Source organism: Sphaerimonospora thailandensis, assembly GCF_016863115.1.
In the GTDB taxonomy this organism is placed as follows: domain Bacteria; phylum Actinomycetota; class Actinomycetes; order Streptosporangiales; family Streptosporangiaceae; genus Sphaerimonospora; species Sphaerimonospora cavernae.
Genome location: NZ_BOOG01000003.1, coordinates 1 through 57,671, shown reverse-complemented (window position 1 = coordinate 57,671; position 57,671 = coordinate 1). Strand labels below are relative to the sequence as shown.

51 protein-coding genes (1 of these 51 running past the window's edge) are annotated in these 57,671 nt (G+C 71.4%); 27 read left to right on the top strand and 24 right to left on the bottom strand.

Annotated elements, in window-relative coordinates; translation table 11 throughout:
- On the bottom strand, positions 1–243 hold the 5' portion of the coding sequence (locus tag Mth01_RS00795; protein ID WP_204009719.1) for a hypothetical protein. The gene continues 147 nt to the left of window position 1, outside the view; the window shows 243 of its 390 coding nt (coding positions 1–243); it begins with the start codon at positions 241–243; its stop codon lies beyond the left edge, outside the window.
- A gap of 160 nt (positions 244–403) precedes the next feature.
- Positions 404–1,552 carry an FAD-dependent monooxygenase gene (locus tag Mth01_RS00790; protein ID WP_204009717.1) on the bottom strand — a complete coding sequence of 383 codons (1,149 nt, stop codon included), beginning with the start codon at positions 1,550–1,552 and terminating at the stop codon, positions 404–406.
- A gap of 81 nt (positions 1,553–1,633) precedes the next feature.
- Between Mth01_RS00790 and Mth01_RS00785 the strand changes: the two genes are divergently transcribed.
- Positions 1,634–2,269, top strand: a complete 636-nt coding sequence (locus Mth01_RS00785) for a TetR/AcrR family transcriptional regulator (protein ID WP_204009714.1) — start codon at positions 1,634–1,636, stop codon at positions 2,267–2,269.
- A 10-nt stretch (positions 2,270–2,279) separates the two neighbouring features.
- Positions 2,280–2,624, top strand: a complete 345-nt coding sequence (locus tag Mth01_RS00780; RefSeq protein WP_204009711.1) for a cupin domain-containing protein — start codon at positions 2,280–2,282, stop codon at positions 2,622–2,624.
- 4 nt (positions 2,625–2,628) lie between these two features.
- On the opposite strand, the gene Mth01_RS00775 is transcribed toward Mth01_RS00780, so the two are convergent.
- The 3 genes from Mth01_RS00775 to Mth01_RS00765 form a co-directional block, all read right to left on the bottom strand.
- A complete protein-coding gene (locus Mth01_RS00775) occupies positions 2,629–3,360 on the bottom strand; it encodes a class III extradiol ring-cleavage dioxygenase family protein (protein WP_204009709.1) in 732 nt (243 codons plus the stop codon).
- Complete coding sequence (gene folP, locus Mth01_RS00770) at positions 3,357–4,214, bottom strand: dihydropteroate synthase (protein ID WP_204009707.1); 858 nt, start codon at positions 4,212–4,214, stop codon at positions 3,357–3,359. The genes Mth01_RS00775 and folP overlap by 4 nt, the downstream gene beginning before the upstream one ends.
- 111 nt (positions 4,215–4,325) lie before the next feature.
- Positions 4,326–5,300, bottom strand: a complete 975-nt coding sequence (locus Mth01_RS00765) for a glucosyl-3-phosphoglycerate synthase (RefSeq protein ID WP_204009705.1) — start codon at positions 5,298–5,300, stop codon at positions 4,326–4,328.
- Positions 5,301–5,584: 284 nt separating this feature from the next.
- On the opposite strand from Mth01_RS00765, the gene Mth01_RS00760 reads away from it, so the two are divergent.
- Positions 5,585–9,379 carry a HAMP domain-containing protein gene (locus Mth01_RS00760; protein ID WP_239088924.1) on the top strand — a complete coding sequence of 1,265 codons (3,795 nt, stop codon included), beginning with the start codon at positions 5,585–5,587 and terminating at the stop codon, positions 9,377–9,379.
- A 32-nt stretch (positions 9,380–9,411) separates the two neighbouring features.
- Here the strand turns inward: Mth01_RS00760 and Mth01_RS00750 are convergent, their stop codons facing one another.
- The gene (locus tag Mth01_RS00750) at positions 9,412–10,815 is read right to left on the bottom strand and encodes a cellulase family glycosylhydrolase (RefSeq protein WP_204009703.1); all 1,404 of its coding nucleotides are present in this window, start codon (positions 10,813–10,815) and stop codon (positions 9,412–9,414) included.
- A 53-nt stretch (positions 10,816–10,868) separates the two neighbouring features.
- Here Mth01_RS00750 and Mth01_RS00745 point away from each other — a divergent pair, with 53 nt between their 5' ends.
- The 7 genes from Mth01_RS00745 to Mth01_RS00715 all read left to right on the top strand — a co-directional run bounded on the left by Mth01_RS00745 (position 10,869) and on the right by Mth01_RS00715 (position 18,504).
- Positions 10,869–11,399 carry a hypothetical protein gene (locus Mth01_RS00745; protein ID WP_204009701.1) on the top strand — a complete coding sequence of 177 codons (531 nt, stop codon included), beginning with the start codon at positions 10,869–10,871 and terminating at the stop codon, positions 11,397–11,399.
- 236 nt (positions 11,400–11,635) lie between these two features.
- Positions 11,636–11,992, top strand: a complete 357-nt coding sequence (locus Mth01_RS00740) for a bifunctional 3-phenylpropionate/cinnamic acid dioxygenase ferredoxin subunit (RefSeq protein WP_204009699.1) — start codon at positions 11,636–11,638, stop codon at positions 11,990–11,992.
- Positions 11,989–13,203: an NAD(P)/FAD-dependent oxidoreductase gene (locus Mth01_RS00735; protein ID WP_204009696.1), complete on the top strand. Its 1,215-nt coding sequence runs from the start codon at positions 11,989–11,991 to the stop codon at positions 13,201–13,203. The genes Mth01_RS00740 and Mth01_RS00735 overlap by 4 nt, the downstream gene beginning before the upstream one ends.
- 78 nt (positions 13,204–13,281) lie before the next feature.
- Positions 13,282–14,367, top strand: coding sequence for an S-(hydroxymethyl)mycothiol dehydrogenase (locus Mth01_RS00730; protein WP_204009694.1), 1,086 nt, complete (start codon positions 13,282–13,284; stop codon positions 14,365–14,367).
- Entirely contained in the window at positions 14,364–15,002 is a 639-nt protein-coding gene (locus Mth01_RS00725; protein WP_239088922.1) for an MBL fold metallo-hydrolase, read from the top strand. The genes Mth01_RS00730 and Mth01_RS00725 overlap by 4 nt, the downstream gene beginning before the upstream one ends.
- A gap of 94 nt (positions 15,003–15,096) precedes the next feature.
- On the top strand, positions 15,097–16,188 hold the full coding sequence (locus tag Mth01_RS00720; RefSeq protein WP_204009900.1) for an aromatic ring-hydroxylating oxygenase subunit alpha: 1,092 nt from the start codon (positions 15,097–15,099) through the stop codon (positions 16,186–16,188).
- A 27-nt stretch (positions 16,189–16,215) separates the two neighbouring features.
- Entirely contained in the window at positions 16,216–18,504 is a 2,289-nt protein-coding gene (locus Mth01_RS00715; RefSeq protein WP_204009692.1) for an FdhF/YdeP family oxidoreductase, read from the top strand.
- A 7-nt stretch (positions 18,505–18,511) separates the two neighbouring features.
- On the opposite strand, the gene Mth01_RS00710 is transcribed toward Mth01_RS00715, so the two are convergent.
- Positions 18,512–19,300 (bottom strand): IclR family transcriptional regulator, encoded by a 789-nt coding sequence (locus Mth01_RS00710; RefSeq protein ID WP_204009690.1) that lies wholly within the window; start codon positions 19,298–19,300, stop codon positions 18,512–18,514.
- 140 nt (positions 19,301–19,440) lie between these two features.
- Here Mth01_RS00710 and betA point away from each other — a divergent pair, with 140 nt between their 5' ends.
- From betA to Mth01_RS00650, 12 genes are all read left to right on the top strand, one after another.
- Positions 19,441–21,096, top strand: a complete 1,656-nt coding sequence (gene betA, locus Mth01_RS00705) for a choline dehydrogenase (protein ID WP_239088919.1) — start codon at positions 19,441–19,443, stop codon at positions 21,094–21,096.
- 22 nt (positions 21,097–21,118) lie between these two features.
- The gene (locus Mth01_RS00700) at positions 21,119–21,919 is read left to right on the top strand and encodes an IclR family transcriptional regulator (protein WP_204009685.1); all 801 of its coding nucleotides are present in this window, start codon (positions 21,119–21,121) and stop codon (positions 21,917–21,919) included.
- A gap of 135 nt (positions 21,920–22,054) precedes the next feature.
- On the top strand, positions 22,055–23,533 hold the full coding sequence (locus Mth01_RS00695) for an aldehyde dehydrogenase family protein (RefSeq protein ID WP_204009682.1): 1,479 nt from the start codon (positions 22,055–22,057) through the stop codon (positions 23,531–23,533).
- Positions 23,534–23,546: 13 nt separating this feature from the next.
- On the top strand, positions 23,547–24,662 hold the full coding sequence (locus Mth01_RS00690) for a quaternary amine ABC transporter ATP-binding protein (protein WP_204009678.1): 1,116 nt from the start codon (positions 23,547–23,549) through the stop codon (positions 24,660–24,662).
- Positions 24,659–26,680, top strand: a complete 2,022-nt coding sequence (locus Mth01_RS00685; RefSeq protein ID WP_204009675.1) for an ABC transporter permease subunit — start codon at positions 24,659–24,661, stop codon at positions 26,678–26,680. The genes Mth01_RS00690 and Mth01_RS00685 overlap by 4 nt, the downstream gene beginning before the upstream one ends.
- 27 nt (positions 26,681–26,707) lie before the next feature.
- Entirely contained in the window at positions 26,708–27,697 is a 990-nt protein-coding gene (locus tag Mth01_RS00680; protein WP_204009672.1) for an ABC transporter substrate-binding protein, read from the top strand.
- A 234-nt stretch (positions 27,698–27,931) separates the two neighbouring features.
- Positions 27,932–30,364 carry a GcvT family protein gene (locus tag Mth01_RS00675; RefSeq protein WP_204009670.1) on the top strand — a complete coding sequence of 811 codons (2,433 nt, stop codon included), beginning with the start codon at positions 27,932–27,934 and terminating at the stop codon, positions 30,362–30,364.
- Between the two features lie 24 nt (positions 30,365–30,388).
- On the top strand, positions 30,389–31,657 hold the full coding sequence (gene glyA / locus Mth01_RS00670) for a serine hydroxymethyltransferase (protein ID WP_275408869.1): 1,269 nt from the start codon (positions 30,389–30,391) through the stop codon (positions 31,655–31,657).
- Positions 31,657–32,874 (top strand): sarcosine oxidase subunit beta family protein, encoded by a 1,218-nt coding sequence (locus Mth01_RS00665; RefSeq protein ID WP_204009668.1) that lies wholly within the window; start codon positions 31,657–31,659, stop codon positions 32,872–32,874. Before glyA ends, Mth01_RS00665 begins: the two co-directional genes overlap by 1 nt.
- A 35-nt stretch (positions 32,875–32,909) precedes the next feature.
- The gene (locus Mth01_RS00660) at positions 32,910–33,188 is read left to right on the top strand and encodes a sarcosine oxidase subunit delta (RefSeq protein WP_204009667.1); all 279 of its coding nucleotides are present in this window, start codon (positions 32,910–32,912) and stop codon (positions 33,186–33,188) included.
- A complete protein-coding gene (locus Mth01_RS00655; protein WP_204009666.1) occupies positions 33,185–36,001 on the top strand; it encodes a 2Fe-2S iron-sulfur cluster-binding protein in 2,817 nt (938 codons plus the stop codon). The genes Mth01_RS00660 and Mth01_RS00655 overlap by 4 nt, the downstream gene beginning before the upstream one ends.
- Positions 35,994–36,626: a sarcosine oxidase subunit gamma gene (locus Mth01_RS00650; protein WP_204009665.1), complete on the top strand. Its 633-nt coding sequence runs from the start codon at positions 35,994–35,996 to the stop codon at positions 36,624–36,626. The genes Mth01_RS00655 and Mth01_RS00650 overlap by 8 nt, the downstream gene beginning before the upstream one ends.
- A 101-nt stretch (positions 36,627–36,727) precedes the next feature.
- Here Mth01_RS00650 and Mth01_RS00645 read toward each other — a convergent pair whose 3' ends face one another.
- From Mth01_RS00645 to Mth01_RS00635, 3 genes are all read right to left on the bottom strand, one after another.
- Complete coding sequence (locus tag Mth01_RS00645; protein ID WP_239088909.1) at positions 36,728–37,597, bottom strand: glycine betaine ABC transporter substrate-binding protein; 870 nt, start codon at positions 37,595–37,597, stop codon at positions 36,728–36,730.
- 107 nt (positions 37,598–37,704) lie between these two features.
- Positions 37,705–38,577, bottom strand: coding sequence for an ABC transporter permease (locus tag Mth01_RS00640; protein ID WP_239088907.1), 873 nt, complete (start codon positions 38,575–38,577; stop codon positions 37,705–37,707).
- Positions 38,570–39,619: a quaternary amine ABC transporter ATP-binding protein gene (locus tag Mth01_RS00635; protein WP_204009663.1), complete on the bottom strand. Its 1,050-nt coding sequence runs from the start codon at positions 39,617–39,619 to the stop codon at positions 38,570–38,572. Before Mth01_RS00635 ends, Mth01_RS00640 begins: the two co-directional genes overlap by 8 nt.
- A 350-nt stretch (positions 39,620–39,969) precedes the next feature.
- Between Mth01_RS00635 and Mth01_RS00630 the strand changes: the two genes are divergently transcribed.
- Complete coding sequence (locus Mth01_RS00630; protein ID WP_204009662.1) at positions 39,970–41,139, top strand: lactate 2-monooxygenase; 1,170 nt, start codon at positions 39,970–39,972, stop codon at positions 41,137–41,139.
- 3 nt (positions 41,140–41,142) lie between these two features.
- Here Mth01_RS00630 and Mth01_RS00625 read toward each other — a convergent pair whose 3' ends face one another.
- The gene (locus Mth01_RS00625) at positions 41,143–41,499 is read right to left on the bottom strand and encodes an ArsC/Spx/MgsR family protein (RefSeq protein ID WP_204009660.1); all 357 of its coding nucleotides are present in this window, start codon (positions 41,497–41,499) and stop codon (positions 41,143–41,145) included.
- 397 nt (positions 41,500–41,896) lie between these two features.
- On the bottom strand, positions 41,897–42,247 hold the full coding sequence (locus tag Mth01_RS00620) for a DUF3140 domain-containing protein (RefSeq protein WP_204009657.1): 351 nt from the start codon (positions 42,245–42,247) through the stop codon (positions 41,897–41,899).
- 155 nt (positions 42,248–42,402) lie between these two features.
- On the opposite strand from Mth01_RS00620, the gene Mth01_RS00615 reads away from it, so the two are divergent.
- Positions 42,403–42,966 carry a YceI family protein gene (locus Mth01_RS00615; protein WP_204009656.1) on the top strand — a complete coding sequence of 188 codons (564 nt, stop codon included), beginning with the start codon at positions 42,403–42,405 and terminating at the stop codon, positions 42,964–42,966.
- Here the strand turns inward: Mth01_RS00615 and Mth01_RS00610 are convergent.
- The 3 genes from Mth01_RS00610 to Mth01_RS00600 all read right to left on the bottom strand — a co-directional run bounded on the left by Mth01_RS00610 (position 42,961) and on the right by Mth01_RS00600 (position 45,364).
- Complete coding sequence (locus tag Mth01_RS00610) at positions 42,961–43,743, bottom strand: glucose 1-dehydrogenase (protein ID WP_204009654.1); 783 nt, start codon at positions 43,741–43,743, stop codon at positions 42,961–42,963. The genes Mth01_RS00615 and Mth01_RS00610 overlap by 6 nt on opposite strands.
- A 76-nt stretch (positions 43,744–43,819) precedes the next feature.
- Positions 43,820–44,938, bottom strand: coding sequence for an acyl-CoA dehydrogenase family protein (locus Mth01_RS00605; RefSeq protein WP_204009891.1), 1,119 nt, complete (start codon positions 44,936–44,938; stop codon positions 43,820–43,822).
- A gap of 57 nt (positions 44,939–44,995) precedes the next feature.
- Positions 44,996–45,364, bottom strand: a complete 369-nt coding sequence (locus Mth01_RS00600; protein ID WP_204009652.1) for an SgcJ/EcaC family oxidoreductase — start codon at positions 45,362–45,364, stop codon at positions 44,996–44,998.
- Positions 45,365–45,560: 196 nt separating this feature from the next.
- Between Mth01_RS00600 and Mth01_RS00595 the strand changes: the two genes are divergently transcribed.
- From Mth01_RS00595 to Mth01_RS00585, 3 genes are all read left to right on the top strand, one after another.
- Entirely contained in the window at positions 45,561–46,739 is a 1,179-nt protein-coding gene (locus tag Mth01_RS00595; protein WP_204009650.1) for an acyl-CoA dehydrogenase family protein, read from the top strand.
- Positions 46,740–46,954: 215 nt separating this feature from the next.
- The gene (gene hsaA / locus Mth01_RS00590; protein WP_204009648.1) at positions 46,955–48,121 is read left to right on the top strand and encodes a 3-hydroxy-9,10-secoandrosta-1,3,5(10)-triene-9,17-dione monooxygenase oxygenase subunit; all 1,167 of its coding nucleotides are present in this window, start codon (positions 46,955–46,957) and stop codon (positions 48,119–48,121) included.
- 35 nt (positions 48,122–48,156) lie between these two features.
- Positions 48,157–49,041 (top strand): VOC family protein, encoded by an 885-nt coding sequence (locus tag Mth01_RS00585; RefSeq protein ID WP_204009647.1) that lies wholly within the window; start codon positions 48,157–48,159, stop codon positions 49,039–49,041.
- Here Mth01_RS00585 and cobC read toward each other — a convergent pair.
- The 9 genes from cobC to cobI are packed head-to-tail and all read right to left on the bottom strand — an operon-like array spanning position 49,029 to position 57,669.
- Entirely contained in the window at positions 49,029–50,108 is a 1,080-nt protein-coding gene (cobC, locus tag Mth01_RS00580) for an Rv2231c family pyridoxal phosphate-dependent protein CobC (RefSeq protein ID WP_275408868.1), read from the bottom strand. The genes Mth01_RS00585 and cobC overlap by 13 nt on opposite strands.
- 8 nt (positions 50,109–50,116) lie before the next feature.
- Entirely contained in the window at positions 50,117–51,040 is a 924-nt protein-coding gene (locus Mth01_RS00575; RefSeq protein ID WP_239088906.1) for a sirohydrochlorin chelatase, read from the bottom strand.
- Positions 51,037–51,633 (bottom strand): precorrin-8X methylmutase, encoded by a 597-nt coding sequence (locus Mth01_RS00570; RefSeq protein ID WP_204009644.1) that lies wholly within the window; start codon positions 51,631–51,633, stop codon positions 51,037–51,039. Before Mth01_RS00570 ends, Mth01_RS00575 begins: the two co-directional genes overlap by 4 nt.
- On the bottom strand, positions 51,630–51,923 hold the full coding sequence (locus Mth01_RS00565) for a 4Fe-4S binding protein (protein WP_204009642.1): 294 nt from the start codon (positions 51,921–51,923) through the stop codon (positions 51,630–51,632). The genes Mth01_RS00570 and Mth01_RS00565 overlap by 4 nt, the downstream gene beginning before the upstream one ends.
- A complete protein-coding gene (gene cobJ / locus Mth01_RS00560; protein WP_204009640.1) occupies positions 51,911–53,629 on the bottom strand; it encodes a precorrin-3B C(17)-methyltransferase in 1,719 nt (572 codons plus the stop codon). Before cobJ ends, Mth01_RS00565 begins: the two co-directional genes overlap by 13 nt.
- Positions 53,626–54,837 (bottom strand): precorrin-6y C5,15-methyltransferase (decarboxylating) subunit CbiE, encoded by a 1,212-nt coding sequence (cbiE, locus tag Mth01_RS00555; protein WP_204009638.1) that lies wholly within the window; start codon positions 54,835–54,837, stop codon positions 53,626–53,628. The genes cobJ and cbiE overlap by 4 nt, the downstream gene beginning before the upstream one ends.
- On the bottom strand, positions 54,834–55,973 hold the full coding sequence (locus Mth01_RS00550) for a cobalt-precorrin-5B (C(1))-methyltransferase (protein WP_239088903.1): 1,140 nt from the start codon (positions 55,971–55,973) through the stop codon (positions 54,834–54,836). The genes cbiE and Mth01_RS00550 overlap by 4 nt, the downstream gene beginning before the upstream one ends.
- Entirely contained in the window at positions 55,970–56,842 is an 873-nt protein-coding gene (gene cobM, locus Mth01_RS00545) for a precorrin-4 C(11)-methyltransferase (protein ID WP_204009636.1), read from the bottom strand. Before cobM ends, Mth01_RS00550 begins: the two co-directional genes overlap by 4 nt.
- Positions 56,839–57,669, bottom strand: coding sequence for a precorrin-2 C(20)-methyltransferase (gene cobI, locus Mth01_RS00540; protein ID WP_239088901.1), 831 nt, complete (start codon positions 57,667–57,669; stop codon positions 56,839–56,841). The genes cobM and cobI overlap by 4 nt, the downstream gene beginning before the upstream one ends.
- Positions 57,670–57,671: the final 2 nt, after the last annotated feature.

Genomic DNA, 57,671 nt, shown 5'->3' with positions numbered 1-57,671 from the left:
CGGGCCGATATAGATCGTCCCCTTGCCGACGTAGCGCCCGTTCACTTCGAGACGGCAGGTCCCGCCGACCCAGGAGATGTTGTAGCGGCTCTTGTTGGTGACCGTGATGCGGATCTCACAGGCCGACTCGCACCACCCGAAGCGCAGCTTGAGCCGCATGCCCTTGGCTGTGGCGTCGGCGGGGGTCACGAAGAGCGCGCCGACGAGGAGGAACGACGATAGGAACGCGATAAGACGCCTCATTCTGTTATAAGAACATGGGGGTCGATCTTCGGCAATCCTTATTTCGTGAGGACGAATTGGGAGGCGGTCATCTGCTTGAGGCCACCGTTGACCAACTTGAAAGATGTGAAAGTATCCGAGCGGAACCCGATAACGCGGCGCCCCATGATCGGGCTGGCTGCTATGCGTGCCAAATGGTGGCGAGCAGCCGGGTGGCGAGTGGGCGTGGTATCGCGCGCAGCAGGGTGTCGCGTAGCCAGGCGGTGCCGCCGGTTCGCGACGTCATCCGTGATTGCCGAGACGATGCCAGCATCATGCGAGTGGTACGGGGGCGGCGCTCCGCGTCGTAACGACGTAGCCGTTCGGCGACATCCGCCGGCCCGGCATCGGTCAGGTGCCGGGTCACCGAGGCCGCATCCTCGAACGCCTGGCTGGCGCCCTGCCCGAGGTCAGGGGTCATGGCGTGCGCGGCGTCGCCGAGCAGTGCGACCCTGCCGATCGCGAACGAAGGCAGCGGTTCGGCCAGGCGCGCGATCGGGTCGACGTAAATGTCGGCGGGCGGGGTGGCCTCGATGAGTGCCGGGACCGCCGGGTGCCAGTCGGCCATCAGGGACAGCACGTGCCGGCGCGCCTCATCCGCGCCGGGCGTCCTTCCGTACAGTGCGGAGTCGGTGAACCAGTAGAGATCGTTCCCCCCGACCGGGAACAGGCCGAACATCGACCCGCTGCGTCGGTCGATCAGGATGCTCGCCAGCAGGCCGGTCACGTCGAGGCCGGGTGGATTGGGCAGCATGCCGCGCAGGTCCAACCGGCCGACCTGCCGCAGCCCGGGGTGGCCGGGGAACAGCCGGCTGCGTAGCGTGCTACCGATGCCGTCGGCCACGATCACCGCGTCGGCGCCGGTCACGACCTGGCCTTCGCTGATCACTGATACTCCGTCGTGGCCGGGCTCCAGCCGCTGGATCGGCGTTGCGGTACGCACGAGTTCGGTGGGCAGCGGTGCACGCAGCGCCTGGTGCAGTTTCGCTCGGCTAACGGCCACGGCTGTCCCGATCACCTGCTGCACCTGTGCCACGTCGGTGACCAGCAACGGCCGTCCTCGCCAGTCCCGCAGTCCGCCGGTGACAGCGGGCATGGCCAGGTGGCGAACCTGGTCACCCAGCCCCAGCGCATCCAGCGCCCGGACACCGTTGGGCATGATCACAATGGCGGTGCCCGCCTCCCGAAGCTCGGCGCCGCGTTCGTACAGCGTCACCTCATGACCCGCCCGGTGCAGCCCTACCGCGGCCGACACTCCACCCAGTCCAGCACCTACCACCGCGATCCGCATGGCTCATCTCCTTGTCCGGCAGGCATCGCAGCCCTTACTACTACGGTCGTTCTACTACGGGTACTGCTATATCATGATTGGGTGCCGCCGACCAACCCAGCCCGTCGCCGAGCCCTGACTGACGCCGCCATAGATCTGTTGGCGACGTCAGGGGTGCACGGAGTGACCCACCGCACGGTCGAGAAAGCCGCCGGACTCCCGCCGGGAACAGCCTCGAACTACTACCGCAGCCGAGAGGCTCTGCTGGTGGCCGCCGCAGAGCGCATCGCCGAGTTGCACTATGCCGACATGGATCGGGCCGCCCAGCAGCACAAGCGCGCCGCGGTGGGGATGGAGAGCATTCCGGCGGGCATCACCGGACAGATCGTCGATCTGCTGACCGAATCATTGCTGGAGGCTTCGACCACCCTCCGTGATCGCTACCTGGCGATTTTCGAACTCCAACTGGAGGCCGTACGACGACCGGCGCTGGCCGTGGCGCTTGCGGGCCTGCTGGACGGTTCGATGCGATTCACCGCCGGTCACCACGCCGAGCTCGGCCTCCCCATCCCGAGAGAGAAGATCCCCATTCTGATCACGCTCTATGGGGGTGCGCTGTTCACCCTGGTAACCGCGCCGCCCGAGCACATCAGCAAGGATGTCGTGCAAGGCATCGTCCACGCCATCGTGGACGGCGCGCTGTCCGACCTGAATGGCCGGGTCCGCGACCGCCGATAGGATTCGGCTCGTGAACGCCACGGGAACTCAGATGAGCGGCGACCGGCTGCTCAACGTAGACCTCTTCGCCGGTCCGCTCCTGGATGACGAGCCGTCCGACGCGGAGCCGCGGACCGTCACCACTCCGATGACCGCGTTCAAGGACATCGAGGTCGGAGTCTGGGACATCGCCCGGGGGACCGCGACGGACACGGAGGTCGACGAGATCTTCCTGGTCCTGGCGGGCGCCGGCCGGGTCACCTTCGAGGACGGTTCGTCCATCGACCTCCGCCCGGGAGTTCTCGTACGGCTCATGGCCGGAGACCGGACGACCTGGGTCATCGACGAACCTCTCCGCAAGCTCTACCTCGCCTGAGGTCTTACGCCTGGGGGGTTGGGTGGGGGAGCCAGGTCACGGACCAGTAGGCCACGCCGAAGGGGGCGCCGCCGTACAACGTGTGCGCCGTCCATGATGTGCCATGTGTCTGTGACGTGCTCTCGGTGGCCGCCGCCAGGACCTGCCAGGCGGCCCGCCCCCTGATCAGCAGGTCGTCGCACAGGCCCGGGTTCAGGGCGGCCAGGGCGGGAAGATCGGCGGAGGCCAGCGCGTCGCCGATCGCGGCGTCGGCCTCGAGTGCGCGGGGGTCGACGTACCCGGGGGCCTTCTCCTCGCGGCGGGCGCTGCCGTCGCCGACGACGACCAGCCCGATCCGGCCAGGCCGCGCCGCGATCTCATGGCCCAGCTCGCCACAGCTCCGGGGCGACGCGTGCTCGTCGACGCCCTGCAAGGTCAGGAGCACGGGGTGTCCGGCGAGAAGCGATCGGCCGACGGCCAGCGGCACCGGCAGCGATCCAGGCGCCGGCCGCCGTCCCGGGGCCGGGGCCAGCCGCCCGGCCGGCGTCGGCGCGTCCGCCGGGTACGACCCGGTCCGCGGCGCCCCGCCCACCACGACGATCTCGTTGACGCCCCCGCCGACGAGGGTCTGGCCGACGACGGTCTGTGCGGCGGCGAGCGCGGCCGTGCGCAGTTCCTCGACCTCGGCGACGGGCCCGCCGGTGAGGCCGGGCAGCAGCAGCGGAGTCTGCGGGACGCAGCAGGCGGCGACGATCATGCCAGGCCCCGCACGGTCCGCACGGGTTCCCGTACGCCCCGGGTCACCGCGACCATGTCCAGCACCTGCCGGGTCGGGGCGACGTTGTGGGCGCGGAAGACCCGCGCCCCCTGCCACGCGCACACCGCGCTGACCGCCAGGGTGCCGAACACCCGCTCGTCCACCGGCAGGCCCAGGGACTCGCCGACGAAGTCCTTGTTGGACAGCGACACCAGCACCGGCCAGCCGGTGGCCACCATCTCGTCCAGCCGGCGCGTCACCTCCAGGGAGTGCCAGGTGTTCTTGCCGAAGTCGTGGCCCGGATCGATCAGGACGCGTTCGGGGTCGACTCCGACGTCGACCGCGTGCCGGGCGAGCGCGGTGGTGCGGGCGATCACGTCGGCCATCACGTCGTCGTACTCGATGCGGTGCGGGCGGGTCCGCGGCGGCAGCCCTCCGGCGTGCGTGCAGACCAGGCCCACGCCGAACTCCGCTGCGACCTCGGCCAGCCCGGGGTCGGTGCCGCCCCAGGCGTCGTTGAGCAGGTCGGCGCCGGCCCGGCAGGCCTCGCGGCCCACCTCGCGCCGCCAGGTGTCGACGCTGATGATCACGTCGGGATGACGCTCACGGACCTCGGCGACGAACGAGGCCGTGCGGTCGATCTCCTCCCGCACGTCGACCTCGGTTCCCGGGGCCGCCTTGACGCCGCCGATGTCGACGATGTCGGCGCCCTCGGCCACGACCTCGTCGACCCGGCGCAGCGCCTCTTCGCGTGCGAAGGTCGCGCCCTTGTCGTAGAAGGAGTCGGGGGTGCGGTTGACGATCGCCATGATCAGCAGGTCCTCGCCCACATCACGTCGACCCAGCCTCAGCATGGACCCAGCCCCAGCATGCCGTGATCGCCCCTTCTGTTCACCGCCCGAAGGCCGCGTAAACCATACCAAGGCTCCTGTCGCCGGGATAGACGATCTTGAGAAGGCGGATCTTCAGCGCAGGGCGCGGGAGGCGTACTGCGGGATCGTCGCCATCGCGGGCCGCTCCGCGACCGAGATCTCCCGCTCCACCGGCCGGTGACCGGCCGGCCCGCGCTCGAACTGGGTGAGCCGCAGCGAGGGCGCGCCCATTGGGATGATCTTGTTCTGGCGTTCCAGCCGGGACCAGGCCGTGTGCATGATCTGCCCGGCCATCCGGCCGAGAGCCTCGGTCGTCTGGTGCGAGTGCACCCGGCGTCCCAGGTCCACCTGGGCGAGCGCGCCGAGCCCGACGAGGTCGAGCAGGTCGATGAGCAGGGCCAGCTCCACGCCGTACCCGGTGACGAACGGCACCCGCTCCAGGACCTCACGCCGGCCCGCGTACTCGCCCGCCAGCGGCTGCACGAACCCGGCGAGCAGCGGCCAGTGCAGGTTGAGCAGCGGCCGCGCGACCAGTTCGGTCACCCGCCCGCCGGTGCGGGCCTCCTGTTCGTCCGGCCCGATGAACGGCCGGTCGTAACAGCCCTTCACGTACGCCACCGAGGGGTCGGCCAGCAGCGGCCCCAGCAGCCCGGTCACGAACGAGGTCCGGAACTCCCGCAGATCGGCGTCGACGAAGACCAGGAGGTCGCCCGACGTCACGGCGAGCGACTTCCACAGCGCCTCACCCTTTCCGTCGTAGGCCGGGCCGTCCAGCTCGGGGAGGATCTCGTCCTGCGCGATGACCTTGGCGCCGGCGCGTACGGCCTCGTCCGCAGTGTCGTCGGTGGATCGGGAGTCGATCACGATGAGCTCGTCCACGAGCGGGACGGCCTCGACGAGGTCGCGGCGGATGGCCGACACGATCTCCCCGACGGTCCCGGCCTCGTCGCGGGCCGGGAGGACCACGCTGACCGTGGTGCTTCCCTTGGCTGCCATCAAGCTGCCCACCGGCCAGTCGGCCGCCGCCGACATACGGCCGGCCAGCCATGCCTCCACCTCAGGTAGCACGCAGCTCTCCCCATGTATCCGCGAAATCCGCCGACATCACCCTATGCACAGGGTAGGCCGTCGCCGCGCCGCCGAACCGGCGAGGTGATCAGACGGATGAGCCGCGAGTTCCGGTGTTTCGTTCATGTATTGGTACGGCAACGGCTAAATGCGACGGAGTATCACGAAACTGTATATAGCATGAAATTTCGCGTTGTCAGGACGCCGGTTGGCGGCACGGAACGCAAGAGGTGGACATGGCTGGGGGCGCCGGAATGGCCGACCGCGGCAGGACCGTGAGAGCCATGGGCAAGGACACCGACCTGGATCTGCGGCAGTTGCTGGCCGGTCTGACGGCCGTACGCGACGGGGAGTTCCGCACCCGGCTGCCCGAAGGCGGCGGCGAGGACGGCCTGCTGAGCGAGATCGCGACGGTCTTCAACGGCATGGTGGATCAGCTCTCGCTGTTCACCTCCGAGGTGACGCGGGTGGCCCGCGAGGTGGGCACCGAGGGCGGGCTGGGCGGCCAGGCCGAGGTGCCGGGAGTGTCCGGCAGTTGGAAGGACCTGACCGACTCGGTGAACGCCATGGCCGGCAACCTCACCGACCAGGTGCGCGGCATCGCCGAGGTGACCACCGCGGTGGCCAGGGGCGATCTGACCAAGAAGATCGACGTCGTCGCTCGCGGGGAGATCCTGGAGCTGAAGACCACCGTCAATACGATGGTCGACCAGTTATCTTCCTTCGCCGACGAGGTGACGCGGGTCGCCCGTGAGGTGGGCACCGAGGGCCGGCTGGGCGGCCAGGCCGACGTCAAGGGCGTGTCGGGCACCTGGCGTGACCTGACCGGCTCGGTGAACTTCATGGCGGGCAACCTCACCGACCAGGTCCGCGGCATCTCGCAGGTGGCCACCGCCGTGGCGCGCGGCGACCTGTCGCAGAAGATCACCGTGCCGGCGCGCGGGGAGATCCTGGAACTGAAGAACACCATAAACACGATGGTCGACCAGTTGTCCTCCTTCGCCGACGAGGTGACGCGGGTCGCCCGTGAGGTGGGCACCGAGGGCCGGCTGGGCGGCCAGGCCGACGTCAAGGGCGTGTCGGGCACTTGGCGGAGTCTCACCGAGTCGGTGAACGTGATGGCCTCCAATCTGACCGACCAGGTGCGCGGCATCGCCCAGGTCTCCACCGCGGTGGCCACGGGCGATCTGACCAAGAAGATCGACGTCGTCGCCCGCGGGGAGATCCTGGAGCTGAAGACGACCATCAACACGATGGTCGACCAGTTGTCGGCGTTCGCCGCCGAGGTGACGCGGGTGGCCCGTGAGGTGGGCACCGAGGGCAACCTGGGCGGCCAGGCCGAGGTCGAGGGCGTGTCGGGCACCTGGAAGCGGCTGACCGAGAACGTCAACGAGCTGGCCGGCAACCTCACCCGCCAGGTGCGGGCGATCGCCGAGGTCACCGGCGCGGTGACCACCGGAGACCTCACCCGCTCCATCACCGTCGACGCCGAGGGCGAGCTCGCCGACCTCAAGGACAACATCAACTCCATGGTGGAGTCCCTGCGGGAGACCACCCGTGCCGACCAGGAGCAGTACTGGCTCAAGACCAGCCTCGCCCGGATCTCCGGGCTCATGCAGGGGCACCGGGACCTGGCCGTCGTCGCCGAACTGGTGATGAACGAGCTGGCCCCGCTGGTCGGCGCGCAGTACGGAACGTTCCTGCTCGCCGAGGAGACCCCGGGCGGCGACGAGCTGAGCGTGGTCGGCACCTACGGCCACCGGGAGACCTCCCGCCGGTACGCCCTGGGGGAGTCGCTGGTGGGACAGGCCGCGCTCGCCAGGCGCACCGTCGTCGTGGACGACGTCCCCGCCGGGTACGTCACGATCACCTCCAGCCTGGGCCAGGCCGGGCCGGTCAACCTGATCGTGCTGCCGATCGTGGTGGAGGACCAGGTGCTGGGCGTCATCGAGCTGGCCAGCCTGGGCCGCTTCACCCAGGTGCACCGTGACTTCCTCGAGCAGTTGGTGGAGACCATCGGCGTCAACGTCAACACGATCGTGGCCAACGCCCGTACCGACGCGCTGCTGGCCGAGTCCCAGCGCCTCGCCGGCGAGCTGCAGGCACGCCAGGAGGAGTTGCAGAGCTCCAACGCCGAGCTGGAGGACAAGGCCGAGTTGCTGGCCCGGCAGAACCGCGACATCGAGACCAAGAACAGCGAGATCGAGCAGGCGCGACAGGAACTGGAGGACCGCGCCCAGCAGCTCTCCCTGGCCTCCAAGTACAAGAGCGAGTTCCTGGCCAACATGAGCCATGAGCTGCGCACCCCGCTCAACTCGCTGCTCATCCTGGCCCAGATGCTCGCCCAGAACCCGTCGCGCAACCTGACGCCCAAGCAGGTGGAGTACGCCAACGTCATCCACTCGGCCGGCACCGACCTGCTGCAGCTCATCAACGACATCCTCGACCTGTCCAAGATCGAGGCCGGCAAGATGGACGTCTCACCCGAGCCGGTGGTCCTGCGGGGGCTGCTGGACTACGTGGACGCGACCTTCCGGCCGCTGACCGCGGCGAAGGGCCTGCGGTTCGACGTCGTCGTCGCCCCCGGCGTGCCGCCCGAACTGCTGACCGACGAGCAGCGGCTGCGGCAGGTGCTGCGCAACCTGCTGTCCAACGCGGTGAAGTTCACCAGGGAGGGATCCGTCGGACTGCGCATCGAGCGCGCCACCGGACAGGTGCACCTGGCGGGCGCGGTCGGTCAGGAGATCATCGCCTTCCACGTCACCGACACCGGCATCGGGATCGCCCCGGAGAGCCTCCCGCACATCTTCGACGCGTTCCAGCAGGCCGACGGCACCACCAGCCGCAAGTACGGTGGCACCGGCCTGGGACTGTCCATCTGCCGGGAGATCGCCGGCCTGCTCGGCGGGGAGATCACCGCCGCCAGCGCTTTGGGCGAGGGCAGCACCTTCACCCTCTACCTGCCGGTGGCCCACCTGACCACGCCGCTCGGAACTCCGCTGCTCGGAACTCCGCTGCTCGAAACCCCGCCGCTCGAAACCCCGCTCGGGCCGTCCGCCGCGCCGGCGCCGCCGTACGCTCCGGCACCCGAGAGGCCCGCACCCGAGAGGCCCAGACCCGAGAGGCCCAGACCCGAGAGGAACCCACCCGTGGTGCCGGTGCCTGAGCGGCCCGCGATCGAGGGGCCTTCGGCCGAGGAGTCGGCCGTTGAGCCGGCCGACGGGCAGGCCCGCCGTCTGCTCGTGCTGGAGCCACGGCCGAACGGCCTGCTGTCCATGCTGGCCCAGAGCGCCGCGGCGGATCTCGCCGACACCTGCGGGCCGGTCCAGGTGACCACGGCGAAAGATCCGGCCGATGCGCTGAGCGCCCTGCGGCACGACCGCCACCACTGCGTCGTGCTCGACCTGGGGATGCCGCATGACGCGGCGGCGGTGTTCCTCCGGCGTCTGGACGAGGAGCCGGCGCTGCGCACGCTGCCGGTGCTCGCCCACCACTCGCGCAGGCTGTCACGGCCGCAGGAGGACCTACTGCGGGGCCGGGCCCGTACCCAGTCGCTGGAGCGGCTGCCCAGCCTGGACGAACTGCGCGAACGCATCACCCTGCATCTGTCGGCCGCGAGGCCCGGCGACGTCCCGCCGCTCGTCCAGCCCGGCACCTACTACGGCGCCGCGGTGACACAGGAGCGGGACACCAAACTCGCGGGCCGCAAGGTGCTGATCGTCGACGACGACGTGCGCAACGTCTTCGCGCTCACCACGATCCTGGAACTGCACGGCATGCAGGTGCTCTACGCCGAGAACGGCCGCAAGGGCATCGAGGTGCTGACGCGCGACGACGACATCGACCTGGTGCTGATGGACATCATGATGCCGGAGATGGACGGGTACGAGGCCACCGCCGCCATCCGGGCGATGCCGCGCTTCGACGATCTGCCGGTCATCGCGGTCACCGCGAAAGCCATGCGCGGTGACCGGGAGAAGACCCTGTCGGCCGGCGCCAGCGACTACGTGACCAAGCCGGTCGACGCCGGGGAACTGGTCGAGTGCATACAGCGCTGGCTGGGACTGCAGACCGAATAGCTCAGTTCCGGCGAGTCCGTGGTGAATGACCGTCATTTGGGGGTGATCGTGAGTGTGATCCGGCCAGCGGGTTTGGTCCTGACGGTCAGGATGCGCCTGGCCGGGTCCCAGGTGGCCTCGCCTTCGGAGGCCGCGCCGCCGTCGGGGAAGCCGGCGGCGGGCAGGTAGACCTCGGTGGGGCCGGTGCCGTTGGCGTCGAAGGTCACGGTCAGCGAGCGCGCGTCCGAGCCGATCGCCACCGGCACGCCGCCGATCACCCGCGGGTACGGCCTGGCGTAGGCGGCGACCAGGGGAGTCGGCGAGCCGCCCTCGTCGTAGGGGCCCCAGGAGCCGGGGTCCCGGGACCAGTACGCCATGCCCATGCGCATGTGCTCGCCGAGCCGTACGACCCCGGTCACCAGGTCGCTCGCGCCCGGCCTGGTCATGTCCAGGCCGAACTCGCCCAGCAGGATCGGGGCGCGCAGCCGGTCGGCCGTGCGCAGCACGTTGTCGCGCCACCAGCCGAGGGTGCGGTCGATCCACTCCTTGGAACCCGCCGTGTAGTCCTCACCCAGGTCGAGGGGGAGCGGGTAGAGGTGCGGGGCCAGGGCGATGCGGGCCTCGCCGTCGCGGGGGTCGTCGAAGTACGGCAGCGCCGAGGGCAGGCCCCAGTTGACGCCCACCGCCTGGGGTTCCAGGAAGATCCAGCTGTCGCGGTCCACCGAGCGGATCTCGGCGATCGTCCTGCGGTAGAGGGCGGCCAGGGGGCCGGCTTCGAACTGCGGGCCCTGGACGGAGCCGCCCCAGGGTTCGTTCATCAGGTCGTAGCCGAGGACCACCGGGTCGCCGGCGAACCTGGCGGCGACCGCCTTCCACGCCTTGGCGTAGTGGTCCATCAGCTCCGGGTGCTCGCCCGTGGTGTTCCAGAAGTGGTCGAAGGCCCGGATGACGCCCGGCTCCAGGTAGTACATCTCCCAGGTGGGCTGGTCGGTCGCGACCGGGAGCCCGTCCAGGTGGGTCGCCCAGCCGGGAGCGCCGTTGCCCGCCTCGCCGGACGGCGTGATGCCGTTGCCCCACAGGTCCTGATGCATGTCCAGCATCACGTGGTAGCCGCGCTCGCCGTACCATCGGACCCGCTCGGCCACCTTGTCCAGATATTTCGTGTCATAGATGCCGGGCTGAGGCTCCACGGCGCGCCACTGGATGAGGAAGCGAACGAAGTTCGTCCCCATGTCGCGGTATTCGCGGTCGATGTCGGCCTCGGTGAGCTCGGGCAGGGCGTCCGGAGTGCTCTTGGCGCTGCTCGCCGTGTTGAAGCCCCGCAGGAAGAGCGCCCTGCCCTGGTCGTCGGTGATGAAACGGGCGCTCGGCTCCGGCGCGCCCCTGGCAGCCGAGGCGATGCCGCCGGCCAGTACGGCCAGCGCGGTGAGCGACGCGATCCACCGAGCCGTCTTCATCTGACCTCCGAGGGGCTTCCGCCGGACGTGCGAACGCCGCTAGCATCCCGAACATGAGCCTCGCTCGCAACAGTGTCCGCAACAGTGCTCGCAACGGTGTCCGTGACAATCTGCCCGCGATCGTCACCCTCCTGATCGTCGCCGGGTTCGGCCTGTTCGGGGTCTCGCTGGTCACCCGGGTCGGCTATCTGGCCGTGCCCGCCGCGCTCGGTCTCCCGTACGGCCCGCCGGGGCTGCGGCTCGTTCCGCTCGGTGAGACGACCTGGCTCATGACCCTCACCGAGAGCGCGGCCGCGTTGGTGCTCGTCGCCGTGGTCGCCCTCGCACGCGGCGGCTTCCAGCGCGCCTGGGGCGCCTTCGTGACGGGCACCGTGCTCGCGTTCCTGCTGAGGGCCGTCGTGCTGGCGCAGACGGTGTCGGCCGGCCTCGGCGCCTACGCGGCGTACCTGGCGGGCGCGGTGGTCATGGGGCTGGTCTGGGGGATCGTCTTCGGCTGGCTCCCCGGCCTGGCCGCCCTGCCGCGCGGAAAGGCCCGAAGCGAAGGCGCCGCTGAGGTCATCGACAACGCGGCCGAGAGCGCCTGAGCCCGCGGCGAACGGGCGCTGGGTCAACGGGCGCCGGAGTGCACGCCGCGTATTCCCGGAACGGGTAGTCGGCCCAGCTCACGACAGAGGTTCGGAATGGCTCGCGGCCCCCGTTCTGACATGCTGAATCATGCCTGAGTCAGGCACGGAGAAATCTCTTGACAGGGGGGTTCGTGTGACCTCACCCTGTTGCGTATAGCGCTTCGCGTTTCTCTTTACACAACTGGGGATGGTTGATGATTCCTGCCTGCCCGCTTCGCTCGCTGCCCCGGGGCGAGGCGTTCCGGCTCGATGTCGAGCCGCCGATCGCGGTGTTCCACACCGAGGACGGGGAGATCTACGCGATCGACGACACCTGCACCCACCAGGACGCGTCACTCGCCGACGGGTGGCTGGAGGGCTGTGAGGTGGAGTGCCCCCTGCACGCCTCGAAATTCGACCTCAGGACCGGACAGGTGGACGCGCCCCCGGCGAAGCTCCCCGTGCGGACCCACCGGGTCGTGGTCGAGGACGACACCATCTTCGTCGTCCCCTCGGACGCCCCCGCGAACCTGCCGCCCGGGGTCGCCGTACGTTGCCAGGGTGCCGCGTGAGAACCGTCGCGGTGGTGGGCGCCTCGCTGGCCGGCCTGTCCGCCGCGCGGGCGCTGCGCGATCAGGGGTACGACGGGGGCCTGGTGCTGATCGGCGACGAGCCGCATCGCCCCTATGACCGCCCTCCGCTGTCGAAGGAGTTCCTCGCCGGCCGGATGAGCGAGGCCGACCTCGCGCTGGAGACCGAGACCGAGGACCTGGACGCCACCTGGATCCTCGGCGCGGCGGCCGAAGCCCTCGACCCCGGCGAACGCGCCGTACGGCTCGGCGACGGAAGGTCGGTGCGCGCCGACGCGGTGGTGATCGCCACGGGGGCGAGCGCCCGGACCCTCCCCGGGACCGAGCGTCTTTCCGGGGTCCACACGCTGCGCACCCTGGACGACGCCAGGGCGCTGCGCGCGGACCTCGCCGGGGCCGGGCGGCTCGTCGTCATCGGCGCCGGCTTCATCGGGGCCGAGATCGCCTCCACCGCGCGGACCCTCGGGCTGCACGTCACCCTGGTCGAGCCGGCGTCCGCCCCGCTGGCCGCCGCCATCGGCGCCGAGATGGGCGCCGTGGTGGCCGGGCTCCAGGCCGGGCAGGGCGTCGAGGTGCTGTGCGGCACCGGCGTCCGGGAGGTGACCGGCACCGCCCGGGCCGCCGGTGCGCCCAGGGTCGACGGGGTGATCCTGACCGACGGGCGGCGCGTCCCCGCTGACGTGGTCGTCGTCGGGATCGGCGCACGTCCGGGCGTCGGCTGGCTGGCCGGATCGGGCGTCGATGTCGGGGACGGCGTGCTGTGCGACGCGACCGGAGCCACCACCCTGCCCGGGGTGATCGCCGTCGGCGACTGCGCCGCCTGGTTCGACCCCGCCGCCGGGTCCCACCGCCGAGTCGAGCACTGGACCGGGGCCGTACGGCGCCCGGCCGTCGCCGTACGCGCGCTGCTGGCGGGCGCCTCCGCCGGATCCGGGAGCGACATCCGGCCGCCGGAGCCGCCGTACTTCTGGTCCGACCAGTGCGGGACGCGGATCCAGTTCGCCGGGCACGCCCGACCGGGTGACGAGATCACCGTCGAGGAGGGTAGCCTCGCCGACCGGAGCTTCGTGGCGGTCTACCGGCGCGGGGACCGTCCGGTCGCGGTGCTCGGGATCGACCTGCCGCGGCCGTTCACCCGCTGGCGTAAGCGGCTCGCGGCCGACGCGCTGCGGAGCCCGGCGCCCGCGGCCTGATGAGAGGCTGAAGAAGCAGGCCCGGACGCGGCCCGCCCGACAACACCCGTCGATCGAGAAATCGCGAAGGAGACAACCATGGCGCATGAGGTTCGCGGCGTCGTCGCGCTCGCCAAGGGGCAGCCGGTCAGCCTGGAGACCATCATCGTGCCCGACCCCGGCCCCGGCGAGGCCCTCGTCAAGATCCAGGCCTGCGGGGTGTGCCACACCGACCTGCACTACCGGGAGGGCGGCATCTCCGACGACTACCCGTTCTTCCTGGGCCACGAGGCGGCCGGCGTCGTGGAGGCCGTCGGCGAAGGCGTGACCGACGTCGCCCCCGGCGACTTCGTCGTGCTCAACTGGCGGGCCGTCTGCGGGGCGTGCCGGGCCTGCCTGCGGGGCCGCCCGCAGTACTGCTTCGCCACCCACAACGCCAAGCAGAAGATGACCCTCGCCGACGGGACCGCGCTGTCGCCCGCGCTCGGCATCGGCGCGTTCGCCGAGAAGACACTGGTGGCAGCAGGCCAGTGCACCAAGGTCGACCCGGGCGCCTCCCCGGCGGCCGTCGGCCTGCTCGGCTGCGGCGTCATGGCGGGCCTCGGCGCGGCCATGAACACCGGCGGTGTGACGCGCGGCGACTCGGTCGCCGTCATCGGCTGCGGCGGCGTCGGCGACGCCGCGATCGCGGGTGCGGGCCTCGCCGGCGCGACCACGATCATCGCGGTCGACGTCGACGACCGGAAGCTGGAGTGGGCCCGCCGCTTCGGCGCCACGCACACCGTGAACTCCCGCGAGACCGATGCGGTCGAGGCGATCCGGGACCTGACCGGCGGCTTCGGCGCGGACGTCGTGATCGACGCGGTGGGCCGGCCCGAGACCTACCGCCAGGCGTTCTACGCGCGCGACCTGGCCGGGACCGTCGTCCTGGTCGGCGTGCCCACCCCGGAGATGACGCTGGAGCTGCCCCTGCTCGACGTGTTCGGCCGCGGCGGCGCGCTCAAGTCCAGCTGGTACGGCGACTGCCTGCCCAGCCGCGACTTCCCGATGCTGGTCTCCCTCTACCAGCAGGGACGGCTCGACCTGGACGCCTTCGTCTCCGAGACGATCACGCTCGACGACGTCGAGAGCGCCTTCGACAAGATGCACCGCGGCGAGGTGCTCCGCTCGGTGGTGATCCTGTGACTCGGATCGAGAAGGTCGTCACCTCCGGGACGTTCAGCCTCGACGGCGGGACCTGGGAGGTCGACAACAACGTCTGGCTGCTCGGCGACGACGACGAGGTCCTGGTCGTCGACGCCGCCCACGACGCGGACGCCATCGCGGCGGCGGTGGGGGACCGGCGGGTGACCGCGATCGTCTGCACCCACGCCCACAACGACCACGTGAACGCCGCGCCCGCCCTCGCCGCGCGGACCGGCGCGCCGATCCTGCTGCATCCGGACGACGAGGTGCTGTGGAACCTCGCCCACCCCGGGGCTCATGCGGAGGCCAGGCCGGACGGCCCGCTCGCCGACGGGGAGGTCCTGCGGGTCGCGGGCGTGGACGTGCGGGTGCTGCACACGCCCGGCCACGCGCCCGGCGCGGTCTGCCTGCACGTCCCCGAGCTCGGCGTGGTGTTCACCGGCGACACGCTCTTCCAGGGCGGGCCGGGTGCGACGGGCCGCTCCTACAGCGACTTCCCGACCATCGTCTCCTCCATCCGCGACGTGCTGCTGCCGCTGCCGCCGGAGACGGTGGTGCACACCGGGCACGGCGCCGACACCACCATCGGCGCCGAGGCCCCTCACCTCGACGAGTGGCTCCGCCGCGGCCACTGAGCCGTACCTCTCATCGCGCACGACCACCAGGAGCGAAACAGTGAGCACCACCAGCCTGCCTCCCGGCACTCGGCAGAGCCTGCCTCCCAGCCTGATGTCCACTCTGCCCGGCGCTTACTACACGGACCCGGACGTCTTCGCCCTGGAGCAGCGCCGCATCTTCGAGTCGATGTGGTTCTGCGCCGTGCGCGCCGCCGACCTGCCCAAACCCGGGGCGTTCAAGACGGTGCAGGTCGGCGCGGAGAGCATCCTGGTCACGCGGGCGCGGGACAACTCGATCCGCGCCTTCTACAACGTCTGCCGGCACCGGGGGGCGAGGATCAGCACCGAGGAGTCGGGGGAGGTCAAGCGTTCCTTCCAGTGCCCCTACCACGCCTGGACGTACGACCTGGAGGGCAGGCTGATCGCCGCGCCCAACCTCACCAAGATGCCCGACGTCGACCGGGTGGCGTACGGCCTGGTGAACGTGGCCGTGCGGGAGTGGCTGGGATATGTGTGGGTCTGCCTCGCCGACGAGCCGCCCTCGTTCGAGGAGGACGTCATGGGGGCGGTGCGCACCCGGCTCGGCGACGTCGCCGACATCGACAACTATGACGTCGCGGGCCTCAAGGTGGGCAGGCGTATCGTCTATGACGTAAAGGCCAACTGGAAGCTGATCGTCGAGAACTTCATGGAGTGCTACCACTGCGCGACCATCCATCCGGAGCTCACCGAGGTGCTTCCGGAGTTCGCCGACGGTTACGCGGCGCAATATTACGTGGGTCACGGCGCGCTGTTCGGGGAGGAGATCCAGGGCTTCACCGTGGACGGCTCCGCCGGCCTCGACCGCATCCCGACGGTCAGCCAGGAGCAGGACCGGCGCTACTACGCGATCACGATCAAGCCGCAGGTCTTCGTCAACCTCGTGCCCGACCACGTGATCTGGCACCGGATGTTCCCGCTCGCCGCGGACCGTACCGTGGTGGAGTGCGACTGGCTGTACCTCCCCGAGGTCGTGGACGGCGGCGCGGACATCGACAGGTCCGTGGAGCTGTTCCACCGGGTCAACACCCAGGACTTCGACGCGTGCGAGCGGTGCCAGCCCGCGATGAGCTCGCGCACGTACGCCGACGGTGGTGTGCTGGTGCCCAGCGAGCAGCACATCGGCCTGTTCCACGACTGGGTCCGCGGCCGGCTGGCGGACTGATCGACAGTACGAAAGGGCGTTCATCAGATGACGCGTAAGGCACCCCGTGACGACGTCGGCGACGAACGCCTGGAGATCCACCCGCCCAAGGACTGGGCGGGCGGGGTCCCCGCGGTCGGCCACGCGCTCGGTACGGCGTACCGCCAGATGGGCGCGGGCCGTACGGCGCTGACCCTGCTGCGGGTCAACCAGAAGCACGGGTTCGACTGCCCGGGCTGCGCCTGGCCGGAGGGGGACCACCGCAGCCCCGCCGAGTTCTGCGAGAACGGCGCGAAGGCGGTCGCCGAGGAGGCGACCGTGCGGAGGATCACCCCGGAGTTCTTCGCCGCGCACCCGGTGAGCGAGCTGGCCGGGCGCAGCGACTACTGGCTGGGACAGCAGGGCAGGCTGACCGAGCCGATGCACAAGCCGGCCGGCGCCGACCACTACGAGCCGGTGTCGTGGGAACGCGCCTTCACGATCATCGCCCGCGAGCTGAAGGCGCTGGCGGGCGCCGACGAGGCCGTCTTCTACACCTCCGGCCGCACCTCCAACGAGGCGGCCTTCGCCTACCAGCTCCTCGTCCGCCGCTTCGGCACCAACAACCTGCCGGACTGCTCGAACATGTGTCACGAGTCGAGCGGCTCGGCGCTGACCGAGACGCTGGGCATCGGCAAGGGCACGGTCCTGCTCGACGACCTCTACCGGGCCGATCTCATCTTCGTGGTGGGCCAGAACCCCGGCACCAACCACCCGCGCATGCTCACCGCGCTGGAGAAGGCCAAGCGGAACGGCGCCCGCATCGTGGCGGTCAACCCGCTGCCCGAGGCGGGGCTGCTGCGGTTCAAGAACCCGCAGCGGGCCTCGGGTGTGGCGGGCGGCGGCACCACGCTGTCCGACCGGTTCCTGCAGATCCGGCTCGGTGGCGACTGCGCGCTCTTCCAGGCGCTGTCGCTGCTGCTGCTCGAAGCCGAGGACGCCGCCCCCGGCACGGTGATCGACCGCGGGTTCATCGAGGAGCACACGCACGGGTTCGACGAGTGGGCGGCCCACGTGCGGGCCCTGGACTGGGCGGAGGTGCTGGAGGCCACCGGGCTGACCCGGGCGGAGATCGAGGAGACGGCCCGGGACGTGCTGGCCGCCCGCTCGGTCGTGGTGTGCTGGGCGATGGGGCTCACCCAGCACAAGAAGTCGGTCCCCACGATCAGGGAGATCGTCGACTTCCTGCTGCTGCGCGGCAACGTCGGCCGGCCGGGCGCGGGCGTCTGCCCGGTGCGGGGCCACTCCAACGTGCAGGGCGACCGGACGATGGGCATCTACGAGAAGCCGCCGGCGGCGTTCCTGGACGCGCTGCGCGACGAGTTCGGCTTCGATCCGCCGCGCCGCCACGGCCTGGACACGGTGGATGCGATCCGGGCCATGCGCGACGGCGCGGCCAAGGTGTTCTTCGCGATGGGCGGCAACTTCGTGGCCGCCACCCCCGACACCGCCGCCACCGAGGCGGCCATGCGGCGATGCCGGCTCACCGTGCAGGTGTCGACCAAGCTGAACCGGTCGCACGCCGTGTGCGGCGAGGAGGCGCTGATCCTGCCCACGCTGGGCCGTACGGAACGGGACGTGCAGCGCGGTGGCGATCAGTTCGTGACCGTCGAGGACTCGATGGGCATGGTGCACGCCTCCCGTGGCCGGCTGCGGCCGGCCTCCGACGCTCTGCTCTCGGAGGTCGCGATCGTGTCCCGGCTGGCCCGCGAGGTCTTCGGCGACGACGACCCGCATGTCCCATGGGCGGACTTCGAGGCGGACTACGACACGATCCGGGAGCGGATCGCCCGGGTGGTCCCGGGCTTCGCGGACTACAACGAGAAGGCCCGCCGCCCCGGCGGCTTCACGCTGCCCAACGCGCCGCGCGACGAGCGCCGCTTCCCGACGGCGACCGGCAGGGCGAACTTCACGGTCAACCCGCTGGAGGTGCTGCGCGTCCCACCCGGCCGGCTCCTGCTGCAGACCATCCGCAGCCACGACCAGTACAACACGACGATCTACGGCTTGGACGACCGCTACCGCGGTGTCCGGAACGGCCGCCGGGTGGTGTTCGTCCACGCGGACGATCTCGCCGAGCGCGGCCTCGCCGACGGCGATCTGGTCGACCTGGTCAGCGAGTGGCCCGACGGGGAGCGGGTCGCCGAGGGGTTCCGCACGGTCGCCTATCCGACGGCACGCGGCTGCTGCGCGGCCTACTTCCCCGAGACGAACGTGCTCGTGCCGCTGGACTCGGTCGCCGAGACCTCCAACACCCCCACCTCGAAGAGCGTCATCGTGTCCCTACGCCCGGCCTGAACGCGGGTCAGGCGCCGAGGCGGTGACTGATCTCGTCGGCGCCGGCGACGAGAAGGGGGGCCAACTCGTGCATGCGCTCCTCGCTGAAGCGGTAGGCCGGACCGGAGGCGCTCACCGCGGCGACGACCTCCCCCTGGAAGGATCGGATGGGGGCGGCCATCGCGTTCAGGCCGATCTCGAGCTCCTCCATCGCGAGGGCGTACCCGCGCTCCCGCACCGCGGTCAGTTCGCGCTCCAGGGCCTCGCCGGAGGTGACGGTGTTCGGAGTGAAGGACTCCAGGCCGGCCGCGCCCAGCAGTTCGGCCCGCCGCGCCGCGTCGAGGTGGGCCAGCAGCACCTTCCCGCTCGACGTCGCGTGCACGGGGGTGAGCCGACCCACCCAGTTGTGCGCGGCCACGGCGGAGGTGCCGCGCACCTGGTCCAGGTTGACGGCGTAGTGCGAACGCAGGACGGCGATGTTGACCGTCTCCTCGATCTCCTCGGCGAGCCGCCGGCAGATCGGCATGCTCTGCTGGGTGACGTCCATCCGGCCGGCGACGCTGCCGGCGAGGCGTACGACGGCGAAGCCGAGGCGGTACTTGCCGCGCTCCTCCGTCTGCTCGACCAGGCCGCGCGCCTCCAGCGCGCCCAGCAGCCGGAACGCCGTCGACTTGTGGACGTCGATCTCCGTGGCGAGCTCGGTGACACCCGCCTCCCCACGCCGGCCGAGGATCTCCATGATGCTGATGGCGCGGTCGACCGACTGCACGCCACCCCCGTTGACGTCGCTTCTGCCTGACGCGGCCTCGTTGCTCACCGTAAGACAGTAGGACGGTGGCGCAACGCCGGTCCACTTGATCCAGACAACCCGCCGAGAATCTCTGTTGCGGGTAGTGCAACGAAATGCGTCATTCGATACGATTTTCGGTCAAGCATCACGAGCGAGACGAGGGCAGATTGAGCGCACAGCAGTACGACTTCGTCATCGTCGGTGGTGGTTCGGCGGGAAGCGCTCTCGCCAACCGGCTGTCGGCGGACCCCTCCACCAGGGTGCTGGTGCTGGAGGCCGGCCGGTCCGACTTCCGCTGGGACGTCTTCATCCACATGCCGGCCGCGCTGACGTTCCCCATCGGCAGCCGGTTCTACGACTGGCGGTACGAATCGGAGCCGGAGCCGCACATGAACGGCCGCCGGATCTACCACGCCCGCGGCAAGGTCCTCGGCGGTTCCAGCAGCATCAACGGCATGATCTTCCAGCGTGGCAACCCCATGGACTACGAGCGCTGGGCCGCCGATCCCGGGATGAAGGACTGGGACTACGCGCACTGCCTGCCGTACTTCCGGCGCATGGAGAACTGCCTGGCCGCCGACGGCGACGACGTCTGGCGAGGTCACGACGGTCCGCTCGCACTCGAACGCGGCCCGGCCTCGAGCCCGCTCTTCGCGGCGTTCTTCCAGGCGGTGCAGCAGGCGGGCTACCCGCTGACCGACGACGTGAACGGCTACCGTCAGGAGGGCTTCGCGCCGTTCGACCGCAACGTCCGCCGTGGTCGGCGGCTGTCGGCCGCCCGCGCCTACCTGCATCCGGTGATGAACCGGCCCAACCTCAAGGTCGTGACCCGCGCGTTCGTGACGAAGGTCGTGTTCGACGGCGAACGGGCCGTCGGCGTCGAGTTCTCCCACCGCGGCGGTGCGACACGCCGGGTCCGGGCCGGCGAGGTCATCCTGTGCGGCGGCGCCATCAACACGCCCCAGCTCCTCCAGCTGTCCGGCCTGGGCGACGCCGCCGAGCTGGAGGCCCTCGGCGTCGACGTGGTGCACCACCTGCCGGGGGTGGGGGAGAACCTCCAGGACCACCTCGAGGTCTACATCCAGTACGGCTCCAAGCAGCCGGTGTCCATGCAGCCCTACCTCAAGTGGCGGCACCGCCCGTGGATCGGGGCGCAGTGGCTGTTCCTGCGCGGCGGTCCAGCGGCGACCAACCACTTCGAGGCCGGCGGTTTCGCGCGGAGCAACGACGACGTCGACTACCCGAACCTGATGTTCCACTTCCTGCCGATCGCGGTGCGCTACGACGGCTCGTCCCCGTCGGGCGGCCACGGTTACCAGGTGCACGTCGGGCCGATGTACTCCGACGCCCGGGGCACGGTGAAGATCAAGAGCCGGGACCCCGGCGTGCATCCGGCACTGCGTTTCAACTACCTGTCCACCGAGCAGGACCGGCGGGAGTGGGTGGAGGCCGTCCGCGTCTCCCGCGACATCCTGACCCAGCCCGCCTTCGACGAGTTCAACGCCGGCGAGCTGTCCCCGGGGCTGTCCGTGCGTACCGACCAGGAGATCCTCGACTGGGTGGCCAGGGACGGCGAGACCGCGCTGCATCCCTCCTGTACAGCGAAGATGGGCGTGGACGACATGTCGGTCGTCGACCCGGACAGCATGCGGGTGCACGGCGTCGAGGGGCTGCGGGTCGTCGACGCGTCGGTCATGCCGTACGTGACCAACGGCAACATCTACGCGCCGGTGATGATGGTGGCGGAGAAGGCGGCCGACCTGATCCTCGGCCAGACCCCGCTGCCGCCCATCGAGGCGGAGTTCTACCGGCACCGCAAGTGATCAGCGCGAATGATCACCGCGAATGAGTAGCGGAACGGGAGAGAGCGCGGTCCAGTCGGTGGACCGTGCGCTCACCATTCTCAAGCTGCTCGCCCGCGACGGCGAGCTGGGGATCAGCGAGCTCGCCGTCGAGCTGGGCGTCCACCGCTCCACCGCCTTCCGCCTGGTGGCGACGCTGGAGAGCCACGACCTGGTCGAGCAGGACAGCGAGCGCGGCAGGTACCGCCTCGGCGTGGGCGTGGTACGGCTCGCCGGGGCGACCAGCGCCCGGCTGGATCTGGTCAGGGAGAGCCGCTTCGTCACGCCCCGGCTGGCCGCGGACGTCGGTGAGACCGTCAATGTGGCCGTCCTCGTCGGGTGCGAGGCGCTGTACGTCGACCAGACGGCCGGGCCGTCGGCGCTCCAGTCGCACAACTGGGTGGGGCAGCTGATCCCCCTGCACGCCACGTCCAACGGCAAGGTGCTGCTCGCGCACGCCCCCGGCGAGCTGGCCGCGGAGGTGGCGGCCGGGCCGCTGAGCGCCTTCACCGCCAACACCATCACCGATCCCGTACGGCTCCACGCCGCACTCCAAGAGGTCCGCGAGCGCGGCTACGCCATCGCCGTCGACGAACTGGAGGACGGCCTCACCGCGGTCGCGGCGCCCGTCAGAGGCGCGGACGGCACGGTGATCGCCTCGGTGAGCGCCTCCGGGCCGTCCTTTCGGCTGGCCGAAAGCGGCCTGGCCGGGGTGGCCGAGCAGGTTATCGCGGCAGCTCAGGACATCTCCGCACGTATGGGATGCTACTCCGACATGTCCGTAAAAAGACGGACATCGACTTGACTATTGCCGACAAGGGGTCAATTCTGTTTCTCCATAAGCAAACAGGTGCGTATTGCGCAACCGCAACACGTGTCGGCGACGTCGACGACGCTGAGCGCGCCTGCTTTCTGATGGCGACCGGAAGGCACCCTGCCCGTGGCGGACCTCTTCATCGGTGGCGCCTGGACAGATGCTGTCGAGGGCGGCCGCCGCACGATCCACTGCCCCGCTGACGGGTCCCCCGTCGCGACGGTCTCGGAGGGCACCCGGGCGGACGCCGAGGCCGCGATCGGGGCGGCGCGCCGGGCGTTCGACGAGGGTCCCTGGCCGCTGACCCCGGCCGGCGAGCGCGGGCGGCTCCTGCTCCGGGTCGCCGACCTGCTGGCCAGGGACAAGAAGGAGTTCGCCAGGGCGGAGTCGCTCGACACCGGCAAACGGCTCGTCGAGAGCGAGTACGACATCGACGACGTGATCGCCTGCTTCCGATACTTCGGCGGGATCGCCGGCACCGACGCGGGCCGGGTCGTCGAAACCGGCCGCGACGACGCCGTCAGCCAGGTCGTCTACGAGCCGATCGGCGTGTGCGGTCTCATCACCCCCTGGAACTACCCGCTGCTGCAGACCTCGTGGAAGGTCGCTCCCGCGCTCGCGGCGGGCAACACGTTCGTGCTCAAGCCGAGCGAGCTCACCCCGAGCACCGCGATCCTGCTGATGCGGACGCTGGAGGAGGCGGGGCTGCCCGCCGGCGTCGCCAACCTGGTGCTCGGCTCCGGCCCGGAGGCCGGGGCGCCGCTCGCCGAGCATCCCGCCGTGGACATGGTGTCGTTCACCGGCGGCCTGGCGACCGGACGGCGCGTCATGGCCGCCGCGGCGGCCACGGTGAAGCGGGTCGCGCTCGAACTCGGCGGCAAGAACCCCAACATCGTCTTCGCCGACGCCGACGTCGAGACCGCGGTCGACTTCGCGCTCACCGCGGTCTTCCTGCACTCCGGCCAGGTCTGCTCGGCCGGGGCGCGGCTGCTCGTCGAGGACTCCCTGCACGACGCCTTCGTCGACGAGGTGGTGCGGCGGGCCGAGCTGATCAGGCTCGGTGGCCCGTTCGACCCCGAGGCCCAGACCGGGCCGCTGATCTCCGCCGCGCACCTGGCCAAGGTCGAGGAGTACGTCGCCGCCGGCCTCGCCGAAGGCGCGGTGCTGCGCTGCGGCGGCGGCCGGCCGGACGAGCCGGGCCTGGCCGGCGGCTTCTACTACCGGCCGACCGTGCTGGACGAGTGCCGCCGCGACATGCGGGTGGTCCGGGAGGAGTCCTTCGGGCCGGTCCTGACCGTCGAGCGCTTCAGCGGCGAGGACGAGGCGGTCGCGCTGGGCAACGACACCGACTACGGCCTGGCCGGCGCGGTGTGGACCACCGACGCGGGCCGGGCCCGGCGGGTCGCCGCCCGGCTCAGGCACGGCACGGTCTGGATCAACGACTACCACCCGTACGTCCCGCAGGCGGAGTGGGGCGGATTCAAACAGTCGGGCATCGGCCGCGAGCTCGGGCCCACCGGCCTCGACGAGTACCGAGAGATCAAGCACATCTGGCAGAACATCCGCCCCCGGCCCCAGCGGTGGTTCCCGGATTCCCCTCACTAGACGAAAGGTGGCCATGGCCGTACCGTCACTGACCGAGAAGTCCACCCCGCCGGCCGCCGCGGCCGGCGCCGACGACCCCCCGATCCTCGACGTTCGCGGCCTGTGGAAGGTCTTCGGCCCGCGCGCCGACCGGGTCGTCGGCACGCCACTGGCCCAGCTGTCCCGCGCGGAGCTCAAGCATCGGACGGGATGCGTGGCCGCGGTCCGCGACGTCTCCTTCTCGGTACGGCGCGGCGAGGTGTTCGTCGTCATGGGCCTGTCCGGCTCGGGCAAGTCGACGCTGGTGCGCTGCCTCACCCGGCTGGTCGAGCCGACAGCAGGCGAGGTGCGACTCGACGGCGAGGACGTGCTCGCCTGCGGGGAGCGCAGGCTCCGCGAGCTGCGCCGGCACCGCTTCGGCATGGTGTTCCAGCACTTCGGCCTGCTGCCGCATCGGCGGGTCCTGGACAACGTCGCCTACGGCCTGGAGATCCGCGGCACGAAGAAGGACGGTCGCTACGAGCGGGCCAGGGAGGTCCTGGAGCTGGTGGGGCTCGCCGGCTTCGAGGGGTCCTACCCCGACCAGCTGTCCGGCGGCATGCAGCAGCGGGTCGGCCTGGCCCGGGCGCTCGCCGTCGACCCCGAGGTGCTCTTCTTCGACGAGCCGTTCTCCGCGCTCGACCCGCTGATCCGCCGCGAGATGCAGAACGAGGTCATCCGCCTGCACCGCGAGGTCGGCAAGACGATGATCTTCATCACGCATGACCTGAGCGAGGCGCTCAAGCTGGGCGACCGCATCCTCATCATGCGGGACGGAGCGCTCGTCCAGATGGGCACCCCGGACCAGGTGGTCGGCGCGCCGGCCGACGACTACGTGCGCGACTTCGTCAGCGACGTGCCCAGATCCGACGTGCTGACGCTGTCGTGGGTCATGCGCGACGCCCGTCCCGGCGAGCCGCTCGACGGGCCGGAGCTCGCCCCGGACACCGTGATCCGCGACGCGGCCAGGACCGTCCTGTCCGCCGGCCGCCCGGTCAAGGTCGTCTCTGGCGGAGCCCTGCTCGGCGTGGTCACCACCGCGGAGATCCTCGAAGTGATCGCCGGCCCGGACCCGGGCAACCCGGACAGCCCGGGTGGGGAGTCCAGATGACGGCAGTGCCCACCACCCCCGCCACCGCGACCGCGGGCGCCGCGGCACCTGGCAGTGCCGGCGGCCGGCGGCGCCTGCGCGGGCGCTACCTGGCCGTTCTCATCCTCGCCGCCTGGGTGCTGCTGTCGGTCGTGCTGAAGGGCCGCGACACGCTCGCGCTCGGCGGCGCCGAGCTGACGCCGCTGCACACCCGGCTCAACGAAGGCATGGACGCGATCGACGCCGGTCGCAACAGCAACCCGCTGTTCCTGTACTTCATCAACTACATCCGGCTGTTCCTCGACGAGTCGGTCACCTTCGTACAGGCACTGATCAGCCAGCCGTCGTTCGGGCGGCCGGTCCCGGTCGTCGGCTGGCTCGGCGTGACCGGCGTCGCCACAGCCGTCGCGCTGCTGTACGGCAACCGCAAGGTGGCCGCGCTGACCGCCGCCGGGTTCGCGGCGTTCGGGCTGCTCGGTCTGTGGGAGGAGAGCATGGACACGCTCGCCCTCACACTGACCGCCGTCGTGCTGTCGCTCGCCGTCGGCATCCCGCTCGGGATCTGGGCCGGGCTCAGCGACCGGGTCAACCGGGTCGTCACCCCGGTGCTGGACGTCATGCAGACGATGCCGACCTTCGTCTACCTGGCCCCGCTCACGCTGTTCTTCCTGATCGGACCGGCCAGCGCCACCGTCGCGACGATGGTCTACGCGACCCCGCCGGTGATCCGCATCACCGCGCACGGCATCCGGGAGATCCCGGTCAACACGCTGGAGGCGAGCACCTCGCTCGGCTCGACCCCCGCGCAGGCGCTGCGCAAGGTACGGCTCCCGCTGGCCAAGCGGACGATCATCGTCGGGGCCAACCAGACCATCATGGCCGCCCTGTCCATGGCCACGATCGCCGCGCTGATCGACGCCCCGGGCCTGGGCAAGACCGTGCTGAAGGCGCTGCAGACCCTCGATGTGGGCACCGCGTTCAACGCCGGGCTGGCGATCGTGATCATGGCGATCGTGCTCGACCGCGTCACCTCTGCCGCCGGCCGGCGGGTCGAGGCCGAGCGCCGGGCGGGCAGGGCGCGAGGCCCGCGGGCTCGGCGCATCGAGGTGGGCCTGGTCCTCGCCGCGGCCGCGGTGCTGGTCTACCTCTCCCACGTCTACGTCTGGGCCGCGAAGTTTCCCGGCGAGGCCCGCCTGGGCTCGTACGTGAAGCAGGGCGCGGGGGCGGCGAGCGAGTGGGTGCAGGACACGCTCGTCACGTACACGGACGCGTTGAAGAACCTCGTCACCTACGGGCTGCTCAACCCGTTCCAGTCGCTGCTGGCCGGCTCGCCCTGGTGGCTGGTCGCCCTGGTCGTGGTCGCCCTCGCGCTGCTGCTGGCGGGCCGCCGGGCCGCGATCATCGCGGGCGTGTCGCTCGTGCTGCTGGTGCTGCTCGGCCTGTGGCACGACAGCATGGTGACGCTGGCCACCACGCTGGTGGCCACCCTGATCGTGATGGTCCTCGGCGTCGTGGCCGGGGTGTGGATGGGGCGTAGCGGCCGGGTGGACCAGGTGCTGCGCCCGGTGTTGGACGCCGGCCAGACCATGCCGGCGTTCGTCTACCTCGTCCCGATCCTGGGGCTGTTCGGCGCGACCCGGTTCACGGCCATCATCGCCGCCGTGGCGTTCGCCGCGCCGGTGTCGATCAAACTGGTGGCCGAGGCCGTACGGGGCGTGTCGCCGACGGCGGTGGAGGCGGCGACCGCGGGCGGGTCCAGCACCTGGCAGCTCATCTCCAAGGTCCAGCTTCCCATGGCCCGCGCCGGGATCACTCTCGCGGCCAGCCAGGGCCTGATCTACGTGCTGTCGATGGTCGTCATCGGCGGTCTCGTCGGAGCCGGCGCGCTGGGATACGACGTGGTGGCGGGGTTCTCGCAGTACCCGCTGCGGGGCAAGGGGCTGGCGGCCGGGCTGGCGATCGTCGTGCTCGGCATCATGCTCGACCGGATCATGCGAGCCGCGGCACAACGCGCGGCCGCGCGTCCGGCGTCTCAATGAATGAAATCAACGGGTCTGGAGGACCTAATGGCAGTTTCCAGGATGGCCGGGTTGCGCGTGAGCGCGCTCGTGGCCGGCGCCGGTCTTCTGCTCTCCGCGTGCGGGGGAGCGAAGGTCGGTGAGACCACCGACGCCCAGGCATCGGGCGGCGGGCAGTCCGGATGCGGCACGTTCAATTTGGCGGTCAACCCGTGGGTCGGCTATGAGGCGAACGCCGCGGTGATCGCCCACGTGGCCGAGAAGGAACTGGGGTGCAAGGTCGTCAAGAAGGACCTCAAGGAGGAGGTGGCCTGGCAGGGGTTCGGCACCGGTGAGGTGGACGCGATCGTCGAGAACTGGGGCCACGAGGACCTGAAGAAGAAGTACATCGAGGAGCAGAAGGTCGCCGTCGAGCTGGGGGAGACCGGCAACAAGGGCGTCATCGGCTGGTTCGTGCCGCCGTGGATGGCCGAGAAGTACCCCGACATCACCGACTGGAAGAACCTCAACAAGTACGCCGACCTGTTCAAGACGTCGGAGTCGGGCGGCAAGGGCCAGCTGCTGGACGGCGACCCCTCGTTCGTGACCAACGACGAGGCACTGGTGAAGAACCTGAAGCTGGACTTCAAGGTGGTCTACGCCGGCAGCGAGGCCGCCCTGATCACGGCGTTCCGCCAGGCGGAGAAGCAGAAGACCCCGCTCATCGGGTACTTCTACGACCCGCAGTGGTTCATGTCCGAGGTGAAGCTGGTGAAGGTGAACCTGCCCGAGTGGACCGAGGGCTGTGACGCCGACGCCGCCAAGGTGAACTGCGACTACCCGGTCTACGACCTCGACAAGATCGCGAGCAAGAAGTTCGCCGACTCGGGCAGCCCGGCCTATGAGCTGGTCAAGAACTTCACCTGGACCAACGACGACCAGAACACCGTGTCCAAGTACATCTCCGAGGACAAGATGACGGCCGAGCAGGCGGCCGAGAAGTGGGTGAACGACAACCCCGACAAGGTCAAGGCCTGGCTGCCCGCGGCGGCCGGCTGATCTCGAGCCGTACTCCCTCCGCGGCTCGATGTGCCCGGGGCCGGTCGCGTCGCCGACCGGCCCCGGGCATCGCTTTTCTGCTGCAAGATCACGGAGGGATGGGGGTGGGGGCGGGTTTGTGTGGGGGGCGGAATCTCATCCTTGACACTTGGCGGGCTGCGCGTCACGCTTGTTGCGTTAAGCGCATTACGTTGCATTATGCGCAACCTCGTTGGGTAAAGCACGGAGGTGGGCATGACGGACCCCCGCGTCGTCATCATCGGAGCCGGCGTCGTCGGGGCGGCACTCGCCGACGAGCTGTCCGCCCGTGGCTGGTCCGACATCACCGTCGTCGACCAGGGCCCGGTGCCCGCGACCGGGGGATCCTCGTCCCACGCCCCCGGGCTGGTCTTCCAGATCAACGGGTCGAAGACCATGGCCGAGCTCGCCCGGTACACGGTGGAGAAGCTCAGCGCGCTCGATCTGGACGGCGAGCCCTGCTTCCTCCAGGTCGGCGGGCTGGAGGTGGCGACCACCCCCGAGCGGCTCGCCGAACTGCACCGCCGCCACGGCTGGGCCACGGCATGGGGGATCGAGACCCGGCTGCTGACCCCGCAGGAGTGCGCCGAGCGACACCCGCTCGTCGACCCCGACGTCGTGCTGGGCGGCCTGCTCATCCCCACCGACGGCCTGGCCAGGGCCGTGCACGCGGTCGAGGCGCAGCTGCGGGCGGCCCGCTCCCGGGGGGCGCGGGTCCTGGAGCGGCACGAGGTGCTGGACGTCCGGACCGAGGACGGCCGTGTCACCGGGGTGGTGACCGACCAGGGTGAGATCGCCGCCGACATCGTGGTCTGCTGCGCCGGCATCTGGGGTCCGCGGATCGCCCGCATGGTCGGGCTGCCCCTCCCGCTCACCCCGCTCGCGCACCAACTCGCCTGGACCGGCCCGGTGCCGGCCCTGGCCGGCCGTACGGACGAGGCGACGCTGCCGATCCTGCGCCACCAGGACGCCGACCTCTACTACCGGCAGCGTTTCGGCGAGATCGGCATCGGCTACTACGGGCACCGGCCCATGCCGGTCGACGCCGACGACATCGCGTCCGTCGACGAGGCCGAGGTGATGCCGTCGGTCCTCACCTTCACCCCCGACGACTTCGCCGACGCCTGGACCGAGACGCGCCGGCTGCTGCCCGCCACCCGCGCCGCCGAGATCGCCGAGGGCATCAACGGGCTGTTCTCCTTCACCACCGACCACCTGCCGCTGCTGGGGGAGTCCCCGGACGTCAGGGGTTTCTGGGTCGCCGAGGCGGTGTGGGTGACCCACTCGGCCGGCGTCGGCCGGGCGATGGCCGAGTGGCTGGTCGACGGCCACTGCTCATCCTTCGACCTGCATGACTGCGACCTGGGCCGCTTCGAGCCCCACCAGCTCGCGCCCGACTACGTGCTGGCCCGCGACTGCCAGAACTACGTCGAGGTCTACGACATCCTCCACCCGCTCCAGCCGATGGAGGATCCCCGGCCGCTGCGCACCAGCCCGTTCTACCAGCGCCAGCGCGAGCTGGACGCCTTCTTCCTGGAGGCCGCCGGCTGGGAACGCCCGCAGTGGTACGGCGCCAACGCCCACCTGCTCGACGGCCGGGACGTCCCCGTGCCGAACGACTGGGCCGCGCGCTACTGGTCGCCGATCGTGGGCGCCGAGGCCCAGGTCTCCCGCGAGTCCGTGGCCCTCTACGACATGACCGCGCTGAAGCGGATCGAGGTCTGCGGACCCGGCGCGGTGGCCCTCCTCCAGCGCCTGACCACCGGCGACATGGACAAGTCCGTCGGCTCGGTGACGTACTGCCTGCTGCTCGACGTCGACGGCGGCATCCGCAGCGACATCACGGTGGCCCGGCTCGGCCGCGACCTGTTCCAGGTCGGCGCCAACGGCAACCTCGACCTCGACTGGCTGCGCCGCCACGCCGACGACACGGTCATGATCCGCGACGTCACGGCGGGCACCTGCTGCGTCGGCGTGTGGGGCCCGCTCGCCCGCGACCTCGTGCAGCCGCTCGCCGACGCGGACTTCTCCAACGAGGCATTCCGCTACTTCCGGGCCAAACGCGCTCACATCGGCAACGTCCCGGTCACCGCGCTGCGGCTGTCGTACATCGGCGAGCTCGGCTGGGAGCTCTACACCACGGCCGACATGGGCGCCAAGCTGTGGGACACGCTCTGGGCCGCCGGCCGGCCGTACGGGATCATCGCGGGCGGCCGGGGCGCGTTCACCAGCCTGCGGCTGGAGAAGGGGTACCGTGCCTTCGGCACCGACATGACCTTCGAGCACGATCCGTACGAGGCCGGGCTCGGCTTCGCCGTCAAGATGGACAAGGGTGACTTCATCGGCCGTGCCGCGCTGGAGGAGCGGGCCGCCTCCGTCCGGCGCAGGCTCACCTGCCTGACCATCGACGACCCCGCCGACGTCGTGATGGGGAAGGAGCCGGTGTACGACGGCGCGACCCCCGTCGGCTACGTCACCAGCGCGGCGTACGGATACACGATCGGCAAGGGCATCGCCTACGCCTGGCTGCCCGCCGAGCTCGCGACCCCGGGCAGGTCACTGGAGATCGGCTACTTCGATCGAAGGGTGGCCGCCGTCGTGGCCGAGGAGCCTCTGTACGATCCGGCGATGAAGCGCCTCCGTGCGTAACATGCGACGAAAGGCTGGAAAACGGTGAACGAATCGTTGATCGACACCCCGCTCGCCGAGGTCGACCCCGCGGTCGCCGCCGCGATCGGCGACGAGCTGCGCCGTCAGCGCGGCACGCTGGAGATGATCGCGTCGGAGAACTTCGCCCCCGTCTCGGTCATGGCGGCGCAGGGCTCGGTGCTCACCAACAAGTACGCCGAGGGCTACCCGGGCAGGCGCTACTACGGCGGCTGCGAGCACGTCGACGTGGTCGAGGCGCTCGCGATCGACCGGGTCAAGGAGCTCTTCGGCGCGCAGGCCGCCAACGTGCAGCCGCACTCGGGCGCGCAGGCCAACGCCGCGGTGATGGCCGCGCTGCTGGAGCCGGGCGACACGATCCTCGGGCTCGACCTGGCCCACGGCGGCCACCTCACGCACGGCATGCGGATCAACTTCTCCGGCCGGCTGTACAACGTGGTCGCCTACCACGTCCGGCAGGAGGACAACCTCGTCGACATGGACGAGGTGGCCCGCCTGGCCCGCGAGCACCGGCCCAAGATGATCATCGCGGGCTGGTCGGCCTACCCCCGTCACCTCGACTTCGCGGCCTTCCGGCGGATCGCCGACGAGGTCGGGGCGTACCTCATGGTCGACATGGCGCACTTCGCCGGCCTGGTCGCCGCCGGGCTGCACCCCTCGCCCGTGCCGCACGCCCACGTGGTGACCACCACCACGCACAAGACGCTCGGCGGGCCGCGCGGCGGGGTGATCCTGTCGACCGAGGACCTGGCCAAGAAGATCAACTCTGCGGTGTTCCCCGGTCAGCAGGGCGGGCCGCTCGAACATGTGATCGCGGCCAAGGCCGTCTCCTTCAAGATCGCGGCGAGTGAGTGGTTCCGCGACCGTCAGCGGCGCACGCTGGAGGGCGCGCGGGTCCTCGCCGACCGGCTGCTCGTCGCCGACGTCGCCGAGGCGGGCGTACGCGTGCTGACCGGCGGGACCGACGTCCACCTCGTGCTGGTCGACCTGCGCGAGTCCGAGCTGGACGGCAGGCAGGCCGAGGACCGGCTGCACGAGGCCGGCATCACGGTCAACCGCAACGCCGTGCCGTTCGACCCGCGGCCGCCGATGGTCACCTCCGGTCTGCGGATCGGCACGCCGGCCCTGGCCACCCGCGGGTTCGCCCGGCCCGAGTTCGAGGAGGTCTCCGACGTGATCGCGCAGGTGCTGCGGCCGGGCGCCGACCTGGCGGCGCTGCGCGAGCGGGTCGGCGCCCTCGCCGCGAAGCATCCCCTCTACCCGGAACTGACCTGATGACAGAGAATCTCCCGGATCATCCGGACTGGCTGTGGGCCGCCGCCGAGCCGAAGCGCTCGTACGACGTAGTGATCGTCGGCGGCGGCGGCCACGGCCTCGCCACCGCCTACTATCTGGCGAAAAATCACGGCATCACGAACGTCGCGGTGCTGGAACGCGGCTGGCTCGCCGGCGGCAACATGGCGCGTAACACGACGATCATCCGGTCCAACTACCTGTGGGACGAGAGCGCGGGCATCTACGAGCACGCGCTCAAGCTCTGGGAGGGACTGGAGGACGATCTCGGCTACCCGCTGCTGTTCAGCCAGCGCGGCGTGCTCAACCTCGCCCACAGCCTGCAGGACGTGCGTGACAGCGTCCGGCGCGTCCACGCCAACCGCCTGAACGGCGTGGACGCCGAGTGGCTCGAACCGGAGCAGGTCAAGGAGCTCTGCCCCATCGTCGACGTCTCCCCGGACGTGCGCTATCCCGTGCTCGGCGCGACCTATCAGCCGCGGGCCGGCATCGCCAAGCACGATTACGTGGCGTGGGGGTTCGCCCGCGCCGCGGCGGCGTACGGCGTGGACCTGATCGAGAACTGCGAGGTCACCGGGCTGGACGTGCGCGACGGCCGGGTGACCGGGGTGCGGACCACCCGTGGCCCGATCGCGGCGGGCAAGGTCGCGCTGTGCGCGGCCGGCCACTCCTCGGTGGTCGCCGCGATGGCCGGGGTGGCGCTGCCGCTGCAGAGCCACCCGCTGCAGGCGCTGGTGTCGGAGCTGCTGGAGCCGGTGCACCCGACCGTGGTCATGTCCAACGCGGTGCACGTCTACGTCAGCCAGGCCCACAAGGGGGAGCTGGTCATGGGGGCGGGCATCGACGCGGCCAACTCCTACCGCCAGCGGGGAGCGTTCCACATCATCGAACGCCAGATGGCCGCCGCGCTGGAACTGTTCCCGGTGTTCGCCCGCGCTCACGTGCTGCGGACGTGGGGCGGGGTCGTCGACGTCACCCCCGACGCCTCGCCGATCGTCGGGCTCACGCCGGTCGACGACCTGTACGTCAACTGCGGCTGGGGCACCGGCGGCTTCAAGGCCACCCCCGGGGTCGGCTGGTGCTACGCGCACACGGTCGCGCACGGCGAGCCGCATCCCCTCAGCGCACCCTTCTCCCTCGACCGATTCACCACCGGGGCGCTCGTCGACGAGCACGGCGCCGCCGCGGTCGCCCACTGATTCCGCTTGCCGCGTCGCTACAGGAGCCCGTACGAATGCTGCTGATCCCCTGCCCCTGGTGCGGGCCGCGTGACGAGATCGAGTTCCACTACGGCGGTCAGGCGCACGTGGCCTATCCGGAGGACCCGGCCGCCCTCTCCGACGAGGAGTGGGCACGCTACCTGTTCTTCCGGGACAACCCCAAGGGCCGCTTCGCCGAACGCTGGAGCCACTCGGCGGGCTGCCGCCGCTGGTTCAACGTCGTACGGGACACCGCGACCAACGAGATCCACGCCGTCTACCGGATCGGCGAGCCCCGGCCGGTGATCGCATGACTTCGCGACCGGGTGAGGTGGTGCGGTTCCGCTTCGACGGCCGCGACTACGAGGGCCGCAGGGGAGACACGCTGGCGGCCGCATTGCTGGCCAACGGTGTCCGGCGGGTGTCCACCAGCGTGCAGCTCGGCCAGCCCAGGGGGATCTTCTCGGCGGGCGGTGAGGAGCCGAACGCGCTCGTCCAGATCGAGACGCCCTTCCCCGAGCCGATGCTGCCCGCCACGACCGTCGAGATCTGTGACGGCCTGGTCGCCACCGGCCTGCCCGGAAAGGGCCGGCTCGCCGACCGGCCGGACCCGGCGCGGTACGACACCGTGCACGCCCACTGCGACGTGCTCGTGGTCGGGGCGGGACCGGCCGGGCTGATGGCCGCCGCCGAGGCCGCCCGCGGCGGCGCCAGGGTGATCCTCGCCGACGAGCGGCCCGCGCCCGGCGGCAGCCTGCTCGGCACCGCCGAGGCCGTCGACGGTCTGCCCGGCCGCCGCTGGGCCGCCGAGCGCGCCGCCGAGCTGGACGGCCTCGCCGACGTGCGGGTGCTGTGCCGCACCACCGTCTTCGGCCACTACGACGACAACTACCTGGTCGCGGTCGAGCGGCGGACCAACCATCTGGGCGCCGCCGCGCCCGCCACGACGGCGCGTGAGCGGATCTGGCGGATCCGGGCCCGGCGGGTGGTGCACGCGACCGGAGCCCACGAGCGGTTCCCGGCCTTCGCCGGGAACGACCTGCCCGGTGTCATGCTCGCCGGAGCGGCCCGCACCTACGTCAACCAGTACGGCGTGCGGCCCGGGCGGCGCGCGGTCGTCCTCACCACCAACGACACCGCCTATCCCGCCGCGCTCGACCTGGCCGCGGCCGGGATCGAGATCGCCGCGATCGTCGACGTGCGGCAGGCGCCGGGCGAGGAGTGGGCGCGCCGGTGCGCCGAGCGCGGCATCGACGTGCTCACCGGACATGTGGTGACCGCCGCTCGGGGAGCGGGTGAGCTCTCCTCCGTCGTGGTCGCGCCGGAGGACGGTGGGCAGGCCCGGGACGTGCCCGCCGACCTGCTGCTCGTCTCCGGCGGCTGGACTCCGGTCGTCCACCTGTTCAGCCAGGCGGGCGGCACGCTGCGGTTCGACGAGGAGATCGGCGCGTTCGTGCCCGGTGACACTCAGGCTCGCGACGTCCGCCTGGCGGTGGAGGTCGCCGGGTCGGCCCGGGGCGTACCGACCCTGTCCGGCTGCCTGCGCGACGGCGCCGAGGCCGGTCGGCGGGCGCTCGCCGCGGCGGGCTTCGCCGTACCGGACCAGGCGCCGCCGCCGGCGGTCGAGGACGAGCCCGCGGCGGCGCCCGCGCGGCACCTGTGGCTGGTGCCCGCCGCCGACGGTGACGGCGACGATTACCGCGAGCACTTCGTCGACCTGCAGCGGGACGTGACCGTCGCCGACGTGCTGCGTGCGACCGGGGCCGGGCTGCGCTCGGTCGAGCACGTCAAGCGGTACACCACCGCCGGGACGGCCCACGACCAGGGCCGGACCTCCGGACTGCTGACCAGCGCGATCACCGCGCACGCCCTGGGCCTGGACGTGGCCGACCTCGGCGTGACGACCTTCCGCGCGCCGTACGCGCCGGTCTCCTTCGCGGCGCTGGCCGGGCGCGACCGGGGACATCTGCACGACCCGGTGCGTGTCACCGCCATGCACGACTGGCACGTGGCCCGCGGCGCGCCGCTGGAGAACGTCGGGCAGTGGAAGCGGCCGTGGTACTACCCGTTGGACGGGGAGGACATGACGGCCGCGGTGCTGCGCGAGTGCCGGGCGGCCCGCGAGGACGTGGCGATGATGGACGCCTCGACGCTCGGCAAGATCGACGTGATCGGGCCGGACGCCGCCGAGCTCCTCGACCGGCTCTACACGAACATGATGAGCACGCTGCCCGTCGGCTCGATCCGGTACGGCGTGATGTGCCGCCCCGACGGAATGGTCTTCGACGACGGCACGGTCATCCGCCTGGCCGAGGACCACTTCCTCGCCACCACGACCACCGGCAACGCGGCGGCCGTCCTCGACTGGATGGAGGAGTGGCTGCAGACCGAGTGGCCCTCGCTGCGGGTGCACTGCACGTCGGTCACCGAGCAGTGGGCGACGGTGGCGCTCGTCGGGCCGCGCTCGCGCGAGGTCCTCGCCGGTCTCGCACCGGGCCTCGACGTGGGCAACGCGAGCTTCCCGTTCATGACCTGGCGCGACGCCGAGGTCGCCGGCATCCCCGCGCGGGTGTGCCGGATCAGCTTCTCCGGCGAGCTCGCCTACGAGATCAACGTGCGCTCCTGGTACGGCCTCGCGCTGTGGGAGGCGGTCAACGCCGCGGGCGTCACGCCGTACGGGACGGAGACCATGCACGTCCTGCGTGCGGAGAAGGGATATCCCATCATCGGGCAGGACACCGACGGCACCGTCACCCCGCAGGACCTCGGCATGGCCTGGGTGGTGTCGAAGAAGAAGGCCGACTTCATCGGCAAGCGGTCCTTCAGCCGGGCCGACACCGTGCGGCCGGATCGCAAGCAGCTCGTCGGGCTGCTGCCGGAGGACACCGGGCGGCTGCTGCCCGAGGGCGTTCACCTGGTGGAGCCGGGCGGCACCCGGGCGCTCGGCCACGTCACCTCCGGCTACCGGAGCGCCGCCCTCGGACGGACCTTCGCGCTCGCGCTGATCAGCGGCGGGCGCGAGCGCGTCGGCGAGCGGCTGCATGCGGCGATGGGGGAGGAGATGATCCCGGTGACGGTCACCCATCACGTTCTGTACGACCCGGAAGGAGCACGCCGCGATGGCTGAGCGCAGGAACGCCGACCGCAGGAGCGCCGACCGCAGGAGTCCGCTGGCCGGCTTCGCGGCCCGGTTCGAGACGGCGAGCGCGGGCGGGGCGCTGCGCCTGGCCGAGATCCCCTTCCTGACGCAGCTCAACCTCCGGGTGGACGCCAAGAGCCCCGCGGCCGAGCGGATCGGCCGTGCGCTCGGCACCACACTGCCCGTCGAGCCGGGCAGCGCCGTACGGTCCGGGGACCTGACCGTGCTGTGGCTCGGCCCCGACGAGTGGCTCGTCCTCGGGCCGGACGAGGGCGAGGCCGAGATTGGGGCCGGCGGCGCGGGGCTGCGTGATCGGTTGGTGGAGGCGGCGGGATCGGCGGACGGTCACGTCTCCGTCGTGGACGTCTCGGCACAGCGGACGACGCTGGTGCTCGCAGGAGCGCGGGCACGTGACGTGCTGGCCCACGGCTGCGCGCTCGACCTGCATCCCAGGGTCTTCGGCCCCGGCCGGTGCGCGCAGACGCTGCTGGCGCGTGCCCAGGTCGTGCTCGTCGCCCGGGAGACCGACGAGTTCTGGGTGCTGTGCCGCTCTTCCTTCGCCGGCTACGTCGCCGAATGGCTCCTCGACGCCGCCGCCGAATACGTCACCTGACCCGAAGTCGGCGATCGATCGTCACGGCAAGCGGGTGATCACCGCTGAAGGCCGCCCGTCCCGGTCGCTTTCGGGGCCGGGACGGGCGGGGAAACGGCAGATCAGCCGGTGATCGAGGTGATGAAGTCCGGGTTGGCGCTCAGCCACTCGTCCACGGCCTTCTCCTCCTCACCCTCCTTGTGGGTGTTGAGGATCACGTCCTCCAGGGTGCCGAGCTGCTCGTCGGTCAGGGTGAACTTCTTCAGCCAGCCGGCCACTTCGGGGAAGTCGGTGCTGAAGCCCTTGGGGCCGATCGCGTGGATCTCCTCGGCCGCCCCCATCAGGCCCTTGGGGTCTTCGAGGTCCCGGACCGGGAACTTGGCATAGGCCCAGTGCGGACGCCACAGGGTGACCGCGATCGGCTTCTTGGCGTCGGTGGCCTTCTTCAGCTCGGCCAGCATCGCCGCGGTGGACGACTTCAGCAGCTTGAAGTCGCCGTCCAGCCCGTAGCCGGGCATGGCCTCCTTCTCGGTGACCCGGGTCAGACCGGCGCCCGGCTCGATGCCCACGATCTTCCCGTCCAGTTCACCGGCCTTGGACTTGAGGTCCCCGATGGTCTTGACGTCCGACATGTAGTCGGGCACCGCCAGGGTGAGCTTGGCGTTGTCGTACCAGACCTGCAGGTCCTCCAGCTTGTCGCCGTACTTCTCCATGTAGTCGGCGTGGGTGATGGGCTGCCAGGAGTCGAAGAACAGGTCGATGTCGCCCTTGGCCAGGCCGGCGTAGAGCGGCGCCACGTCGGGGTTGACCAACTTGACCTCGTAGCCCTTGGTCTCGAGGATCTTCTTCCAGAGGTGGGTGACGACGATGTCCTCGTCCCAGGGGATCCACCCGATCGTGATGGACTTCTTGGCGGCGGCGGTGGGAGTGCTGTCGCCCGTCGAGGCGGCTTCGGTCGACTCACCGCCGTTGCCACACGCTGTGGCGAGCACCGCGAGGGAAACGGTGGCAGCGATTATGGTCAGGAGGCGTCGGGGGCCTCTGACGGTTCGCACAGTGGGGGTCCTTCCTATTGATACTGCTCCTGCGGGTGACGCGTTCAGGCGTGCTGGGCGGCCTTCTCCGCGCGAGCAACGGCGGAGCGGGCGCCCAGACCGGCGGTCACGCGGTCGAGGTAGATGGCGAGGATGACCACGGCGAGGCCGCCCTCGAAGCCGCTGGCGATATTCAGCCGGGTGATGCCCTCGTAGACGACTCCGCCGAGTCCGCCCGCACCGACCATTCCGGCGATGACCACCATCGACAGGGCGAGCATGATGACCTGGTTGACCCCGGCCATGATGGACGGCATCGCGAGGGGAATCTGCACCCGGCTCAGCACCTGCCGGGGTGGCGCGCCGAAGGCGTCGCCGGCCTCCACCATCTCGGGGTTCACCTGCCGGATGCCGAGTTCGGTCAGGCGCACGCCGGGCGGCATGGCGAAGATGATCGTGGCGACGATGCCGGGTACGACCCCGATGCTGAACAGCATCACGGCGGGGATCAGGTAGACGAAGGCCGGCATCGTCTGCATGAAGTCGAGTATCGGCCGGACGATCGTGCTGAAGGTGTCGTTCCTGGCGGTCAGCACGCCGAGGGGGAATGCGATCACCCCGGTCACCAGGCTGGCCGCCAGGACCAGCGCCAGGCTGGACATCGCCGCCTCCCATTGGCCCATGGAGTCGATCAGCACCAGCATGACCAGTGAGATCAGGCCGAACCGCCAGCCGCGCAGCCACCAGCCGAGGCCCGCCATCGCGGCGATCGTGACCAGAGTGGGCGGAGCGAGGAGTAGCCAGACCAAGGCCGAAACCCCGCTGTCGAGGACCTTCTCCACCCAGTCGAACACGGGCGCGAGATTCTCGGTCAGCCAGTCCACGCCGCTCTCGAACGCGTCGCCCACTGGGATCCGGGGAAGCCAGTCGTCAGCCAAGGGACACCTCTCGCTCTTGTCCGGTCTGGCACCCCGCGAGCGCGTTGAGCAGCGTCTCCCGGGGGATCACGCCGAGCAGCTCGCCGCCGTCGCCCACGACGGCCAGCGGGACCGGGCTCTGCGCGGCGGGGACGAGCAGCTCCGCGAGTGGGGCCCGGGCGGATACGGTGGTCTCCTTGTCCAGGGTCAGTGCCTCACCGGGCGGGAGCATGATGGCCTGCGCGGTGAGGACCGCACTTCGGTCGACGTCCCGCACGAACCGGGCGACATAGTCGTCGGCGGGGTCGGTGAGGATCTCCTGTGGGGTGCCGATCTGCACGATCCGCCCCTCCCGCATCACGGCGATGCGATCGCCGATGCGCATGGCCTCCGCCAGGTCGTGGGTGATGAACACGATGGTCTTGTCCAGACTCCGCTGGAGGCTCAGCAGCTGGTCCTGCATGTCGCGGCGGATCAGCGGGTCCAGGGCGCTGAACGCCTCGTCCATCAGCAGGATGCCGGTCTCGGCGGCCAGCGCGCGGGCCAGGCCGACCCGCTGGCGCATCCCGCCGGACAGCTCGCCCGGCAGGCGGTCCGCCCAGTCCGTCAGGCCGACCAGGCCGAGAAACTCGCGGGCCTTGGCCAGCCGCTCCGCCTTCGGGACTCCGCGCGCCTCCAGGGCGTAGGCCGCGTTCTCCACCACGCTGCGGTGGGGGAACAGGGCGAAGTTCTGGAAGACCATGCTCACCGCGCGCTGCCGGAGGTTGCGCAGCTTCTTGGCTCCCAGTGAGGTGATCTCTTCCCCGGAGACATGGACACGGCCCGATGTGGGAGTGCACAGGCCGTTTAACATCCGGAGCAGAGTGGACTTTCCGGACCCGGAAAGCCCCATGATGACGAATATCTCTCCTGGTTGCACATCGAACGTGGCATCGAGCACGGCAGGCGTGGCTCCGGCGGCTCGGATGTCCTCGGCGGAAGCCCCTGTGAAGATCAGGCGAGCGACCTGTCCGGGTTTCCTCGAGAAAATCTTGCTGACTCCCTCGGCGCGTATTTCTGGCACGTGGTTGTTGCGCCTTGCGGCGTGTCCTCCCCTGAGTGAAATCGGTTCGGGCCGAGATTTCGAGGATAGTCAGAGGAGCTTGACGTGCCAGGGGCGTCCCAGAGCCGGGGGTCACGAGACGGTGGCGGGGAGGCAAAGACCGCCGTGACCTGGAGGTGATAGGTGCGTCGGTCCAGAGCTCGCTTCGGTGTGTGACCTATATCACAGAAATAAATTCCATGTTGATTTTTCGCTGTCTTCGTGTATATAGGCATGTCGTGGAGGTGGAGCGGTCCACCCGCGGGACACACGGCATGCTCTGCCCGGATTCGCCGGGTCATCTCAGCTGACGCATGGGGAATGAACCGGGGATGAGTTCGCCGGCTGACTTCCAGAACGAGATCTACCTGAACGGGTTGGGCGACGTGCGACCGGAGTTGCCCACCGACCTCACCGTGCTGGAGCGGCTCGCGGGGGAGCGGATCGCCCCGGCCGCGTACGGCTACGTGGCGGGGGCGGCGGGCACCGAGTCGACGGCCCGCGCGAACCGGGAGGCGTTCGAGCGCAGGCGGCTCGTGCCGCGCATGCTGCGCGACGTCGCCGTACGGGACCTGTCGGTGCGGCTTTTCGGGCAGACGTTGCCGGTCCCGGTGCTGCTCGCGCCGATCGGCGTCCTGGCGATCATGCATCCCGACGGGGACCTCGCCGTGGCACGTGCCGCCGCGGACCTGGGCGTGCCGCTCGTGGTGAGCACGGCGGCCTCCCACTCCATGGAGCAGGCCGCCGAGGCGAACGCCGGCGGCCTTCGGTGGTTCCAGCTCTACTGGTCGAGTGATCGGGACGTGGTGTTGAGCTTCCTGACGCGGGCGTCCGCCGCCGGGTATACGACGCTCGTCGTCACGCTGGACACGCACACACTCGGCTGGCGGCCACGCGACCTCGATCTGGCGTACCTGCCGTTCCTGCGCGGCATCGGCGTGACCAACTACTTCACCGACCCGGCGTTCCAGCGGGCCGTCGGCAGCCCGTTCGATGGCGACGGAGCCGACCGGGAGGCCGCCATCATGCGCTGGGCCGGCACGTTCGGCGATCCCTCGCTCACCTGGGACGACCTGGATTTCCTGCGTGAGCACTGGGACGGGCCGATCGTGCTCAAGGGCATCCAGCATCCGGACGACGCGCGGCGGGCCGTGGACGCGGGTATGGACGGCGTCGTCGTGTCCAACCACGGCGGCAGGCAGGTCGACGGCGCGATCGGCTCGCTCGACGCGCTGCCCAGGGTGGCCGCGGCCGTCGGAGACCGGATCACCGTGCTGTTCGACAGTGGCATACGCACGGGCACCGACGTGATCAAGGCGCTTGCGCTGGGTGCGAAGGCCGTCATGCTGGGCCGTCCGTACGCCTACGGCCTCGGCCTGGCGGGAGAGGCCGGGGTGCGGCACGTGATCCGCTGCCTGCTGGCCGAGTTGGAGATCGCGATGGCACTGGTCGGCGTCACCTGCCCGGCCGAGATCACCCCCGAGTTGCTCGCTTCGGCCTGAGCATTACGGGAGAACGGACCGTACCGCCTCGGGAGAGCGGCCGACCACCGCCGTCCCGTCGTCGGCCGTGATGATCGGTCGTTGGATCAGGGAGGGGTGCGCGGCCAGGGTCTCGATCCACCGCGCGCGGTCCGCCTGCTCGCGCGGCCACGACGCCATGTCGAGATCGACCGCCGGTGGCTCGCCGAGACGGGTGATGTCCCAGGGCTCCAGCTTGAGCCGGTCCAGCGCGTCCTCGATCTCCTGGACGCTCGGCGGCTCCTCCAGGTAGTACCGAATGGTGTAGTTCGCGCCCTCGGCGTCCAGGAGCGTCAGCGCGGACCGGCACTTCGAACAGGCCGGGTTGATCCAGATCTCCATACGTCCATTGTCTCCTCAGCCGCCGCCCCCGAGGCCCAGGGTGGAGACCAACACGGCCAACACGAGCACCACAGCCGCCCGGCACACTCCCGTGATCTTGCGAATTCTCGCAAAGAAGCCCCTTGACCTGCTCAGATCAGTCTCGTGATCTTGCAGATGCTCGCAAGCAGGCCTCCTGACGTGCCCTTACGCGTTTCGTGATCTTGCAGTTGGGCGCGAGATGCAAGATCATGAAGGATGTTTTCGCTGGTGGGAGGGAGGGGTTGCGAGAAACTGCAAGATCACGAAGTGTGAAGTGCCTGCTCGCGGCACCTGCGTGCGAGTATTCGCAAGATCACGGCGGGTTGGGGGGATCACGGGGGTTGGGGGGATCACGGGGGCGTGGCCTATGAGGGGATCAGGCCTGTCTGGTGGCGGGCTGCAGAGGATCGTGGCCCACGGTCATCATGGCGTGCCGCCACTCCGCGTCCTCGACGGAGCGAGGCTCGGCCTGGTGGTCCCGGACATAGCGGATCACCCTCCGCATGACGTCGAGATCGTCATCGGTGAGATCGACCTTGCGCTTGCCCAGCACGTGCAGCACACCCCGGCCCAGGCCGGGCAGATTCAGATCCGGGTCGGCCCCGAAGCCCTCCTCGCCCGAGGAATGGGTGAGCAGCCAGGTGCGCAGCTCCTCCGAGGTCATGTTCACCACCCCGTGGAACTCCTGCCAGAGCCGCTCCAGATCACGGTCGAATCGATCGGACATCGGGGCCCTCCTCCGGATGCGACGGCGGATCAACCCGCCGCCATACCCGGACCGCTCACCGGCAAACCCGCTGCGGGCAGCGCGGAGAGTACGGCCAGGCCGGCCCGGGCCCGGTCCCGCTGAGTGAGACGTGAGGCCGGGGTTAACCTGGGAATATGGATGTCGCCGACGGGACATATCACCTGGGGCCGCAGTCCGGCCGGCTCCTCGTCAGGACGAGCCGGACGGGGCTGGGCGCCAAGGCCGGTCACGACCTCGTCATCGAGGTCACGCGCTGGGACGGGGAGGCCGTGGTCGACGCCGGCGACCCGGCGGCCTCCTCGCTGACGGTGCAGGCCGAGGCCGGCTCGCTCGAGGTCCGGGAGGGCACCGGGGGCGTGAAACCGCTCACCGACTCCGACCGCCGGGAGATCGAGAAGAACATCCGGGAGAAGGTCCTCCACACCGGGGAGCACCCGACGATCGCCTTCCGGTCGACCCGCTTCGACGGTGCTCCGGAGTCGTTCCGGGTGGAAGGCGATCTCACGATGGTCGGGGTGACCCGTCCGGTGACCCTGGACTGCCGGTTCGCCGACGGCCGGGTCCAGGGGACGGCGACGATCACCCAGAGCCGATGGGGGATCAAGCCCTATTCGGCGTTCTTCGGCGCGCTCAAGCTCAGCGACGACGTCGAGGTGCGGTTCGACGTCGGACTGGCCGCTGAGCCCTCGACGTCATGAGGACTGGGCCTCGGCGTTCTGGGCTTCGACCTGGGCCAGCATGACGTTCTCGCCTGCCGTCCAGCCGCCGTCGACGGCCAGTTCCGCGCCGGTCACGTACGACGAGTCGGCGGAGATGAGGAAGGAGATCGCCTCGCCGATCTCCTCCGGCACGCCGACGCGGCCGAGGGCGGCGAGAGGGAACAGGCCCTCTCCCAGCTGGGTGACCTCGGCGGTCATCGGCGTGTAGGTCATGCCGGGATGAATCGAGTTGACCCGGATGCGGTAGCGGCCGAGCTCGACGGATGCGATCTTCGTGAGGCCGCGCACGCCCCATTTGGAGGCCCCGTAAGCAGACGTGAACGGCAGGGCGGTCAGGCCCGCCGCCGACGAGATGTTGACGATCGAGCCGCCGCCGGCCGCCTTCATCGGCTCGATGACGGCCTTGATCCCGAGGAAGACGCCGGTCAGGTTAATCTTGAGCACCCGTTCGAAGTATTCGAGGCTCTCGTTCTCGATCAGGCTGTTGCAGGCGACCCCGGCATTGTTGACCAGGCCGTCGATCCTGCCGTAGGCGCCTGTCACAGTCTCGACGACCGAGGCCCAGCCGGCCTCGCTGGTCACGTCGTGCTGGACGAACAGCCCGCCGAGAGCGTCGGCGGTCTTACGGCCGTCCTCCTCCAGGAGATCAGCGATCACCACCTTCGCGCCGTCTCGGGCCATGCGGGCGGCCGCCGCGGCTCCGATGCCGCGTGCGCCGCCGGTCACGATGACTACCTTGTCCTGCAGACCGGACATCTTGCTTCCCTGACTGTTCGATTGCCTGCTGATTGGAACCTGCTGACGCCTCAGCGCGATGCCTCGAAACGACGCGTCAAGCCGACGCCCCAGCCGGTACGGTGCCCAGCACGGCCGGGGCGAGGCGGGCGCGCTGCCAGGCGGCGTCGCCGAACAGCTGGGCGGCGGAGTGGGCACGCTTGAAGTACAGGTGGGCGTCGTGCTCCCAGGTGAATCCGATGCCGCCGTGGAGCTGGATGGTCTCGGCCGCCACGGTCGAGAACGCCTCCGCGCAGTACGCCTGCGCGGTCGTGGCGCGTACACCGGCGTCGGGCGCGTCCTCGGCGAGCGCGCGTGCGGCGTCGTAGCTGAGCGACCGGGCGGACTCCACGAGCACGTAGAGGTCCGCCAGCCGGTGCTTGATCGCCTGGAACGAGCCGATCGGCCTGCCGAACTGCTCCCGCGTCCTGACGTAGTCGAGTGTGATCTCCAGGCAGCGCTGCGCGCCGCCGAGCTGCTCGGCGCTGAGCGCGGTGGCGGCCACCGCGAGCAGCCGGTCCAGGACGCGGTCCCCGTCGGCGGACAGCAGCCGCGCGGGGGCGGCTTCGAAGATCACCCGGGCCTGGGGGCGGGTCCGGTCGAGCGTGGTCAGCGGCTCCACCCGTACGCCCGCCGCGGACGGCTCGACGGCGTAGACGGCGAGATCGCCGTCCTCCGTCCGGGCGGGCACGATGAACAGATCGGCGCGGGCGCCGTCGAGCACGTGCTCCTTCACCCCGGTGAGGGTGACACCGGTGGGTCCGCCGGCTTCGGCGCGGGCGCCGATCGCGGCCGGATCCCAGGGTCCGTGCGGTGCGGAAGCTCCGTTCTCGGCCCAGGCCAGCGCACCGACGCGGCTGCCGTCGGCGAGGTCGGGCAGCGCCTCGACCGCCCCGCACGCGAGCAGCGCCTGGGTGGCCAGGACCGCCGAGCCCAGATAGGGCACGGCGGCGAGGGTCCGGCCCAGCTCCTCGCACACCACGTGGGTCTCGGCCAGGGTGCAGCCCGCTCCGCCGTGTTCCTCCGGTACGGCGAGGCCGGCGGCGCCCACCTGCTCGGCGAGCAGCGCCCACGCGGCTTCGTCGTAGCCGGGCTCGGCGTCCGGCGCCGGCCGCGCCGGAGGGTTGCGCTCCAGCAGGGCGCGCACCGTACGGCGCAGCTCCTCCTGCTCGTCCATGCTGATCAAAACAGTCTCCTCGGTCGGGGTTTCGGCTCGCTCGCTCGCGACGTGCGGCTACGACTGCTCCATGTCGTCGGGGCCCCAGTGGGCCTCCATGCGGGAGATCTTGCCGTGCTCGTCGAAGGTCATGACGTCGATCACCCGGATGCGCCTGGCCGCGCCCTCCAAGGCGAGTTCGACGGTGAACGCCATCGCGGCGCGGTCGCCGTGCGAACCCCGGATCGGGGTGTCCAGGCTGAGCTTGGCGCCGGTCTTGACGCCCCCCTCGTAGAACGCGCGGATCGCGTCCCGGCCCTCGTGCGGGGGCGTGCCGTAGGGGTCGACGATGACGGCGTCGTCGGCGAAGAGCGCGATGATCGCCTCGGCGTCACCGGCGTTCCAGGCGTCGATGTAACCCTGGAGCGCTTCCTTGGGAGTGGGCATGTCGGGTTCCTCCTTGGTCTTCACAGGGTCGGCCCGCTGCCGATGGGATGCACTCGCGGTGCGAGTACGACTGCCCATCAGGCCGAGGCTAGGGCCGGACCACGCGGGGTGGATCGCACGTCCCGGTCATCGGGAGGACTCCCGGGGGGTGGGACGCCCTGATAGTTTCTAACAATCGTTTGGTAGAGTAAACCCTGTGAATCAGGACGAGACGTTCAGGGCCGAGGGGTTCAGAGCCGAGGTGCGCGCCTGGCTGGAGGACAACCTCTCGGGCGAGTTCGCGCACGCCCGCGGGCTGGGCGGCCCCGGCCGTGAGCACGAGGCGTTCGACATCCGGCTCGCCTGGGAGCGGCACATGGCCGCCGCGGGCTGGACCTGCGTCGGCTGGCCCAAGGAGCATGGCGGGCGCGGCGCGAGCGTCGAGCAGCAGGTCATCTTCCACGAAGAGTACGCCCTCGCCGACGCGCCGGCACGGGTGAACCATATCGGGGAGAACCTGCTCGGCCCGACGATCATCGCGTTCGGCACCGACGAGCAGCGCGCACGCTTCCTGCCGCCGATCGTGGCGGTCGAGGAGCTGTGGTGCCAGGGCTACTCGGAGCCCAACGCCGGCTCCGACCTGGCCAACGTGCAGACCCGTGCCGAGCTCGACGGCGACCGATGGCGGATCAGCGGGCAGAAGGTGTGGACCTCTCTCGCGCTCGAGGCCGACTGGAGCTTCGTGGTGTGCCGCACCGAGCCCGGGTCCGCCCGTCACCGCGGGCTGTCCTACCTGCTCGTGCCGATGCGGCAGGACGGGGTGGAGATCCGCCCGATCGTGCAGATGACCGGCACGAGCGAGTTCAACGAGGTCTTCTTCGACGACGCGGTCACCGACGCGGGCGACATCGTGGGCGCACCCGGCGACGGCTGGAAGATCGCCATGGCCACCCTCGGGTTCGAACGCGGCGTGGCCACCCTCGGCCAGCAGGTCGGCTTCCGCCGCGAGCTCGAGGGGGTCATCGATCTCGCCCGCCGGACCGGCGCGATCGACGACCCGCTGCTGCGCGACCGGCTGGTCCGGTCCTGGATCGGGCTGGAGGCCATGCGGTCGAACGCGGTCCGTTCCATGGCGGGCATCGCGGCGGGGGCCCCGGGCCCCGAGTCGTCGATCTCCAAGCTCGTCTGGGGCATCTGGCATCGGGAGCTGGGCGAGCTGGCGATGGACGTGCTCGGCGCGGCCGGCATGATCGCCGATGGCGGGCCGTACGACCTGAACGACTGGCAGCGGCTCTATCTGTTCACCCGATCCGACACGATCTACGCGGGCTCCAACGAGATCCAGCGCAACATCATCTCCGAGCGGGTGCTGGGCCTGCCCCGCGAGGCCCGCTGACCCGGCTCACGGCACATCGGACCCCGGAATCGAAGGGCCGGCCCCAGGTGGGGCCGGCCCTTCGTGCCATCCGCGCCCGACGGGTTTCCACGCGGCCGGTTCCCGCTCACCGGGAAACCCCTTATTTCGAATCGGGACATCTCGCCTAGCGTGCTCACGACGACCCGTGCGCTAGGGACACGACCTAGAGGCGTAGCAGCGAGGAGCGAACGAACATGACCGAGCAGGAGGTCCTCGAGGCCGTGCGCGGCCTCATTCCCGCGATCAGGGAGCGGGCCGCCGAGGCCGAGGAGGCCCGCCGGATCCCGGACTCCACCGTGAAGGAGCTGGCCGAGGCCGGGTTCTTCCGGCTGCTGCAGCCCAGGCGCTACGGCGGCTTCGAGGCCGACCCCGTGACGTTCTACACGGCGGTCAAGGAGATCGCCGCCGCCTGCGGGTCCACCGGCTGGATCGCCTCGGTCCTCGGCGTGCACCCGTGGCAGCTCGGGCTGTTCCCGGTCCAGGCGCAGGAGGACGTCTGGGGCGAGACCCCCAACGCGCGGATCTCGTCCTCCTACGCGCCCACCGGCAAGATCACGCCCGTGGAGGGCGGCTTCCGGGTCAGCGGGCGCTGGAGCTTCTCCTCCGGCTGCGACCACGCCGACTGGGTGTTCCTCGGCGGCCTGATCACCGGGCCGGACGGCGCCCCGGTCGACATGCGGACCTTCCTGCTGCCGCGCTCGGACTACCGGATCGACGACGTGTGGAACGTCATCGGCCTGAGCGGCACCGGCAGCAACGACATCGTGGTCGAGGACGCCTTCGTGCCGGAGCACCGCACGCTGAGCTTCTCCCTCACCTCCGTGTGCGACTGCCCCGGCAACGAGGTCAACACCGCCGCGCTGTACCGGCTGCCGTTCGCCGCCGTGTTCAGCACCACGATCAGCACGCCGATCGTCGGCATGGCCCAGGGCGCGCTGGACGCGTACGTGAAGTACACCAAGCAGCGCATCAGCGTCTCGTACGGGAACAAGGTGGCGGAGGACCCGCACGCCCAGGTGCGTATCGCCACCGCGTCGAGTGAGATCGACGCCGCCTGGGCGCTGATGGAGCGCAACATCAGCGAGCTGCTGCGGCACGCCGAGGCCGGGCAGGAGCTCCCGTTCGAACTGCGACTGCGCACCCGCCGTGACCAGGTCCTCGCCACCCAGCGGTGCATCAAGGCCGTCGACATGCTGTTCGAGAGCGCAGGCGGCCGCGCTCTCGCGCACGGCAACCCCATCCAGCGCGGCTGGCGGGACGCGCACGCGGGCCGGGTCCACGCCGTCAACGACCCGGAGCGCGCGCTGACCATGTACGGCAAGGGCCTTCTCGGCTTCCCGGTCGCCGACAACATGATCTGACGCCCTGTCCGAGATCCCCACCAGGAGTAACTGCCATGATTCACTCTCTCGGTTACCTGCGGTTCGAGACCGCGAAGCTCGACGAGTGGCGCGCCTTCGCCACCGAGGTGCTCGGCCTGGTCGCCACCACCGGTCCGCGCGAGGACGCGCTGTACCTGCGGATGGACGAGCACGCCTCCCGGTTCACGTTCCTGCCCGGCGAGACCGACCGGCTGCTCGCGACCGGCTGGGAGGCGCCCAACCGGGCCGCCTTCCGCGAGGTCGTCGCGCGCCTCGAGGCCGCCGGCCACGAAGTCACGCCCGGCACGGCCGAGGAGGCCGTGGACCGCCGGGTCGAGGAACTGGCCCACGTGGACGACCCGAACGGCAACCACCTGGAGATCTACTACAACCCGGTGCTGGACCACAGCCCCGTGGTCACCACGCACGGCCAGCGGTTCATCACCGACGACCTGGGGCTCGGCCACGTGGTCGTCTCGGCGTCCGACATCGAGGCGTCCTTCACCTTCTACACCGAGGTGCTCGGCTTCCGGCACCGCGACTCGATGCGGTTCCCCGCGGCGACGTTCGGCGGCCCCGAAGGCGCGATGAACTGGGTGCGCTTTCTTGGCTGCAACCCCCGTCACCACAGCCTGGGGCTGTGCGAGGTTCCGATGCCCGCCGCGATCTTCCACTTCATGCTGGAGATGGAGGAGCTCGACGACGTGGGCCGCGGCCTGGACCGGTTCAACGCGCGGAAGATCCCGGTGCTGCAGTCGCTGGGCCGGCACACCAACGACAAGATGGTCTCCTTCTACGCCGCCACTCCCGGCGGGTTCCAGGTGGAGTACGGCACCGGCGCGATCCGGGTCGACGACGCCACCTGGTCGGTCAAGGAGATCACCGAGGACGCCTACTGGGGTCACGCCTACAACGCGTGATCGGCGGCCCGGCGCAGCTCGGTGAGCAGTCCGTCGGTCTGGGCCTGCGGCCGTACGGCGATCCGCAGGTGGTCGGGGCCCAGACCGGGGAAGGTGTCGGCCCGGCGGACCGCGATCCCGGCCGCGCGCAGCCGCTCGCGGACCTTCAGCCCGCCGGGCAGGCGGACGAGCACGAACGAGGCCGACGACGGCGCGGCGACCTCGATTCGTCGTTCGGCCAGTCCGGCCAGGCCGGCCAGTTCGGCCAGGCCGGCCAGCAGATGGGCGCGGTGCTCGCCGAGCAGCACCGCCGCCCGCTCGGCCTCGGCCAGCGCGGCGGGGGAGCAGCAGGCGACCAGCGCGGCCAGCGCCGGGCTGGACACCGACCACAGCGGCTGCGCCCGCGCCAGCGTGCGGACCATCGCCGGTTCCGCCAGCAGGTAGCCCACGCGCAGCCCGGCCAGCCCCCACGTCTTGGTCAGGCTGCGGAGCACGACGAGGCCGGGGAGGTCCCGCCGCCCCGCGAGGCTGCCGCGCTCGCCGGGGACGGTGTCGATGAACGCCTCGTCCACGACGAGGATCCGGCCCGGCCGGGCCAGCCGCGCCAGATCGGCGGGATCGTGCAGCACACCCGTGGGGTTGGTCGGATTGCCGAGCACGACCAGGTCGGCGTCGGCGGGGATCAGGTTGGGCCGAAGGCCGTACGGCTCCGGCAGCACCACCCGCTCGACGTCGTGCCCGGCCGTGCGCAGCGCCGCCTCGGGCTCGGTGAACGACGGATGCACGCACACCGCGCGGCGTGGCCGCAGCGCCCGGGCGAGCAGCACGAACGCCTCGGCCGCGCCCGCGACGGGCAGGACCTCCTCGGCGGGCCGGCCGTGCCGGGCGGCCACCGCGGCGGTCGCGGCGGCCGGGTCCGGGTAGCGGCCGAGCGTGCCGAGCGCGTCTACGAGCACGGCGCGCAGCCACTCCGGCGGCGCGGCCAGGCGCACGTTGACGGCGAAGTCGAGCATGCCCGGCGCGACCTCGGCGTCGCCGTGGTGCCGCAGGTCGTAGTCGTTCACGGGGTCGTTCAAGGGGTCGTTCACGGGTGCAATCATGCGTGAGCGTGCACGTGGGCCGGGTCGTCGGGGTGATGGTTCGGGTCGTCGGGGTGGTGGTGCGGGTGCTGGGCGGCGCCGACGCGGTGTTCGTGGCCCGGCATCGCGATCCGGTAGACGCACGTGTCGCAGTTCATCCTGATGTCGCCGCTCCGGGCCTCCAGGAACCGCTCGAGCACCAGGTCGGCGAGCCCGGCAACCGGCCCGATGACGCCGGCGCAGCGGACCTCGACCTCGGGACGATCGGCGGCCCAGGCCCGCGCCTGCTCCGCCGTACGGGCGGGCAGCACGCCGTTGAACAGGAAGTACGGCAGGACGACGACGCGCCGCGCGCCGAGCAGGCGGGCCCGTTCCAGCGCGGCGGGCACGCCGGGGGCGGCGAGGCTGATGAACGCGGGCTCCACCCCGGCCAGGCCCCGGCCCTCCCACAGCAGCCGGGCCACCTTGGCGTGCTCGGCGTTGGCGTCCGGGTCGGTCGAGCCCCGGCCGACCAGGATCACCGTCGTGTCCGCCCGCTCGGCCACGTCCAGTACGGCGCCCAGCCGCTCGTCCAGCAGGTCGAGCAGGGTGGGGTGCGGCCCGAGCGGCCGGCCGTACGCGTAGCCGAGCCGGGGATGGCGGGCGACCTCCCGATGGAGCGCGGCCGGGATGTCGCCCTTGGCGTGACCGGCCGCGGCCAGGACGAGCGGGACGACGCCGAGCCGGTCGTGCCCGTTGCCGACCAGTTCGGCGACCGCGTCCTTCAACGGCGGCGGCGACAGCTCGATGAACCCGCCCGCGACGGGCACCGGCGCCCGCCGCGCCACGAGTTCGACGAGCTGGTGGAAATCGCGTACCCCGGCGGTGTCCCGGGTGCCGTGCCCCACCATCAGCAGGCCGTTCGGCGCGCTGTTGTTCAGACCGTTCCGCTGGCCGTTCAAGAATCCTCCGCGTAGAGCAGTGCGTTGACGGCGGCGGCGGCGACCGCCGAGCCGCCCTTCTCGCTGACGTTGCTGACGGCGGGCAGCCCCGACTCCCGGAGCGCCTGCTTGGACTCGACCGCGCCGACGAACCCGACCGGCAGCCCGACGACGAGCGCGGGCCGGGCGTCCAGGCGCAGCAGCTGCTCCAGCGCGGTCGGCGCGTTGCCGACGGCCCAGACCGCGCCCGGCCCGACCTCGTCGTACGCCAGCCGGATGGCGGCCGCGCTGCGGGTCAGCCCGCCATGACCGGCGGCGTGCGCGGCGGCATGCGGGGCGACATGGCGCACCCGGCAGATCGGGGTCACGGACGTGATGCCCGCCGCGACCATCTCCGCGTCGGTGACGACCGGAGCTCCCGCGCGCAGCGCGGCCGCGGCGGCGCGCAGATGCTCCTCGGCCGACACCACCAGATCGTCGAGGTAGCCGACGTCGGCGCTGGAGTGGATGACCCGCTCGACGACCGCCCGGGTCAGCGGCGGCAGGTGCGCGGTGTCCACCCGCGAGCGGAGGATTTCGTACGACAGCGTCTCGATGGGATGCACCACCCTCATCGCGGCACCTCCGTCGGCGTCGGTGTCGGTGTCCGCATCGGCGTCCACGTCGGAGTCCGCCCCTCGATTCCCGTCTCGGTGATGGCGTCGACGGGGCAGACCTCGACGCACTCGCCGCACCCGCTGCACCGGTCAGCGAGCACGACCAGCGTCCCGTCGTCCGCTCCCGGCCGGATCGCGTGCTCGGGGCAGGTGAGCAGACAGGCGCCGCAGCCCTGACAGGCGGCGGTGACCGCGAACGGCGCGGCGGCGACCGCGTACGGCGGATGGGCGGATGTCAGCGTTGCCATGAGTACCCCCTTGGAGTGACGAAGCGGCCGGCGACGACGTGGCTGTGCGTCGAGCCGACGATCACGATGCTGCGCATGCCGACCGGTTCGACGTCGAAGCCGCCGAGCGTGGACAGCGTGACGGTCTGCCCGGGACGGGCGGCGTCGGTGACCACGCCGACGGGCGTGGCGGGGGAGCGCCGCTCGGCGAGGATGCCCAGCGCTCGGGAAAGGTGCCGGTCGCGCCCCCGCGAGCGGGGGTTGTAGAAAGCGACGACCAGGTCGGCCTCGGCGGCGGCGCGCACCCGCCGCTCGATCGCCTCCCACGGCGTGTGCAGGTCCGACAGGCTGATCGCGCAGTGGTCGTGGCCGAGCGGCGCGCCGAGCAGCGCGGCCCCGGCCAGCATGGCGGTCACCCCCGGCACCCCGGCCACGTCGAACGTGCCGTCCGCGAACTCCAGCGCCGGGGCGGCCATCGCGTACACACCGGCGTCGCCGCTGCCGACCAGCGCGACCGCGTGCCCCTCGCGGGCCAGCCGTACGGCGGTGCGCGCCCGCTCCTCCTCGGCGCCGAGCCCGCTCTCGATCACTCGGGTGCCGGGCCGCAGCAGGTCCCGGATCTGCGCGACGTACTGGTCCAGCCCCACGACGTGGCCGCTTCGGCGCAGTTCGGCGACCGCGCGCGGGGTGAGCAGGTCGCGGGCGCCGGGACCGAGGCCGACGATCGCCAGCCTGCCCCGGGGCCGCAGGCGGGCGACGGCCACCGTCGCCATCGCCGACTTGCGTTTCGGCGCGACCAGTTCGCCGCCCGCACCGGCCTCGGCGAGCGCCGCCGCCTCCGCGACGCTGGGGGTGCCGACCGCGTTCCGCACGACCTCGCTCGGGTTCGGCACGTGGATCCGGGCGAGCCGGTCGGCGGGATGGGTGATGAGCGGCACGCCGAGCGCGCGGGCCGCCTCGACGATGCCCGGCTCGCCGGCCTTCACGTCGACCGTGGCGAGCCGGGCGACCGAGCCCGGCGCGAGCCCGGCGTCGCCGAGCGCGCGCGAGACGAGCGTGAGGATCTCCTCGGCCGGAGCGCCGCCGCTGGCGCCCACGCCGATCACGAGGCTCGGCGGGCGGACCACGACCGTCGGCCGCGACCGCCCCGCGCCGATCCGATCGCTGACGACGACCCGGGGAGCGGGTGGAACGACCTCCTCGACGGGGGCGGCTTCGACGGTGACCGGCAGCGGCGGCAGCGGCCAGGTGGCGTCGGCCGCCAGCGTGACCTCCTCTCCGTCGAGCATGGCGCGGGTCACGGCGGCCACGTCTCCCTCGACCGGCCAGCCGATTTCGTCGAGTGGCCCGGTGCCGGACGCGTCGGTCGCGGTGGTGATCACGGGTGTCGCGCCGAGCGCGTCGGCGACGCGGCGCGCGAGCCGGTTGGCGCCTCCGGCGTGCCCGCCCACGAGGGCGACCGCGAACCGGTTCGCCTCGTCGACGCAGACCACGCCGGGGTCGGTGCGCTTGTCGCCCAGCAGCGGGGCGAGCAGCCGTACCGTCGCGCCCACCGCCAGGAAGCAGACGATCTCATCGCACTCGCGCCACGCCTGGGCGAGATCCGCCACCGCGTAGACGCGCACGTCCCGCTCCGCGGTGGCCTCAGCCAGGCGCCCGGCGGCGGTACGGCCCGCCCTGGTGGCGGTGACCAGGCCCAATGTCGTCGTCGCGTCAGAAGTCGTCAACGATGCCCCCACACGAGGAAGACGGGATTGACGGCGGCCAGCCTGGTGGCGCCGCCGGGAAGGTCGGCGAACCTGCCCGCGTTGATCGCGACCCCGCCGACGTCGTACGACGCGGCGCGCAACGCGTCGCGTGCGGCCGCGACCCGGTCGAGCGCGGCCAGCGCGACCACCACCGACCGCGCCCCGCGCCCGGCCGCGGCGGCGACCGTCTCCGGGCCGCCGCCGCCCACGAAGACGGCGTCGGGGTCGGGCAGGGCGGCCAGGCACGCGGGGGCCGCCGCCCGGACGACGAAGATCTCCACGCCGTGCGCCGCCGCGTTGCGGCCCGCCCGCGCGCACTGGTCCGCGTCGTGGTCGGCGGCGATCACTGCCGCGCCGAACCTGGCGCACTCGACGGCGACAGAACCGCTGCCGCAGCCGACGTCCCAGACCAGGTCGCCGACGCCGGGGCCCAGATGGGCGAGGGCGAGCGCACGCACCTCCGCCTTGCTGATCATGCCGTCGCGGTGTTCGAACGACGTCTCGGGCAGTGCCCACCGGTACGGCACCCGCCGCCGGGGCCAGGACCACCCGCGTGCCGCGTCGACCTCGGCGGCCAGCACCAGCACGACGTTGGGGTCGGCCCACTCCCGGGTGGCCGCCTGCTCCGGCGTGCACTCGGTGACGCGCTCCTCGGAGGTCCCCAGCAGTTCGGCGACGACCATCCGCCGGGAAACGCCCGCGGACGCGGTGGCCAATCCGGCGCCGATCTCGGCGGGCCCGGCGCCCGGCGCCGTCAGCACGGCCACCTTGGGCAGGGCGCGGCAGGCGTTCACGGCCCGGCGCAACTCCCGCCCGTGCGCGCTGACCACGTCCGCGTCGTCCCAGCTCAGCCCGATCGACGCGAACGCCGCGGCCACCGACGACACCGCCGGCGCGACCTCGACGTCGAGGCCCCGCTCGCGCAGCAGGCGCACGATCCCGAAGAACCCGGGATCGCCGGAGGCCAGCACGACGGCCGGCCCGGCGTGCTCGCGCACGGCCGCGATGCCCGCGCCGACGTCGCCGAGCACGTGCCGGGCGGCATGCGGCGGGACCGGCACGGCGGCCAGGTGCCGGGCGGCGCCCACCACCAGCGTCGCCTCGGCGAGCCGCCGCGCCGCCCACGGGAGCGGCGGCCGCCCGTCGGCGTCGACGCCGATGACGGTCACCGGGGGCGCCCCCGTCATGGGGCGGCCGCTTCGCTCGATGCGACGGCGGCCCGGCCGTCGGGGTCGACCATCACGACCGACGCGGTGATCACGCCGTCGGTGAACGCCTCGAGCACGCCTTTGACGCGGCGGCACAGCACCCGCCCGGCCGGTCCGAGCAGGCCGGCCGCCTCCCACAGCTCGTACGCGTGCCGGGCCGTGTTGGCGCCGGCCGTGGCCTCGACCAGCCCGGCGTCGCCGCCGACCTCCCGCGTGATGCCCGCGAGCAACCCACGATCTATCTTCGACCGGGTGTAGTGCGTCATGAGAACGCCGGCCGCGAGCTTGGTGAGCTTGCCGGCCATGCCGACGAACAGGACCTCGCGCAGGCCCTCGTCGACGGCCCGGCGCAGCGCCGCCCCGGTGAAGTCGCCGACCTCGACGAAGCACACCTCGGGCAGGTCCGGCCGCAGCCGCATCGCGGCGTTCTCGGTGCGGCCGCCGGTGGACAGCACGAGCGTCCGCTCGCCCTGTGCGGCCATCACACTGATCGCCTGCACCACCGACGAGCGCCACGACTCGGTCGAGAAGGGGCGGACGACGCCGGTGGTGCCGAGGATCGAGATCCCGCCGAGGATTCCCAGCCGGGCGTTGGTGGTCTTGCGGGCCATCCGCTCGCCCTCGGGCACGCTGATGACCACGCGGACGCCGCGTTCGGCGAGATCGACGACCTCCGCGACGGCCTGGGTGATCTGCGCGCGCGGCACCGGATTGATGGCCGGGCCGCCGACCTCCAGCCCGAGGCCGGGCTTGGTGACCACGCCGACGCCGATGCCGCCGTCCAGCTCGATGCCCGTCCGGTCCCGCCAGGACACGGTCGCGGTCAGGTGCGCGCCGTCGGTGGCGTCGGGGTCGTCGCCCGCGTCCTTGACGACGACGGCGATCGCCCGGTCGGCGCGGATCTCGTACGACTCGACCGGCAGCGTCACCCGGTCGCCCGTCGGCAGCGGCGTGTCCACGTCCGCCGGGGTCCGGCCCGAGGTGAGCGCGATGCTCGCGGCCTTGGCCGCCGCCGCGCCGCAGGTGCCCGTGGTCCATCCGGTGCGCAGCGCCCGCTTGCGCACCCGCATCGTGCGCGGCAGGTCCGGCTCGCGCAGCTCCGGTAGCTCGCTCATCGCTCGCCTTCGCGTGGCGTGCCGCGCAGCGCCCGCCGGGCGGCGCGGTCGGGCCGGCGGTGCCCGTGGAAGTGCCCGGGATGGTAGAGGTGCGAGCGGGTGCCGGACGCGCCGAGGGCGGGCCCCACGAGCACCAGCGTCTGCTTCCACAGCCTGCTCGCCCGCATGGTCGACGCCAGCTCGTCGAGCCGGCAGCGCAGGACCAGCTCGTCCTCCCAGGTGACCCGGTGGCCCACGACGCACGGCGTCTCGGGCGGATAGCCGCCGGCCAGCAGCTCCTGCTGGAGCCGTACGGCACGGGCCGCCGACAGGAACAGCGCCATCGTCGTGCCGTGCGCGGCGAACCCCCGGACGGTCTCCCCGGGCGGCATCGGCGTCTTGCCGCCCTCCAGCCGGGTGAGCACCACCGACTGCGCGACCTCGGGAATCGTGAGCTCGCGCCGGACGGCGGCGGCGACCGCGGTGAAGCTGGACACCCCGGGCACGATCTCGGTCGCCAGGCCCAGCGCGGCACACCGGTCGAGCTGCTCCTGGACCGCGCCCCACAGGGCGGGGTCGCCGGAGTGCACCCGGGCCACCCGCAGCCCGTCCCTGGCGGCCTCCTCGTACAGCGCGACGACGTCCTCCAGCGGCACCGCCGCCGAGTCGACGACGCGGGCGCCGGGGCGGGCGTGGTCCAGCACGCCGGGATGCACGAGGCTGGAGGCCCACACGACCACGTCGGCCCGGCCGATGGCGGCCGCCCCGCGCAGCGTGAGCAGGTCGGCGGCGCCGGGCCCCGCCCCAACGAAGACCACCTCGCCCGTCACAGCCGGGCCGTCCTCCCGTTCGCCGGTCACAGCCGGGCTGTGCTCCCGTTCGCCGGTCACAGCCTGCCTCCCCGTCCCGTCCTGCGGCGGGTCACCAGCAGCGAGGACAGGTACGGCCCGGCCGCCGAGGGGTCGAGACCGGCGGCGGGCCGCACCTCCTCGTCCGGCAGGCCGAGCGCGGCGCCGTAGACGGCGTCGGCGAGCCGCCCGGCGTCACCGACCGCGGCGAGCACCTCGGGCAGCATGCGTCCTCCCTTGTAGGCGACGACCGTGTCGTGGGTGTCGAGGGCGTGGCGCAGCGGCTCGACCCCCGCGGTCAGCGGCATGAGGGCGAGCGACTCACGGCCCTCGACGAGGACCGTGCCGCTCGTCGCCGCCAGCGCCTGCATGGCGGTGATCCCGGGCACGGTCTCGACGCGCAGCCCGGGCACCAGCTCCCGGACCGTCTCGGCGAGGTAGGTGAACGTGCTGTAGACGTTGGGGTCGCCGATGGTCGCGAACGCCACCGTGCGGGCGCCGTTCGCGAAGGCCTCGGCGGTGGCGGCCCCGGCCGCGTCCCAGGCCGCGTCGCGCCGGGCCTCCTCGGTGAGCGCGAACACGAGCCGCCGCACCCTGTCCCCTGAACCTCCGGGGCCTCCTGAACCTTCGGCAAGGTGCGCGCGGACCACGCGTTCGGCGCGGCCCTCCTCGCCCTCCTTTACGGGGACCATCACGACGTCGGCCGTACGCAGCACCCGCACCGCCTTCACCGTCACCAGGTCGGGATCGCCGGGGCCGACGCCCACGCCGATCAGCACCGGGCCCCCGACCACCGGGCCCCCGACCACCGGGCCCCCGACCACCGGGCCCCCGACCACCGGGCCCCCGACCACCGGGCCCCCGACCACCG

Bases quoted from the DNA above. Each gene is read 5' to 3' on its own strand.
- Mth01_RS00790 (WP_204009717.1), bottom strand. From the start codon at position 1,552: ATGCGGATCGCGGTGGTAGGTGCTGGACTGGGTGGAGTGTCGGCCGCG.
- Mth01_RS00775 (WP_204009709.1), bottom strand. From the start codon at position 3,360: ATGATCGTCGCCGCCTGCTGCGTCCCGCAGACTCCGCTGCTGCTGCCC.
- folP (WP_204009707.1), bottom strand. From the start codon at position 4,214: ATGCTGAGGCTGGGTCGACGTGATGTGGGCGAGGACCTGCTGATCATG.
- Mth01_RS00760 (WP_239088924.1), top strand. From the start codon at position 5,585: ATGGGCAAGGACACCGACCTGGATCTGCGGCAGTTGCTGGCCGGTCTG.
- Mth01_RS00750 (WP_204009703.1), bottom strand. From the start codon at position 10,815: ATGAAGACGGCTCGGTGGATCGCGTCGCTCACCGCGCTGGCCGTACTG.
- Mth01_RS00745 (WP_204009701.1), top strand. From the start codon at position 10,869: ATGAGCCTCGCTCGCAACAGTGTCCGCAACAGTGCTCGCAACGGTGTC.
- Mth01_RS00740 (WP_204009699.1), top strand. From the start codon at position 11,636: ATGATTCCTGCCTGCCCGCTTCGCTCGCTGCCCCGGGGCGAGGCGTTC.
- Mth01_RS00730 (WP_204009694.1), top strand. From the start codon at position 13,282: ATGGCGCATGAGGTTCGCGGCGTCGTCGCGCTCGCCAAGGGGCAGCCG.
- Mth01_RS00720 (WP_204009900.1), top strand. From the start codon at position 15,097: ATGTCCACTCTGCCCGGCGCTTACTACACGGACCCGGACGTCTTCGCC.
- Mth01_RS00715 (WP_204009692.1), top strand. From the start codon at position 16,216: ATGACGCGTAAGGCACCCCGTGACGACGTCGGCGACGAACGCCTGGAG.
- Mth01_RS00700 (WP_204009685.1), top strand. From the start codon at position 21,119: ATGAGTAGCGGAACGGGAGAGAGCGCGGTCCAGTCGGTGGACCGTGCG.
- Mth01_RS00690 (WP_204009678.1), top strand. From the start codon at position 23,547: ATGGCCGTACCGTCACTGACCGAGAAGTCCACCCCGCCGGCCGCCGCG.
- Mth01_RS00685 (WP_204009675.1), top strand. From the start codon at position 24,659: ATGACGGCAGTGCCCACCACCCCCGCCACCGCGACCGCGGGCGCCGCG.
- Mth01_RS00680 (WP_204009672.1), top strand. From the start codon at position 26,708: ATGGCAGTTTCCAGGATGGCCGGGTTGCGCGTGAGCGCGCTCGTGGCC.
- Mth01_RS00675 (WP_204009670.1), top strand. From the start codon at position 27,932: ATGACGGACCCCCGCGTCGTCATCATCGGAGCCGGCGTCGTCGGGGCG.
- Mth01_RS00665 (WP_204009668.1), top strand. From the start codon at position 31,657: ATGACAGAGAATCTCCCGGATCATCCGGACTGGCTGTGGGCCGCCGCC.
- Mth01_RS00660 (WP_204009667.1), top strand. From the start codon at position 32,910: ATGCTGCTGATCCCCTGCCCCTGGTGCGGGCCGCGTGACGAGATCGAG.
- Mth01_RS00655 (WP_204009666.1), top strand. From the start codon at position 33,185: ATGACTTCGCGACCGGGTGAGGTGGTGCGGTTCCGCTTCGACGGCCGC.
- Mth01_RS00650 (WP_204009665.1), top strand. From the start codon at position 35,994: ATGGCTGAGCGCAGGAACGCCGACCGCAGGAGCGCCGACCGCAGGAGT.
- Mth01_RS00630 (WP_204009662.1), top strand. From the start codon at position 39,970: ATGAGTTCGCCGGCTGACTTCCAGAACGAGATCTACCTGAACGGGTTG.
- Mth01_RS00625 (WP_204009660.1), bottom strand. From the start codon at position 41,499: ATGGAGATCTGGATCAACCCGGCCTGTTCGAAGTGCCGGTCCGCGCTG.
- Mth01_RS00620 (WP_204009657.1), bottom strand. From the start codon at position 42,247: ATGTCCGATCGATTCGACCGTGATCTGGAGCGGCTCTGGCAGGAGTTC.
- Mth01_RS00615 (WP_204009656.1), top strand. From the start codon at position 42,403: ATGGATGTCGCCGACGGGACATATCACCTGGGGCCGCAGTCCGGCCGG.
- Mth01_RS00610 (WP_204009654.1), bottom strand. From the start codon at position 43,743: ATGTCCGGTCTGCAGGACAAGGTAGTCATCGTGACCGGCGGCGCACGC.
- Mth01_RS00605 (WP_204009891.1), bottom strand. From the start codon at position 44,938: ATGGACGAGCAGGAGGAGCTGCGCCGTACGGTGCGCGCCCTGCTGGAG.
- Mth01_RS00600 (WP_204009652.1), bottom strand. From the start codon at position 45,364: ATGCCCACTCCCAAGGAAGCGCTCCAGGGTTACATCGACGCCTGGAAC.
- hsaA (WP_204009648.1), top strand. From the start codon at position 46,955: ATGACCGAGCAGGAGGTCCTCGAGGCCGTGCGCGGCCTCATTCCCGCG.
- Mth01_RS00585 (WP_204009647.1), top strand. From the start codon at position 48,157: ATGATTCACTCTCTCGGTTACCTGCGGTTCGAGACCGCGAAGCTCGAC.
- Mth01_RS00570 (WP_204009644.1), bottom strand. From the start codon at position 51,633: ATGAGGGTGGTGCATCCCATCGAGACGCTGTCGTACGAAATCCTCCGC.
- Mth01_RS00565 (WP_204009642.1), bottom strand. From the start codon at position 51,923: ATGGCAACGCTGACATCCGCCCATCCGCCGTACGCGGTCGCCGCCGCG.
- cbiE (WP_204009638.1), bottom strand. From the start codon at position 54,837: ATGACGGGGGCGCCCCCGGTGACCGTCATCGGCGTCGACGCCGACGGG.
- Mth01_RS00550 (WP_239088903.1), bottom strand. From the start codon at position 55,973: ATGAGCGAGCTACCGGAGCTGCGCGAGCCGGACCTGCCGCGCACGATG.